Annotated in this window: 52 protein-coding genes; 25 read left to right on the top strand and 27 right to left on the bottom strand. The window is 71.1% G+C overall.

What is annotated here, in order from left to right:
- Positions 1–212: 212 nt before the first annotated feature.
- From AC2YHJ_RS24245 to AC2YHJ_RS24230, 4 genes are all read right to left on the bottom strand, one after another.
- Complete coding sequence (locus tag AC2YHJ_RS24245; protein WP_487398761.1) at positions 213–1,115, bottom strand: hydroxymethylglutaryl-CoA lyase; 903 nt, start codon at positions 1,113–1,115, stop codon at positions 213–215.
- An 86-nt stretch (positions 1,116–1,201) separates the two neighbouring features.
- A complete protein-coding gene (locus AC2YHJ_RS24240; protein ID WP_487398760.1) occupies positions 1,202–2,464 on the bottom strand; it encodes a Glu/Leu/Phe/Val family dehydrogenase in 1,263 nt (420 codons plus the stop codon).
- A 227-nt stretch (positions 2,465–2,691) separates the two neighbouring features.
- A complete protein-coding gene (locus AC2YHJ_RS24235; RefSeq protein ID WP_487398759.1) occupies positions 2,692–3,219 on the bottom strand; it encodes a biotin transporter BioY in 528 nt (175 codons plus the stop codon).
- A 23-nt stretch (positions 3,220–3,242) separates the two neighbouring features.
- Positions 3,243–4,445: a CaiB/BaiF CoA transferase family protein gene (locus AC2YHJ_RS24230; RefSeq protein ID WP_487398758.1), complete on the bottom strand. Its 1,203-nt coding sequence runs from the start codon at positions 4,443–4,445 to the stop codon at positions 3,243–3,245.
- A gap of 235 nt (positions 4,446–4,680) precedes the next feature.
- Between AC2YHJ_RS24230 and AC2YHJ_RS24225 the strand changes: the two genes are divergently transcribed.
- From AC2YHJ_RS24225 to AC2YHJ_RS24210, 4 genes are all read left to right on the top strand, one after another.
- Positions 4,681–5,091 carry a globin family protein gene (locus AC2YHJ_RS24225; protein ID WP_487398757.1) on the top strand — a complete coding sequence of 137 codons (411 nt, stop codon included), beginning with the start codon at positions 4,681–4,683 and terminating at the stop codon, positions 5,089–5,091.
- Positions 5,092–5,280: 189 nt separating this feature from the next.
- Positions 5,281–5,466 (top strand): hypothetical protein, encoded by a 186-nt coding sequence (locus tag AC2YHJ_RS24220; protein WP_487398756.1) that lies wholly within the window; start codon positions 5,281–5,283, stop codon positions 5,464–5,466.
- Positions 5,466–6,863 (top strand): amidase, encoded by a 1,398-nt coding sequence (locus AC2YHJ_RS24215; protein ID WP_487398755.1) that lies wholly within the window; start codon positions 5,466–5,468, stop codon positions 6,861–6,863. Before AC2YHJ_RS24220 ends, AC2YHJ_RS24215 begins: the two co-directional genes overlap by 1 nt.
- 17 nt (positions 6,864–6,880) lie before the next feature.
- The gene (locus AC2YHJ_RS24210) at positions 6,881–8,458 is read left to right on the top strand and encodes a hypothetical protein (RefSeq protein WP_487398754.1); all 1,578 of its coding nucleotides are present in this window, start codon (positions 6,881–6,883) and stop codon (positions 8,456–8,458) included.
- A gap of 251 nt (positions 8,459–8,709) precedes the next feature.
- Here the strand turns inward: AC2YHJ_RS24210 and AC2YHJ_RS24205 are convergent, their stop codons facing one another.
- The 7 genes from AC2YHJ_RS24205 to AC2YHJ_RS24175 form a co-directional block, all read right to left on the bottom strand.
- Complete coding sequence (locus tag AC2YHJ_RS24205) at positions 8,710–9,843, bottom strand: YbfB/YjiJ family MFS transporter (protein WP_487398753.1); 1,134 nt, start codon at positions 9,841–9,843, stop codon at positions 8,710–8,712.
- A gap of 54 nt (positions 9,844–9,897) precedes the next feature.
- Entirely contained in the window at positions 9,898–10,158 is a 261-nt protein-coding gene (locus tag AC2YHJ_RS24200) for a hypothetical protein (protein WP_487398752.1), read from the bottom strand.
- A 78-nt stretch (positions 10,159–10,236) separates the two neighbouring features.
- Positions 10,237–11,640: a sensor histidine kinase gene (locus tag AC2YHJ_RS24195; protein WP_487398751.1), complete on the bottom strand. Its 1,404-nt coding sequence runs from the start codon at positions 11,638–11,640 to the stop codon at positions 10,237–10,239.
- Between the two features lie 479 nt (positions 11,641–12,119).
- Positions 12,120–12,800, bottom strand: a complete 681-nt coding sequence (locus AC2YHJ_RS24190) for a winged helix-turn-helix domain-containing protein (protein ID WP_487398750.1) — start codon at positions 12,798–12,800, stop codon at positions 12,120–12,122.
- 155 nt (positions 12,801–12,955) lie between these two features.
- Positions 12,956–14,002, bottom strand: a complete 1,047-nt coding sequence (locus AC2YHJ_RS24185) for a S1C family serine protease (protein ID WP_487398749.1) — start codon at positions 14,000–14,002, stop codon at positions 12,956–12,958.
- Positions 14,003–14,034: 32 nt separating this feature from the next.
- On the bottom strand, positions 14,035–16,488 hold the full coding sequence (hrpB, locus tag AC2YHJ_RS24180; protein WP_487398748.1) for an ATP-dependent helicase HrpB: 2,454 nt from the start codon (positions 16,486–16,488) through the stop codon (positions 14,035–14,037).
- Between the two features lie 169 nt (positions 16,489–16,657).
- Entirely contained in the window at positions 16,658–17,392 is a 735-nt protein-coding gene (locus AC2YHJ_RS24175; RefSeq protein WP_487398747.1) for an aspartate/glutamate racemase family protein, read from the bottom strand.
- 291 nt (positions 17,393–17,683) lie between these two features.
- On the opposite strand from AC2YHJ_RS24175, the gene AC2YHJ_RS24170 reads away from it, so the two are divergent.
- Positions 17,684–18,637, top strand: a complete 954-nt coding sequence (locus AC2YHJ_RS24170; protein WP_487398746.1) for an ABC transporter permease — start codon at positions 17,684–17,686, stop codon at positions 18,635–18,637.
- A gap of 67 nt (positions 18,638–18,704) precedes the next feature.
- Positions 18,705–19,613 carry an ABC transporter permease gene (locus AC2YHJ_RS24165; protein WP_487398745.1) on the top strand — a complete coding sequence of 303 codons (909 nt, stop codon included), beginning with the start codon at positions 18,705–18,707 and terminating at the stop codon, positions 19,611–19,613.
- Positions 19,614–19,759: 146 nt separating this feature from the next.
- Here AC2YHJ_RS24165 and AC2YHJ_RS24160 read toward each other — a convergent pair whose 3' ends face one another.
- A complete protein-coding gene (locus AC2YHJ_RS24160) occupies positions 19,760–20,614 on the bottom strand; it encodes a hypothetical protein (RefSeq protein ID WP_487398744.1) in 855 nt (284 codons plus the stop codon).
- Positions 20,611–21,243: a glutathione S-transferase family protein gene (locus AC2YHJ_RS24155; RefSeq protein ID WP_487398743.1), complete on the bottom strand. Its 633-nt coding sequence runs from the start codon at positions 21,241–21,243 to the stop codon at positions 20,611–20,613. Before AC2YHJ_RS24155 ends, AC2YHJ_RS24160 begins: the two co-directional genes overlap by 4 nt.
- A gap of 152 nt (positions 21,244–21,395) precedes the next feature.
- On the opposite strand from AC2YHJ_RS24155, the gene AC2YHJ_RS24150 reads away from it, so the two are divergent.
- Positions 21,396–22,208 (top strand): aminoglycoside phosphotransferase family protein, encoded by an 813-nt coding sequence (locus AC2YHJ_RS24150; protein ID WP_487398742.1) that lies wholly within the window; start codon positions 21,396–21,398, stop codon positions 22,206–22,208.
- A gap of 80 nt (positions 22,209–22,288) precedes the next feature.
- Here AC2YHJ_RS24150 and AC2YHJ_RS24145 read toward each other — a convergent pair whose 3' ends face one another.
- Positions 22,289–23,023, bottom strand: coding sequence for a Crp/Fnr family transcriptional regulator (locus AC2YHJ_RS24145; protein WP_487398741.1), 735 nt, complete (start codon positions 23,021–23,023; stop codon positions 22,289–22,291).
- Between the two features lie 100 nt (positions 23,024–23,123).
- On the opposite strand from AC2YHJ_RS24145, the gene AC2YHJ_RS24140 reads away from it, so the two are divergent.
- Positions 23,124–24,128, top strand: coding sequence for a sensor histidine kinase (locus AC2YHJ_RS24140; protein WP_487398740.1), 1,005 nt, complete (start codon positions 23,124–23,126; stop codon positions 24,126–24,128).
- Between the two features lie 24 nt (positions 24,129–24,152).
- Here AC2YHJ_RS24140 and gshB read toward each other — a convergent pair whose 3' ends face one another.
- Complete coding sequence (gshB, locus tag AC2YHJ_RS24135) at positions 24,153–25,100, bottom strand: glutathione synthase (protein WP_487398739.1); 948 nt, start codon at positions 25,098–25,100, stop codon at positions 24,153–24,155.
- 240 nt (positions 25,101–25,340) lie between these two features.
- On the opposite strand from gshB, the gene AC2YHJ_RS24130 reads away from it, so the two are divergent.
- The gene (locus AC2YHJ_RS24130; protein ID WP_487398738.1) at positions 25,341–25,823 is read left to right on the top strand and encodes a hypothetical protein; all 483 of its coding nucleotides are present in this window, start codon (positions 25,341–25,343) and stop codon (positions 25,821–25,823) included.
- Positions 25,824–25,841: 18 nt separating this feature from the next.
- On the opposite strand, the gene AC2YHJ_RS24125 is transcribed toward AC2YHJ_RS24130, so the two are convergent.
- The gene (locus AC2YHJ_RS24125) at positions 25,842–27,302 is read right to left on the bottom strand and encodes a helix-turn-helix domain-containing protein (RefSeq protein WP_487398737.1); all 1,461 of its coding nucleotides are present in this window, start codon (positions 27,300–27,302) and stop codon (positions 25,842–25,844) included.
- 155 nt (positions 27,303–27,457) lie between these two features.
- On the opposite strand from AC2YHJ_RS24125, the gene aceA reads away from it, so the two are divergent.
- The 3 genes from aceA to AC2YHJ_RS24110 all read left to right on the top strand — a co-directional run bounded on the left by aceA (position 27,458) and on the right by AC2YHJ_RS24110 (position 29,399).
- Positions 27,458–28,801, top strand: coding sequence for an isocitrate lyase (gene aceA, locus AC2YHJ_RS24120; RefSeq protein ID WP_487398736.1), 1,344 nt, complete (start codon positions 27,458–27,460; stop codon positions 28,799–28,801).
- A gap of 22 nt (positions 28,802–28,823) precedes the next feature.
- Positions 28,824–29,000: a hypothetical protein gene (locus AC2YHJ_RS24115; RefSeq protein WP_487398735.1), complete on the top strand. Its 177-nt coding sequence runs from the start codon at positions 28,824–28,826 to the stop codon at positions 28,998–29,000.
- 162 nt (positions 29,001–29,162) lie between these two features.
- Positions 29,163–29,399: a hypothetical protein gene (locus AC2YHJ_RS24110; RefSeq protein WP_487398734.1), complete on the top strand. Its 237-nt coding sequence runs from the start codon at positions 29,163–29,165 to the stop codon at positions 29,397–29,399.
- Positions 29,400–29,405: 6 nt separating this feature from the next.
- On the opposite strand, the gene AC2YHJ_RS24105 is transcribed toward AC2YHJ_RS24110, so the two are convergent.
- The 3 genes from AC2YHJ_RS24105 to AC2YHJ_RS24095 are packed head-to-tail and all read right to left on the bottom strand — an operon-like array spanning position 29,406 to position 32,717.
- Positions 29,406–30,449, bottom strand: coding sequence for a hypothetical protein (locus tag AC2YHJ_RS24105; RefSeq protein ID WP_487398733.1), 1,044 nt, complete (start codon positions 30,447–30,449; stop codon positions 29,406–29,408).
- Complete coding sequence (locus tag AC2YHJ_RS24100; protein ID WP_487398732.1) at positions 30,424–31,797, bottom strand: MBOAT family O-acyltransferase; 1,374 nt, start codon at positions 31,795–31,797, stop codon at positions 30,424–30,426. The genes AC2YHJ_RS24105 and AC2YHJ_RS24100 overlap by 26 nt, the downstream gene beginning before the upstream one ends.
- A 32-nt stretch (positions 31,798–31,829) precedes the next feature.
- Positions 31,830–32,717: an MBL fold metallo-hydrolase gene (locus AC2YHJ_RS24095; protein WP_487398731.1), complete on the bottom strand. Its 888-nt coding sequence runs from the start codon at positions 32,715–32,717 to the stop codon at positions 31,830–31,832.
- A 120-nt stretch (positions 32,718–32,837) separates the two neighbouring features.
- On the opposite strand from AC2YHJ_RS24095, the gene AC2YHJ_RS24090 reads away from it, so the two are divergent.
- Positions 32,838–34,232 carry a vWA domain-containing protein gene (locus AC2YHJ_RS24090; protein ID WP_487398730.1) on the top strand — a complete coding sequence of 465 codons (1,395 nt, stop codon included), beginning with the start codon at positions 32,838–32,840 and terminating at the stop codon, positions 34,230–34,232.
- Between the two features lie 148 nt (positions 34,233–34,380).
- On the opposite strand, the gene AC2YHJ_RS24085 is transcribed toward AC2YHJ_RS24090, so the two are convergent.
- From AC2YHJ_RS24085 to AC2YHJ_RS24075, 3 genes are all read right to left on the bottom strand, one after another.
- The gene (locus AC2YHJ_RS24085) at positions 34,381–35,049 is read right to left on the bottom strand and encodes an SDR family NAD(P)-dependent oxidoreductase (RefSeq protein ID WP_487398729.1); all 669 of its coding nucleotides are present in this window, start codon (positions 35,047–35,049) and stop codon (positions 34,381–34,383) included.
- A gap of 53 nt (positions 35,050–35,102) precedes the next feature.
- Positions 35,103–35,420, bottom strand: a complete 318-nt coding sequence (locus AC2YHJ_RS24080; RefSeq protein WP_487398728.1) for a YnfA family protein — start codon at positions 35,418–35,420, stop codon at positions 35,103–35,105.
- 87 nt (positions 35,421–35,507) lie between these two features.
- Entirely contained in the window at positions 35,508–36,638 is a 1,131-nt protein-coding gene (locus AC2YHJ_RS24075) for a M20 family metallopeptidase (protein WP_487398727.1), read from the bottom strand.
- A gap of 118 nt (positions 36,639–36,756) precedes the next feature.
- On the opposite strand from AC2YHJ_RS24075, the gene AC2YHJ_RS24070 reads away from it, so the two are divergent.
- The 10 genes from AC2YHJ_RS24070 to AC2YHJ_RS24025 all read left to right on the top strand — a co-directional run bounded on the left by AC2YHJ_RS24070 (position 36,757) and on the right by AC2YHJ_RS24025 (position 47,047).
- The gene (locus tag AC2YHJ_RS24070) at positions 36,757–37,200 is read left to right on the top strand and encodes a MaoC family dehydratase (RefSeq protein ID WP_487398726.1); all 444 of its coding nucleotides are present in this window, start codon (positions 36,757–36,759) and stop codon (positions 37,198–37,200) included.
- Entirely contained in the window at positions 37,201–37,785 is a 585-nt protein-coding gene (locus AC2YHJ_RS24065; protein ID WP_487398725.1) for an LOG family protein, read from the top strand.
- 5 nt (positions 37,786–37,790) lie between these two features.
- On the top strand, positions 37,791–38,714 hold the full coding sequence (locus AC2YHJ_RS24060; protein WP_487398724.1) for a bifunctional riboflavin kinase/FAD synthetase: 924 nt from the start codon (positions 37,791–37,793) through the stop codon (positions 38,712–38,714).
- 87 nt (positions 38,715–38,801) lie between these two features.
- Positions 38,802–39,494 carry a hypothetical protein gene (locus AC2YHJ_RS24055; RefSeq protein ID WP_487398723.1) on the top strand — a complete coding sequence of 231 codons (693 nt, stop codon included), beginning with the start codon at positions 38,802–38,804 and terminating at the stop codon, positions 39,492–39,494.
- A gap of 218 nt (positions 39,495–39,712) precedes the next feature.
- Positions 39,713–42,523 (top strand): isoleucine--tRNA ligase, encoded by a 2,811-nt coding sequence (gene ileS / locus AC2YHJ_RS24050; RefSeq protein WP_487398722.1) that lies wholly within the window; start codon positions 39,713–39,715, stop codon positions 42,521–42,523.
- Between the two features lie 22 nt (positions 42,524–42,545).
- Entirely contained in the window at positions 42,546–43,025 is a 480-nt protein-coding gene (locus AC2YHJ_RS24045; protein ID WP_487398721.1) for a signal peptidase II, read from the top strand.
- Complete coding sequence (gene lspA, locus AC2YHJ_RS24040) at positions 43,022–43,528, top strand: signal peptidase II (protein ID WP_487398720.1); 507 nt, start codon at positions 43,022–43,024, stop codon at positions 43,526–43,528. The genes AC2YHJ_RS24045 and lspA overlap by 4 nt, the downstream gene beginning before the upstream one ends.
- Positions 43,529–43,668: 140 nt before the next feature.
- On the top strand, positions 43,669–44,241 hold the full coding sequence (locus AC2YHJ_RS24035) for a DUF3035 domain-containing protein (protein WP_487398719.1): 573 nt from the start codon (positions 43,669–43,671) through the stop codon (positions 44,239–44,241).
- Positions 44,242–44,406: 165 nt separating this feature from the next.
- Positions 44,407–45,789 carry a M16 family metallopeptidase gene (locus AC2YHJ_RS24030; RefSeq protein ID WP_487398718.1) on the top strand — a complete coding sequence of 461 codons (1,383 nt, stop codon included), beginning with the start codon at positions 44,407–44,409 and terminating at the stop codon, positions 45,787–45,789.
- Positions 45,790–45,793: 4 nt separating this feature from the next.
- Positions 45,794–47,047 (top strand): M16 family metallopeptidase, encoded by a 1,254-nt coding sequence (locus tag AC2YHJ_RS24025; protein WP_487398717.1) that lies wholly within the window; start codon positions 45,794–45,796, stop codon positions 47,045–47,047.
- Between the two features lie 30 nt (positions 47,048–47,077).
- Here AC2YHJ_RS24025 and AC2YHJ_RS24020 read toward each other — a convergent pair whose 3' ends face one another.
- A complete protein-coding gene (locus tag AC2YHJ_RS24020; RefSeq protein WP_487398716.1) occupies positions 47,078–47,917 on the bottom strand; it encodes a hypothetical protein in 840 nt (279 codons plus the stop codon).
- A gap of 166 nt (positions 47,918–48,083) precedes the next feature.
- Between AC2YHJ_RS24020 and pgi the strand changes: the two genes are divergently transcribed.
- Positions 48,084–49,715 (top strand): glucose-6-phosphate isomerase, encoded by a 1,632-nt coding sequence (gene pgi / locus AC2YHJ_RS24015; RefSeq protein ID WP_487398715.1) that lies wholly within the window; start codon positions 48,084–48,086, stop codon positions 49,713–49,715.
- A 108-nt stretch (positions 49,716–49,823) separates the two neighbouring features.
- Here pgi and AC2YHJ_RS24010 read toward each other — a convergent pair whose 3' ends face one another.
- From AC2YHJ_RS24010 to AC2YHJ_RS24000, 3 genes are read right to left on the bottom strand one after another with little or no spacing between them, the layout of a single operon-like run.
- Positions 49,824–50,528 carry a lysophospholipid acyltransferase family protein gene (locus AC2YHJ_RS24010; protein ID WP_487398714.1) on the bottom strand — a complete coding sequence of 235 codons (705 nt, stop codon included), beginning with the start codon at positions 50,526–50,528 and terminating at the stop codon, positions 49,824–49,826.
- Complete coding sequence (locus AC2YHJ_RS24005; protein ID WP_487398713.1) at positions 50,528–51,505, bottom strand: phosphatidate cytidylyltransferase; 978 nt, start codon at positions 51,503–51,505, stop codon at positions 50,528–50,530. Before AC2YHJ_RS24005 ends, AC2YHJ_RS24010 begins: the two co-directional genes overlap by 1 nt.
- The gene (locus tag AC2YHJ_RS24000) at positions 51,502–52,140 is read right to left on the bottom strand and encodes a CDP-alcohol phosphatidyltransferase family protein (RefSeq protein ID WP_487398712.1); all 639 of its coding nucleotides are present in this window, start codon (positions 52,138–52,140) and stop codon (positions 51,502–51,504) included. Before AC2YHJ_RS24000 ends, AC2YHJ_RS24005 begins: the two co-directional genes overlap by 4 nt.
- 95 nt (positions 52,141–52,235) lie before the next feature.
- Here AC2YHJ_RS24000 and mutL point away from each other — a divergent pair, with 95 nt between their 5' ends.
- Positions 52,236–54,023, top strand: a complete 1,788-nt coding sequence (mutL, locus tag AC2YHJ_RS23995) for a DNA mismatch repair endonuclease MutL (RefSeq protein WP_487398711.1) — start codon at positions 52,236–52,238, stop codon at positions 54,021–54,023.
- Here mutL and rsmD read toward each other — a convergent pair whose 3' ends face one another.
- Positions 54,024–54,593 (bottom strand): 16S rRNA (guanine(966)-N(2))-methyltransferase RsmD, encoded by a 570-nt coding sequence (gene rsmD, locus AC2YHJ_RS23990; RefSeq protein ID WP_487398710.1) that lies wholly within the window; start codon positions 54,591–54,593, stop codon positions 54,024–54,026.
- Between the last annotated feature and the right edge of the window lie 162 nt (positions 54,594–54,755).

Below are 54,755 nucleotides of genomic sequence, written 5' to 3'. Positions count from 1 at the left end.
CGGCGCGTTGCCGCCGCCATATTCGGTCACGATGGTGCCATCCGGCGCCGCCTCGGCCCCGGTCGCCGGCGCGGTGGCTGTCGGCGCGCTGCCGTCAGGCGCGCAGGCGGCGAGCAGAAGGACGAGCAGGGCCGGGGCGTATCGCATGCGCCACGATAGATGGGGTGCCGGTGCCGCGCACGAAAGAACGCGCAGCGCAGGGCGGCGGCGCGTCACGCCGCCTGCCGGGCGGCCGGCACCGCCCGCATGCGCCCGCCTGGCACCGCGCCCGGAATGGCGGCCGCCATGTCCGCCGCGACGAGCAGCCGGTTCCAGGTGACGCCGGTGGCAACGCCCATGCGGCGGAACATCCACACCACGTCCTCGGTCGCCACATTGCCCGTGGCGCCCGGCGCGAAGGGGCAGCCGCCGATGCCGCCGGCGGCACTGTCGAACACTCGGCACCCGGCCTCCCACGCGGCGGAGACATTGGCGACGCCCATGCCGTAGGTGTCATGGCCGTGGAAGGCGAAGCGGTGGCCCCATGTGCCGATGGCATGGCGGAAGATGCGGCCGACCTGGTCCGGGCTCGCATTGCCGGTGGTGTCGGCGAGCGCGATCTCCATCTCCGGATCGAGGGCGACGATGCGCTCGATCCAGGGCAGCACCTCGGCTTCCGGCACGACGCCGTCGAAGGGGCAGTGGAAGACACAGGACAGGTTGAAGCGGATCTTCACACCCTTGGGCGTGTCCTTCACCAGCTTCGCCAGTTCCTCGAAGGATTCCTCCCGCGTGCGGTTGAGGTTCGCCTTGTTGTGCCCGGCGGTAGCCGACATGAAGAAGCCGAGCCGGTCGGCGCCGTGTTCGATCGCCGCGTCGAAGCCGCGACGGTTCGGCACCAGCACGGTTGATTCAAGCCCGGGCATCGTCTTGCAGGCAGCGAGCACGATCTCCGTCTGCGCCATCTGCGGAATGGCCTTGGGCGAGACGAAGGAGCCGACTTCCATGCGCCGCAGCCCGGCGTCGTAGCAGGCCTGGATCAGGGCGATCTTGGCCTCGGTGGAGACGGGGGCGCCGGTGATCGACTGGATGCCGTCGCGCGGGGCGACCTCGCTGATGATGGCGGCGTCGGTCATGGGATCCTCCTGGTCTCGTCACCCCTTTTCCCACGGCTCCGCAGGCGGCGCGAGGGGCCAGCGCGGCGCGGCCCCTCGCGTTGCGATCAGCCCGCGAAGAATTGCTGCGTGCCGTGCGCCTCGATGGCCTGGGCCAGCCGCCCGAGGGCGTGGACATAGGCCGCGGTGCGCGCCGAGACGCCCTTCTCGCGCGACAGCGCCCAGATCTTCGTACCCTCGCGCTCCATGATGGTCTTCAGCCGCGCATGGATGTCCTCGAGCGTCCAGTAGTAGCCCTGCCGGTTCTGTACCCACTCGAAGTAGGAGACGGTGACGCCGCCGGCATTCGCCAGGATATCGGGCAGGACCACCACGCCCTTGGCGTCGAGGATGCGGTCGGCCTCCGGAGTCACCGGGCCGTTGGCGAGTTCCAGCACCACCTTGGCGCGCAGCGTGCCCACATTGCCGACATGGATCATGTCCTCGAGCGCGGCCGGCACCAGCAGGTCGCATTCAGTGGCGAGGAGTTCCTCCTCCGACACGCGGCACACGCCCGGGGCATCGAAGGTGCTGACCGATCCGCCCTGCGCCTTCAGCGCGACCAGCCGATCGACGTCGAGCCCCGCCTCGCAGGCGATGGCGCCGCGGGAATCCGAAATCGCGACGATGCGATGGCCGTCGGCGGCCAGCATCTTCGCGATGAACTGCCCGGCATTGCCGAAGCCCTGCACGGCGACGCGCATGCCGGCCGACAGGCCGAGTTCCGCCGCCAGATGCTTCACCAGGTAGTAGCCGCCCCGCGCCGTCGCATCGTCGCGGCCGACGGACCCGCCAAGGGCGATCGGCTTGCCGGTGATCACCGCCGGCACGGGCTCGCCACGGATGGAGGCGTATTCGTCCGCCATCCAGCCCATGATCATGGAGTTGGTGTAGACATCGGGCGCGGGAATGTCGCGATCCGGCCCGATCACCTTGGAGAAGGCCTGGACATAGGCGCGCGACAGCCGCTCCAGCTCCGCCTTCGACAGCGCGCGCGGATCGAGCTTCACCGCGCCCTTCCCTCCGCCATAGGGCAGGTCCATCACGGCGCACTTCATGGTCATCCAGAAGGCGAGGGTCTCGACCTCCTCGGCCGAGGCGTCGGGGTGGAAGCGGATGCCGCCCTTGGTCGGGCCGCGCGTGTCGTCATAGCGGCAGCGCCAGGCGAGGAAGGACTTCCGCGACCCGTCATCCATGCGGATCATCAGCCGGACCTTCGTCATCTCCCGCGCATACTTCAGGCGCTCGATGACGTCCGGGTCGATCTGGATATGGCGGGCGGCTTCATCGAGGCGCGACAGCGCCCCGCCAAGGAGTTGTCCGTCGAGCATGAGTCCCAGCATCCTTCGGTGAATTATTGGGCAGAAACCGGCCCTATTTCCGGTCAATCTGCCCAATTACTCACCAATGATCGCCGGGCACAATGGGCAACCATGATGAAGCATGCGTGGCCGGGAACGCCATCGGCGGTGTTCCGCGGCTGCAAGGGAGGGTCGCACGGGCTCCCCCTCCCCATTTCGAAGAAATTAGTCCCGAACCGGACTTTTCTGGCAATTCGTCAGCCGCGCCGAACCGCCCGCAGCGTGGCGAAGGCCAGGGCGGTCTTCACCAGCGTGCCCGGCACGAACAGCACGAAGCCCACCATCGCCGCGCGCTCCAGCCCGACGAAGCCCGCCAGCCAAATGACGCCCGGCACGAACAGCACCAGATGCGCCGCGGTCAGCATGGCGGCCTGGCGCAGCGCGCCCCGGCCGACCTGCCCCGCGATCCACGCCGCCGGCAGGAAGCCCAGCAGGTAGCCCGCGGTCGGCCCGGCCAGCACCGGCAGGCCGGCGGCCCCGCCGGCGAAGACCGGCAGCCCTGCCGCGCCCTCGGCGATGTACAGAGCGACGCTCGTCACGCCGAGCCGCGCGCCGCCCAGCGCGCCGAGCAGCAGCACCGCCAGCGTCTGCAGCGTCGCCGGCACCGGCCACATCGGCAGGCTGATCTGCGCCGAGGCGGCCAGCACGGCCGAGCCGAGCAGCGCCATGCCCCAGAAGCGCGCCGTCGCGGCGCCGCGCGCGGCGGTGGTCGTGGTCGTCGTCATGCGTTGCTTTCCTTCGTATTGCGTCACGCCGAGAGCGGCGTGGTTTCTCCCCGCTCGAGCGCGGCAAAGACCTTGTCGTTATGCGCACCGGCCGCGACGCCGGGCCAGCGCACCATCTGCTGCGGGCTGACGCCGTCGAAGCGGAAAGGCGCGGCGGGGTGCAGCACGGGGCCGAGCAGCGGGTCGGCGACTTCCATCACCCAGCCGCGGTCGCGGAAATGCGGATCGTTGGCGCAATCGGCCATGTCGAACAGGCGCGAACAGGGCACCTCGGCGGCTTCCAGGATCGCCTCGGCATCCGCCGCGGGTTGCGTGCGCGTCCAATCGGCGATGGCGGCATCCAGTTCCGCGACGTTCTCGCAGCGCCCGGCATTGTTGGCGAAGCGGGGATCTTCGGCCATGGCGGGCCGGCCGATCGCCGCCATCAGCCGCTTGAAGATCAGGTCGGAATTGCCCGCGACGCACAGCCATTTGCCGTCCGCGCAGGGGTAGGTGTTGGTCGGCGCCGCGGTCTTGATCGCCGCGCCTTGCGGCTGCCGCACCCAGCCGAACAGGCCGTATTCGGGCAGCATGCCCTCCATCAGCGAGAAGACGCTGCTGACGAGGTCCACATCCACCACGCGCCCCTTCGCCGCCGGGTCGCCCTTCACCTGCCAGCAGGCCGCGACCACCGCCATAGCGCAGTACATGCCGGCGAGGTCGTCGCTGATCGACACGCCGCAGCGCGGCGGCGGGTATTCGGTCTGGCCGGGATTGGCGGTCAGGTGGCGCAGCCCCCCCATTGCTTCGCCAATGGCGCCGAAGGCGGGCTTGTCGCGATACGGCCCGCCCTGGCCGTAGCCGGAGATGCGCCCGATGACCAGGCGCGGGTTCGCCGCATGCAGCACGTCGGGGCCGAGGCCGATGCGTTCGAGGTAGCCGGCGCGGAAATTCTCCACCAGCGCGTCGGCACGCTTCAACAGGGCGACCAGCCGCGCGCGGTCCTCGGGCTTCTTGAGGTCGAGCGTGACCGACAGCTTGTTGCGCCCATGCACGCTGAACCAGACGGCGTTGCCCTGGACGTTCGACCCCCAGCCGCGCACCGGGTCGCCGTCGGGCGGTTCCACCTTCACCACCTCGGCGCCCAGATCGGCGAGCAACCGGGTCGCGAAGGGCGCGGCGATGTAGTGGCCGAGTTCGACGATCTTCAGCCCGGCGAGCGGCAGGTTGGGTGCGGCATGCGTCATGGCGGACCCATACGCCACAACGCGACGCCGGAAAATCGCCCCCGGGCAAGCCTTGGGCAATCTGGCCGTCCGGTCATGGCCGGGCGGGGGCCGTCTTCCGCCCCGGCCTCGTGGGCGGCGCGGGTTACTTCCGCACCCTCGTCCCGATCGTTCCTGCTGCTGGAATGATCCTTGCTCGCTCCATGGCCGCGCCACACCCGCCGTGGCGCTTCCACGATCCGACCAAGGAGATGTCATGTCCCCTGAACAGACGCGCATCGTGCAAGCAACGTGGAAGCAGGTCGTGCCGATCGGCGATACCGCTGCCGACCTGTTCTACGACCGGTTGTTCGAGATCGACCCGACGACGAAACCGCTGTTCAAGGCCGAGACGCTGCCGGAACAGAAACGCAAGCTGCTGGTGATGCTGAGCACCGTGGTCGCCGGGCTGACGCGGCCTGAGGAGATCATCCCGGCCGCCGAGGCGCTGGCCCGCCGTCATGCGGATTACGGCGTGCAGGACAGCCAGTACGACAGCGTCGGCGCCGCCCTGCTCTGGACTCTGGAACGCGGACTTGGCCCGGCCTGGACGGACGAGGCGCAGCAGGCCTGGGTCGCTGCCTATACCCTGCTGTCGGGGGTGATGCGCGGCGCCGCCACGGCCTGATGCCGGCCAGCCGTTCGGCTAACTGGGCACCGGAGGCCTTGCTTCGCGCGCGGCCGCCACACCAACCCCACGCGGCATACCCGTCCGGCCGCCGGATCGCCGCACGCCTGCCATCCTTGTCCGGCAACTTCCGCGCATGCCGCTTTTGCGGCAGTTTGCCGGACCCGCAGGGACAAGGATGGCGATGGCATGACCGACGACGAAGCGCTCGCCCGTGCCGCGGGACTCGGCACGCCGTGGCGCGGCCGCGAGGCTGAGATCGCCGAGGCCATCGGCCATGCGCGCCGCCTGGCCGGCGCCTTCGCCCGCCCGGCCGATGAGACGGCCGAACCGATCCCCGCCTATGCCGTGCCGATGCCGAAGGCCGCCCGCTGATGGCCGTCGCGCCGCATGAGATGACGCTGGCCGAGGCCTCCGCCGCCATCGCCCGGCGACGGATCTCGCCGGTCGAATACCTCGATGCCCTGCGGGCGCGCTTCGACGCACTGGAACCGCGGCTCAACACCACCATCCTGCCGCTGTGGGACGCTGCGCGGGAGGATGCGAAGAAGGCCGGGCGGCGCATCGCGCGATCCGGCCCGCGTTCGCCGGTCGATGGGCTGCCGATCGGGCTGAAGGACATCATCGACCTCGCAGGCCATGTCACGACCTGCCATTCGCGCCATCTGCTGGGCAATGTGAAGCAGGCGGATGCGGCGGTGGTCGCGCGGCTGCGCGCCGCCGGGGCGGTGTTCCCGGTCAAGCTCGCGACGCATGAATTCGCCATCGGCGGGCCGGCCTTCGACCTGCCCTTCCCGCCGGCGCGCAACCCCTGGAACACGGCACATCATCCGGGTGGCTCCTCCTCCGGCTCGGGGTCGATCGTGGGGGCGAACATCCTGCCCGCGGCACTCGGCACGGACACCGGCGGATCGGTGCGCCATCCCGCGAGCCATTGCGGCATCGTCGGCATGAAGGCGACCTACGGCCTCGTGTCGCGCCGCGGCGTCTTCCCGCTGGCATTCACGCTCGACCATGTCGGGCCGATGACGCGGGACGTGGCATCGAACGCCTTGCTGCTCGGCGCCATCGCCGGCCATGACGCGGCCGATCCCGGCAGCGCAGCACGGCGCGCGGAGAACTACGCGCGCCACCTGAAGAAGGGCCTGAAGGGCCTGACGATCGGCTTCGTCCGCCATTTCCACGAGACCGACCAGCCCGCCGCGCCGGAAATCGCCGCCGCCCTCGAAACCGCGGCCCGGCTGCTGGCGAAGGAAGGGGCAAAGATGAAGACCGTGACCCTGCCCTCGCTGAACGAGTTCGCCGGCGTGAACCGCGCCATCCTGCTGTCCGAGGCCGCCGCCATCCACGGGCGCTGGCTGCGCGAGGCGCCGGAGGGCTACGCGAACCTCACCCGCAAGCGCCTCGCCCCCGGGCTGTTCGTCCGCGCGGAGGACTACGTCCAGGCGCAACGCCGCCGGCGCGAACTGATCGCCGCGGTGGAGGACGCATTGGCCGGCGTCGATCTTCTGCTGACCGCATCCAGCATGGACCCCGCCTGCCGCATCGATGACGAGGAGGCGGTGGAGATCACCTATCCGCGCCAGGCGCGCACCCCCTTCAACGTCACCGGCCATCCGGCGCTGACGGTCATGTGCGGGCTGTCCCAGGCCGAAGGGCTGCCGCTCGCCCTGCAACTGGTCGGGCGCTTCTTCGAAGAGGCGACAATCTACCGCGCCGCGGCCGCCTATGAACGCGCGGCACCATGGAAGGATCTCCGCCCCGCGCTGTGAGGCGCGCGGCGGCAATCATGAGCCCGGACAGCTCCATCGTCAGCCAGGTCGCCCCGCCGCCCGCGCGCGGGCTCGTGCTGCCCTCCCCACGGCTGCGACGGCTGCTGCGCGGGGCGGCGGTGCCGGTCATCCTGCTGGTCGCCGCGGCGCTGCTGCGCGCCTTCTCCTTCGTGCCGGCGGTGATCGACACCGATGAAGGCCTGTACATGGTGCAGGCCCGCGAATGGCTGCACGGGAACTGGCCACTGGTCGGCGTGTGGGACATGCACCCGGTGGGCGCGCCGGCGCTGTTCTCGGCCACCATGTGGCTACTGGGTGAATCGATCTGGGTGTTCCGGCTGCTTGGCCTGATCGGCACCTGGCTCACGGCCTGGGCGCTGTTCGCCATCGTGCGCTTCGCCACGGCACCGCCCGCGCTGGGGTTGGCGGCGGGGCTGCTCTACCTCGCGCACACCACGTTGCTCGGCGGGCTCGCGACCAATACCGAGATCCTGTTCGCGCCGCTGGTCGCCTGGTCCATGGCGTTCGGCCTGCGCGGCGCGCGGCGCGCGCTGGAACACGACGAAGCGCCACCCTTCTACAAGATCCTCGCCATGGGTCTGCTGATCGGCTCCGCGCTTGCGATCAAGCCGGTCGCGGTGTTCGAGGGCTGCCTCGCCTGGGCGCTGCTGGTGGGCCCGGCGCTGCTGCGCGGACTGATGCGCTGGCGGCGCGTCTTCGCCTATGCGGTCACCTACGCGGTGCTCTGCGCCACGCCGACGCTGATGCTTGGTGCCGCCTATTACGCGCGGGGCGAGTTCGACGCCTTCGTCACGGGCACCTTCCTCGCGCCCCTGCGTTACGCCGGCGGGCGGGTCGGGTTGGCGGATGCCAGCCGCTTTTCGCTGATCGTGGTGATGATCCTGCTCTGGGCCTTCGCGCTGGTGCCGCCCGCGCTGATCCGCGCGCCGGTGAAGCGCGGGCCGGTGGCGCTGCTGCGCTGGGTGGCGATCGCCTGGTTCATCGCCGCCACCGGGGCGGTGATCATGCCTGGGATGTACTACCAGCATTACTTCCTGATCTGGCTGCCGCCGCTCAGCCTGCTCGCGGCACTTGGCGCGCGGCGGCTGGCGCGGGCGGCGCGGCCGGGGCTGGTGGTGCCGGCCTTCGCGCTGCTGGTGGGCGGCGTGGCACTCGATGCCTGGCGGTCCTCGACGGTGCCGATGCTCTACAGCGCGATCGGCCTGGGCGGCCCGGACCCGGTGCGCGAGGTGGCCGCCGCGATCCGGCGCGAGATCGATCCGGGCGATCACGTCTGGATCGTGAACTACCACCCCGCGCTCTACGTGATGTCCGAGGCCGGGCTGGCGACGCGCTACGCCTTCCCAGGCCAGCTCGTCGGCCCGTACTGGCGGGTGACGGGCATCGACCCGAATGAGGAGGTCGAGCGCATCCTGGCAAGCAATCCGCAGGTGATCGTGGTCGATCGCGGCTGGTGGCCGCGGGTCCGCCCGCGCATCGCGACCATGATCGAGGAGGCGCTGGCGGAACGCTACGACCTCGCATCCGTGGTCTACGAGGATCGCGGCCCGGTCGAGGTCTGGCGGCTTCGCTGAAACCGGCGAAGCCGGGTTCAGCGGGTTTTTGCATGCCCTCAGACGGCGGGCGCTCTGGGCGCGGTCGCGCTTCGCGCTCGCGGATCGCGGCAACGCCGCGATCCGATGGGGCCGGGCCGGCCTTGGCCTGTCGCGCCGTGGTGCCTGCGCAAGCTGTTGTTCGGTTTCGAGCGGTGGCGCGCGCATCCACCGGCCTCGGCTGCGCTCCCGGCCTGATGCCGCGCATCAGGCCGCTTGGATGGTGAGGACGGCTATCGCGCCGGCCGGTCGGCCATCGCCACGATCAGCGACAGCACCGACAGCAGCAGCCCGGCGGCGAAGATCGCCGCATGGCTTTCCCCCGTGGCACCGAAAATCGCGGCCATGACGAAGCCGGTGGCCGCCTGCGCCACCGCGAAGGCCGCGGTGACGCGCACCCAGACCAGCCCGGCCTCAGCCCCGGCGCGCTCCCGCGCGGTGGCGAGCGCGACCGAGGTGACGCCGACCGCCGCCACGCCTGACAGCAGGCCCGAAACCACCAGCCACGCCACGCCGGGCAACAGCGCGCTGCCAAGTGCCGCCACCTGCATCGACAATGCCAGCACCATCGCCCGCCGCCCGCCGATGCGGTCCGCCAGCGCACCACCGGCCAGGCTGCCCGACAGCGCGCCGATGCCGAACACCACCCACATCAGCCCGCCCGCCCGCACGCCAAGCCCGTGCCCGCGCGCCGCCAGATCCGCCAGATAGACCATCGGCGGCACCAGCCCCGCCCCGGACAGGCCATAGGACAGCATCAGCAGCCGCACCGGCGGCAGGCTCCGACGGCCCTGCCGCGCCTCGGCCGGGGGCGGCGCCGGCCAGAAGCGCCGCGCCAGTGCCCACAGCAACAGCGTCGCGCCCGACAGGCCGAGCCAAGCGGCGGGAACCCCGTGCCCGACCAGCGCGGGCACCAGCAGCGCGCCGAGCGTGATGCCGGAACCAACCCCCAGCAGCACCACCCCGCCCGCCACGCCGCGCCGCTGTGCCGGCACCACTGCCTGCACCGCCGGGCCGGCCAGCGCCATCAGCACGCCGCCCGCCACCCCGGCCAGGCAGCGCCACAGCCCAAGCCAAACCAGCCCGCCCTGCCAGGCGCAGCAGGCCGCCGCCAGCGCGGCCAGCGCCATGCCCGCATCCAGCGCACGCGGCACGCCGAGCAGCCGCGCCACCGCCCGCGCCGTCAGCGCCCCGGCCAGGTATCCGGTCAGGTTCAGCGCCCCGAGCAGACCGGCCCCGGCGCCATCCACCCAGCCCGCCGCGACCATGGCCGGGAACAGCGGCACATAGGCGAAGCGCGCGAGGCCGATGCCCGAACAGGTCGCCGCCGCGCCGGCAAGCGCGGGGGCTAGGAGAAGGCGGGCCATGGTCGTGCGCCGATCATGCGCGACGCAGAGGCGCCGGCGTTGCCCGCCGCCTCGCTAAGGCTGCATCTGCGCGGCGCGGATCGCCCGGCGCAGCTTCGCCACGCCGGTGCGCGGATGCCCGGTCTCGCACAGGCGCAGGCCATCCTCAGCCAGCCTCCGCACCGCCTCGTCCCGCGCACCGGGCAGGTCGCCCAGCCGATCCGCCAATTCGGTGCAGTATTCCCGGCTGTCAGTGGTGACCCGTGGCGTCGGTTCGCCACCGGCAACGAGATCAGGCGTGACGAAAAGCAAGGCCAAAGGCAGGAACGCGCGCATCCGCGCCACCATGCGGGGGTCCGCCTAGCCAACCGGTGACGCCCGCATGAACCCCCGTTCATCGGCGCACCCGGCCGGTCACGCCCAGCCGAGCCGGATCGAGGCCCGCAGGCCGGGTGGCACCTCGCCCGGCGTCGCGTCCTGCAACACCAGGTCGCCGCCATGCAGATGGGCCACCGCCTGCACCAGCGACAGGCCGAGCCCCGACCCGGGCGTCCCGCGGGACGCATCGGCGCGGAAGAAGCGTTCCCCGGCGCGGGCGCGGTCCTCGGGCGGCAGGCCCGGCCCGTTGTCGGCGACCGTCACCTCGACCCCTTCCCGCGGGCCGGGGCGGGCGGACAGCCGCACGCTGCCGCCGGTCGGCGCGAATTTCAGCGCATTGTCGAGCAGGTTGCCCACCGCCTGGGCCAGCAGGTCGCGATCGCCCACCAGGTCCAGCCGCTCGGGCAGGTCGATCTCGATCACCTGGCCACGGCTTTCCGCGACCACGCCGTAGAACTCCGCGACATCGGCGAGCACCGGCGCAAGATCGAGCGGCGCGAAGGCAGCACGCCGCGCGCCGGCCTCGGCCTCGGCGATGCGCAGCAGCGCCTCGAACACGCGGGAGATGTTGTCGAGGTCGGTGATCCCTTGTTCCATCGCCGCGCGCAGCGCCTGGGCATCGCCGGTGCCGGCGAGCGCCTCCTCCATCTTGGCGCGGGCGCGTGCGATCGGCGTGCGCAGGTCGTGCGCGATGGAATCCGATACGCCGCGGATGCCTTCCATCAGCCGGTCGATGCGGTCGAGCATGGCGTTCATGCTCTCCCCCAGCCGGTCGAATTCGTCGTCGCGCCCCGATGACGGCACGCGGCGGGACAGGTCGCCGGCGGCGATGGCGCGCGCCGTCTGCGCCGCCGGGCGCAGCCGGTGTTCCAGCGCGCGGCGCAACACCGCCGCGCCGAACAGGGCGAACGACGCCGCGGCGGCGGCCGACCAGGCGATGCCCTCCGCCAGCAGGGCGCGCAGGCGCTGCTTCTCATCCACGTCGCGGCCGATCAGTACGCGATAGCCGTCGAGGCCGACGGTGTAGGTCCGGGCCTCGACCTGCACGCCCTCGCGCGCGACCAGCGCGACCGACCAATCCCCCTCGTCGCCCGCCTCCGCGGGCCAGCGGTCGAGATTGCCGGCCAGGCGCCGGCCGGCCGGATCGACCATCAGGTAGATGGCGTGGTTCTCGACATCGGCGGCGAGACGTTCGGCGATCGCCTCGGCCAGGCCGGTCGGCCCGGCCTCGCGCCAGCGTTCCGCCAGGCCGAAGGCATCGGTGCGCAGCGCGGCATCGGTCTGGCGGTCGAGCGAACCGGCGGTGGCGAACCACAGCACCAGCGCGAACAACAAGGCCGAGAAGCTGAACACCCCGGCGAACAGCAGCGCGAAACGAAAGGACGCGCCGCGCAGGAAGCGCAGCAGCGGATCCCAGGCGCTGGCGGCCGCGCTAGGCACGGGCCGAGCGCAGCAGCGGCGCGCGAACGCCAAGCGCGCGGATGTATGCGCCCGCGCTTGGGGCCAGAAAGAGACACAGTGCGGGGCACCATGGCGCCACAGCTAACGGTCGGTGCGGCCTCATCGGATCGCGGCCTTGCCGCGATCCGCGAGCGCGAAGCGCGACCGCGCCCGGACCGTCCGCCGCGCCCAACGCGACAGTGCAGGGCGCGAAAGCCAAGCGCGCGGATGCGCGCGCCGGCGCCTGAGGCCAAAAAGAGATGCAGCGCAGGGCGCCACGGCACGACAGCCCAAGCTCGGTCCGACCTCATCGGATCGCGGCCTTGCCGCGACCCGCGAGCGCGAAGCGCGACCGCGCCCAGACCGCCCGCCGCGCCCAATGCGACAGTACACGGCGCGCAAGCCAAGCGCGCGGATGCGCGCGCCGGCACCTGAGGCCCCACAAAGACTCCAAGGGCCCATGCAATGGTCCCTTGGAATCACGCCTCGGCGCGGATCATGTAGCCGGCGTTGCGCACGGTGTGGATCAGCGGCTTGTCGAAGCCCTTGTCCACCTTCTGCCGCAGCCGGCTGACATGCACGTCGATGACGTTGGTCTGTGGGTCGAAGTGGTAGTCCCACACCTTCTCGAGCAGCATGGTCCGCGTCACCACCTGCCCGGCGTGGCGCAGCAGGTGCTCCAGCAGGCGGAACTCGCGCGGCTGCACCTCGATGCGCTTGCCGCCGCGCGTGACGGTGCGCGACAGCAGGTCCATCTCGAGATCGGCGATCTTGAGCCGCGTCGCCGGCGCATCGACGGTGGGGCGACGCGCCAGCGCCTCGACACGGGCGAGCAGCTCGGCGAAGGCGAAGGGCTTGACCAGATAGTCGTCGCCACCGGCCTTCAGCCCCTTCACCCGTTCATCGACGGCCGACAGCGCCGAGAGGAACAGCACCGGCGTGCGGTTGCCCTGCCCGCGCAGAGTTTCCACCAGCCGCACGCCATCGACGCCGCCGGGCAGCATGCGGTCCAGCACCAGGATGTCGAACTGCTCCGACGCCGCGAGGAACAGGCCGTCGCGCCCGTTCCCGGCATGCTCGACCACATGGCCGGCTTCCTGGAGGCCCTTGCGCACGAAGCGCGCCACTTCGGCATCGTCTTCCACCAGCAGGATGCGCATCCGCTCTTGTCCTCAGTGTCTGTTTGGGAATGCGCCATTCGGCGCATTCTGAAGTCCGGCACCGGCCCGCACCCCCAACTGGCCACCCACGTCAGCATCCTGGAATGGGTCGCGGCGTGGGGGTGCGGGCCGGTGCCGGCATTCTCAAACCGTCCTCAGCCCTCGTTCGGCCGCCGGCCGATCTGCACGGCGACTTCCTGTTGGCGCCCGCCGCGCTGCAGCGTCAGGCGCACCGTCTCTCCCGGCGCCAGCACGGCGACGCCGCGCACCAGGGCACGCGATGTCGTCACCGGTTCGCCGTTCAGCGCGGTGACCAGGTCGCCCTGGCGCAGCCCGGCGCGGGCGGCGGGGCTGCCGCGTTCCACGCCCATGATCACCGCGCCTCGCTGGCGGCGGCCCTGTTCTTCCGCATCCGACACCGACACGCCGAGCCAGCCGCGATCGACGCGGCCCCCGCGGATCAGCGATTCGACCACCGGCCGGGCGAGGTCGGACGGCACCGCGAAGCCGATGCCCGCGCTGGCACCCGAAGGCGAATAGATCGCCGTGTTGATGCCGATCACCTCGCCCGCCATGTTGAACAGCGGCCCGCCGGAATTGCCCGGGTTGATCGGCGCATCGGTCTGGATGAAGTCGTCGAACGGGCCGGCGCCGATGTCGCGCCCGCGCGCCGAGATGATCCCGCTGGTCACGCTACCGCCAAGGCCAAAGGGGTTGCCCGCCGCCAGCACCCATTGCCCGACCCGCATGTTGGCCGACACGCCGAGCGAGACGGCGGCCAGCGCCCCACGCGGCGTGATCTTCAGCAGCGCGAGGTCGGTCAGGTCGTCCGACCCCATGACGCGGGCGGGGTATTCGGTGCCGTCCTGGGTGGTGACGATCACCCGCGTCGCATTGCCGACGACATGGCCGTTCGTGACGATGATGCCCGACGGTTCGATGATGAAGCCGGACCCCGCACCCTGCACGAGATGGCCGCCACGGCGGCGTTCCAGCGGGCTGCCGCGCTGCTCCCCGCCCTCGCGGCTGGTGACCTGGATGCTGACCACCGCCGGCAGCACGCTTTCGGCCAGGTCGGCGAAATCCGGCAGGCCGCGCTGCGCGGCAGCGGGCCGGGTGCAGGCGGCCAGGGCCACGGGCAGCAGCAGCGCCAGGCGGCGCGACAGGGGGTGCGACTCGGCAGGGGGGGCAGGCTTGCTCACGGGGTCCAATCTGCGCCGGCGCACCGGGGGGTTCAACCGCCGGTCGCGGGGTCCTCCGGCCAGGCATGCTTCGGGTAGCGGCCGCGCATGTCCTTCCGCACATCGGCCCAGCCGCCCTTCCAGAAGCCGCCGAGGTCGCCGGTGACGGCGATGGGCCGACCCGCCGGCGACAGCAGCGCGACCTGCAGCGGCACCCGCCCGCCGGCCAGCGGCGGCATCGCCGCGAGGCCGAACAGGTGCTGCGCCCGCGCTTCGAGCGTCGGCACGTCGCGCGCATAGTCCACCGCGGCCGAACGCCCGGCGGGCAGGGCGATGCGTGCCGGCAACGCGGCATCCAGCGTCCGGCGTTGGTCCCAGGGCAGGCGGTCGAGCAGCAGCGCCGTCACGTCGAGCGCGGCCAGTTCGGTCAGCCGCGTTCGGCCATGCAGATGGGGCGCCAGCCAATCCCGCGCGCTGGCGGCCAGCGCAGCGTCGGAAGCGTCGGGCCAGGCCTCGCCCTCCACGCGCCGCATCCAGCCGATCCGTGCCTGGGCCTGCCGCGCTGCATCGGTCCAATTCAGATCGCGCAGGCCGCGTTCGGCGGCCGCATCGGCAAGTGCTGCGGCCACCGCCTCGGGGTCGGCATGGGCGAGGGTCGCTTCCTCCAGCACCAGCGGGCCGAACATCAGGCGGCGGCGCGCCAGCACCGCACCTGCCCGGGGGTCGAAGGCGGCTCCTTCCTCCCGCCGCAGGCGTTCCGGGAAGCGGGTTTCGAGCACACTGCGCTCAATCGGCGCGGCCATGCGAATGCGCGCCTCGGTGCCTTGCAGCGCGAGGTCTGCCACCGCCAGCAGCGCCGATTTCGCGAGCGGATCGGTCGCCGGCAGCCGCGCGCCCTGGCCCGAGGCCAACCGGAATGCGCCATCCATCGCACCGCGCCGCGCCGCGATCCGGTCGGGAAAGCCGGCGGCGAGCAGCGCGCCGGCATCGCCATCCGCATGCACGCTGCCATGCACGCCAAGCCGTCGCCGGTGCAGCGCCGAAGCGCGCCGGATGCGGTGGATCGTCGCGCGATCCGCATCGGCGCGGTCGGCGCCATGCAGCAGATCCAGGCGCAGATGCACGTCGGAGGGCGCCTCCCGCCCCCGTATGGGGTCGCGTTCCTCCAGCAGCGCGGCGAGGTCGGCGGCCAGCGCGCGTTCCCCGTCATCCGCCGCAGCGACCAGCATGCGCGCGAGCCGCGGATGCGTGCCGAGCCGCGCCATGCGTCGCCCCGTCGCGGTGATGCGCCCGTCATCGTCCAGCGCGTCGAGGTCGTGCAGCAGCGCCCGCGCTGCCTTCACCGCCCCCGCCGCCGGCGGGTCGAGGAAGGCGAGATCGGTGATCGACGCTCCCCAGCCCGCGATGTCGAGCACCAGCGAGGAGAGTTCCGCCTCCAGCATCTCCGGCCGGTCGGCGAGCGGCAGGCCGCGATGCAGCGCCTCCGACCACAGCCGGATCGCCACACCCGGCGCGGTGCGCCCCGCGCGCCCGGCGCGCTGTTCGGCCGCCGCGCGGCTGATGCGCAGCGTCACCAGACGCGACAGCCCCGATGCGGCATCGAGGCGCGGCGCGCGGCGGAACCCGCCATCGACCACGATCCGCACGCCCGGCACGGTCAGCGAGGTCTCGGCGATGGAGGTCGCCAGCACCACCTTCCGTCGCCCGTCGGTCGTTGGGTTCAGCGCGATGTCCTGTTCCGCCGGCGGCAATTCGCCATGCAGCGGCACCACCAGCGCATCGAGGCCCGACAGCCGTTCCTGGGTGCGCCGGATCTCGCCCCAGCCGGGCAGGAAGGCCAGCACGTCGCCCGGATGTTCGCGCAGCGCGTCGCGGATCGTGCCGGCCATCGCCTCCGGCAGGTCGCGCGCATCGGCGAGGTCGCGGGCGCGATGCTTCAGCGTGACGGGAAAGGCGCGGCCGAGGCTTTCAATGACCGTGGCGTTGCCGAGCAACCCCGCGAAAGCACCACCGTCGAGTGTCGCTGACATCGCCAGCAGCCGCAGTTCCGGCCGCAATGCGCGCTGCAGGTCGAGGCAAAGCGCCAGCGCGAGGTCGGTGTCGATGTTGCGCTCATGCGCCTCATCGAACAACACGGCGGCGACACCTTCGAGGCCGGGATCGGATTGCAGGCGGCGAACCAGCAGGCCCTCCGTCACCACCTCGACCCGCGTGCGGTCGGAAAAGGCGCGATCCAGCCGCGTGGCGAGCCCGATGGTCCCGCCCGGGGCGGGCTCACCCAGCATATCCGACATGCGGCGCGCGGCGGCGCGGGCGGCGACGCGGCGGGGTTCCAGCACCAGGATGCGGGAACCCTCTGCCCAGGGCTCGTCCTTCAGGATCAGCGGGACCAGCGTGGTCTTGCCGGCGCCGGGCGGGGCGATCAGCACCGCGTTGGGGCCGGCGCGCAGCGCCTCGCACAGCGCCGGCAGGGCCTCGGCGACGGGGAGGTCGGACTGAATGCTCATCAGGGGGAATTGGAGGGGCTCTGCCCCTCCAAATCACCCCACCAAAGGGCAGTGCCCTTTGGAATGCCGACTTTTGGTGCCCGTCGCCACGTGACGGTTTCCAAAGGCCTCGGGCCTTTGGTGGGGTGGTTTGGAGGGGCAAGGCCCCTCCGACGCCGCGCGACACCCATCATGCGAACCAGCGCCGCAGCGCGTCCGACCCGCCGACCAGCGGCGCCTGCGCCACACGCGGAGGCACCGCTGCGCCACCCATCGCTGCCACCAGCGAGCAATCCAGGCTGTCCAGCACCGGCACATCGACGAGCGGCGCGACGCGCGGGGCAAGGCCCGCCAGCCCCGCGCCACCGAGCACCACCGCCCCCGCACCATCCCGCGCCGCGGCCCGCGCGGCCTCGGCCAAAAGGGCGATGGCGCCGTCCGGGTCGCGGGCGATCATGTCCCCCGTGGGTGCAACGCCCCGCACCGCCACCCGATCCGGCCCATGGCCGCGGATCAGGCAGAATTCCTCGAGCATCGGCACCCACAGCGCGCCGCCGGTCAGCAGCGCGATACGCGGGGCGAGCGCCAGGCCGGCGGCGATCGAGGCCTCCGCCATGCCGATCACCGGGATGGGCAGCAGTTCGCGCGCGGCCTCGATCCCTGGTTCGCCGAAGCAGGCGATCACGGCGGCGCCGTAGCCGCGCGGATTGTCGGTACCGACATGCTCGGCCAGTGCCGCCAGCACGGCATGGCCGGCGACCGCGACCGCGGCGCGGGTCGAGATGTAGCGCGCCCCGAAAGGCGCGGTGGCCGGCACGACCTCGGCGGCGGGCAGGCCGAGGCGGGGGATCGCCTCCGCCGCGCGGGCCGCGAGCAGGTCGGTGATGGCCGGGTCGGTATTGCCGTTCAGCAGCAGCAGTCGCATCGCATGGGATCAGCATGGGGGCGTGGCGGGTGCAAGGGCCGGCACCCGAGCCGCTCGGCGCACGCACGCGACGCGGGCAGGCTGCCGCCGTTCTGGGCACGGCCAGCCCGCCGGCCGCCGCCCCCGCCGGGGCGGGGCATGGCATGGCCCTTGCAGCGTCCGGTCGATCCGGGCCGCGCGGCACGGCGGGCTGGCATCGCGAGGATGCGGGCCATCGACCCCACCCGCCGCGACGGCCGGGATCCATCCGCACCGAGGCGCAGCCTCGCCCGGTGTCCGTCAGGAGAGCGCATGTTTTTCTACCTGATCCGCCGCATCCTCTATGCGATCCCCATCGCGCTGGCGGTCGGTTTCGTCTGCTTCATGCTGGTGCAGATCGCCCCCGGCGACCCGATCAACGCCATCGTCCCGGCCGATGCCCCGGGCGACGTGGTCGAGCAGGTGCGGCGTGACTATGGGCTCGACAAGCCGCTGCCCGTGCAGTTCGGCCTGTGGCTGCTGAAGGTCGTGCAAGGCGATCTCGGCCGGTCGCTGGCGACCGGGCGCAGCGTCTGGTCAGACCTGTCGGGCGCGGTGGTGAACACGCTGCGCCTTGCGGTCGTCGCCTCGATGCTCGGCTTCATCCTGGGCTGCGTGCTGGGCGGGCTGGCCGGCACCTTCCGCGGGTCCTTCATCGACCGCGCCGCGGTGGGCATTGCGGTCGCCGGCGTGTCGGTGCCGCATTACTGGCTCGGCATGGTGATGGTGGTGATCTTCTCGGTGCAGTTGAACTGGCTGCCGGCGATGGGCGCGGGGCCGGGCGGATCCGCCGACTGGTCCTGGGACTGGGAACACATGCAGCATTTGGTGCTGCCGGCGGTCACGCTTGCCGTCATCCCGATGGGCATCGTGACGCGCACCGTGCGCGGCATCGTCGCCGAGATCATGAGCCAGGAATTCGTCACCGCGCTGCGCGGCAAGGGCCTGACGCGGCAGCGCATCTTCCTGCATGTCGTGAAGAACGCGGCGCCGAACGCGCTGGCGGTGATGGGATTGCAGCTCGGCTACCTGATGGGCGGGTCGATCCTGGTGGAGACGGTGTTCTCCTGGCCCGGCACCGGGATGCTGCTGAACAACGCGATCTTCCAGCGCGACCTGCCGGTGCTGCAGGGGACCATCCTGGTGCTGGCGATGTTCTTCGTCGCGCTGAACCTGATGGTGGACCTGGTGCAGACGGCACTCGATCCGCGGATCAAGCGGGCATGATCCGCGGAGCATCGTCGGGCACGCGCAAGCGCGTGACGGATCAAGCGGGCATGACGGAGACAAGCCGATGAGCGCGACCACGCCGACGGCCGCCGAGGCCGAACTCGCCGTCCAGGCAAAGCAGGGCGCCACGCGCAGCCAGGGCTACTGGGCCGGGGTGTGGAAGCGGCTGCGCCGGGATCCGCTGACCATCGCCTGCGCGCTGGTGCTGCTGGTCATGCTGCTGGCGATCGTCTTCGCACCGCTGCTGGCGCCGCATGATCCCTACCAGGGCAGCATGATCCGGCGCCTGCGGGCGGTCGGCACGCCGAACTATCCGCTCGGCACCGATGAACTCGGACGCGACATGCTGACGCGGTTGCTGTTCGGCGGCCGGCTGTCCTGGTTCATGGGCATCACGCCGGTCGTGCTCGCCTTCGTCATCGGCACCACGCTTGGCGTTCTGGCGGGCTTCGCCGGCGGCCGCGTGAACATGGCGATCATGCGCACCACCGACATCTTCTACGCCTTCCCCTCGGTTCTGCTGGCGGTGGCGATCTCGGGGGCGCTCGGCGCGGGGATCATCAATGCGATCCTGGCACTGACGCTGGTTTTCGTGCCGCCGATCATCCGCGTGGCGGAAAGTGTCACGACGGGGGTGCGCAACCTCGACTTCGTGGATGCGGCGCGGGCGTCGGGCGCCTCGGCCTTCACCATCGTGCGCGTGCATGTGCTGGGCAACGTGCTGGGGCCGATCTTCGTCTACGCGACTTCGCTGATCAGCGTCTGCATGATCCTGTCCTCCGGCCTGTCCTTCCTCGGCCTCGGCACCAAGCCGCCGGAGCCCGAATGGGGGCTGATGCTGAACACGCTGCGTACGGCGATCTATGTGCAGCCCTGGGTCGCGGTGCTGCCCGGCATGTGCATCTTCGTGACGTCGATCTGCTTCAACCTGCTGTCGGACGGACTGCGACAGGCGATGGATGTGAAGGGCTGATCGCCCTTCACATCCATCGCTGACTCTTGTCGGGCACGCCTTGCGGCGTGACGGATGTGAAGGGCTGATGCCTTTCGCACCCCATCGCTGGCTTTTGTCGGGCACGCCTTGCGGCGTGACGGATGTGAAGGGCGGGGCCCCGCCCCTCACCAAAACGGCACGAACCGTTTCAGGGTCGCCCGCGTCAGCCGCCGCCCCAGGTACCGCCACGGCGCATCCAGGTGAAAGACCGGCTCGGTCGCGTCCCACCCCGCGCAGCTCCAATCCGTTTGCCGCGCAAGGAACGCGACGAACTCCTCCCGGTCGCGCCAGGCCATGATGGCCGGCCCCATCGGTTCCGCATGCTCGATCTCGCAGAGGATCACGTCCTGGCCCGATCGGACCAGGCTGTGCCCGCGATAATCGCGTTCGCGCCTGTGAACGACGCCTTCGCCATCCGTGCACCAGGACAATTCCCGCCACACCTTCCGCGCCAGCTTCTCGCCGAATGGCGTGCGGTCCATATCCGCCGCGGCCTGGTCGCGAAGGGCCTGGATATCCTCCGCCGATGGTCCGCCGGCGCCGCGCGCATGCGTGTTCGGCAGGATGAAGACGCGGAGGATCCGGTAGTTCAGCCGCTGGTTCGACCGCCGCCAGGGATCCTCGGTATAGAACACCGGTTCCTTCCGGTCCCAGCCCGAGCAGCTCCAGTCGCTTTGGCGGGCGAAGAATTCCGCGAACTCGTCCCGGTCGTGCCAGGTCTCGATTGGTGGACCCGGAAGATGCCCGTCCTGGATTTCGCAGAGCATGACGCCATCCGCCATGCGGATGAGACCATGCCCGCAGTAGTCGCGATGGAACTCGTGGATGAGGCCCTCGCCCGTCTTGCAGCGACGCAGTTCCACCCAAAGCTGCAGCGCGAGGCTCCTGCCGAAGGGCCGGCGGTCAAGCCGGCGCGCCAGCGCTTCCCGCTGCGGAGCGTTCCTTTCGTAGTACTCGCGCGTGTAGTCGTCGTGGTTCATGTCATCGGCACGGCGACCCAGCGGGCGAAGCCCGGCCGCGCGCCGATCGCGGCATACCAGGCGCCGAGCGCAGGAAGATGCGGCATGCCGTCCACACGCACCTCGGGTCCGAACCAGCGCCGCGCGTAACAGCCGAGCACGATGTCGGCGACGGTCATCGCCGCGCCGTCGATGAAGGGGCCACCATGCCCCGCGATATGCGCATCCAGCATGGCCCAGCATTCTCCGGCCGCTTTGGCCGCCGCTGTGATCGCGCTCACGTCGCGCTTGTCCGGCGGCGTGCGCACCATGCCCCAGAACAGGTTCCGCTCGGCCGGGCTCAGCGTCGAAAGCTGCCAGTCCATCCAACGATCGGCGCTCGCGCGCGCGGCGGGATCGGCCGGATACAGCGCGTTGCCGTTCTTCATGGCGAGGTAGCGGAGGATGGAATTCGACTCCCACAGGACGAAGGACCCGTCCTCGATGGTCGGCACGCGGCCATTGGGATTCATGGCGCGATAGGGCGGGTCGTTCACCACCCCGTGTTCGAGCCCGGCATTCTCGCGGTCATAGGGGATGCCGATCTCGTCGAGCATCCACAGCACCTTCTTCACATTGACCGAGTTCACCCGGCCCCAGACCTTCAGCATCCACGCCCTCCCTGACGGCAGCGGCGCAGGCTAGAGTGTTTTTCGGTCGCGCGGCACCGGCCCCCGGCGCGATCGAACAAGGCGCGAGGCGGAAATCCCGGTCAGGGACCGCGGCGATCCGAAGCGGCGCAGCCCCGTGCTATGGCAGCCGGATGTTTGAATCCCATCTGGCCCGCTGGGGCCTCATCCCCGACGGCGATCCCATCACCACGGCCGCCGCGCGGTTGCTGCCCGTCCTCAGGGGCAACGAACCCGCCATGCTCAAGCTCTCCCACGAGGAGGATGAGCGTCTCGGCGGCGTGCTGATGACGTGGTGGGATGGCGACGGCGCGGCGCGCGTCCTGGCCCAGGACGATGCGGCCATCCTGCTGGAACGTGCCACGGGTCCGGCTTCCCTGGCGGAGATGGCCCGCTCGGGGCGCGACGACGAAGCCTGCCGCATCTTGTGCGCCGCCGCTGCGCGGCTGCATGCCCCGCGGCCGAAGCCGCGCCCGGAACCGGTTCCGCTGGCGTCCTGGTTCCGCGACCTGGAACCGGCGGCGGCCGGGCATGGCGGCATCCTCGTCCGCAGTGCCGAAGCCGCGCGCGCCTTGCTGGCCGAGCCCCGCGAGGTCGGGGTGCTGCATGGCGACCTGCACCACGACAACGTGCTCGACTTCGGCCCGCGAGGCTGGCTTGCCATCGACCCGAAGCGGCTGGTCGGCGAACGTGGCTTCGACTTCGCCAACATCTTCACCAATCCGGATCTGGCGGATCCGACCCGGCCGGTGGCAACCGAGCCCGGCCGCTTCGCCAGGCGCCTGGAGGTGGTCGTTGAGGCGAGCGGGCTGGAGCGGCGACGCCTGCTGCAGTGGATTCTCGCCTGGACCGGATTGTCGGCGGCCTGGTTCCTCGGTGACGACGATCCCCTGGCGGCCATCGACCTGGCGATAGCGGCGTTGGCTGCTGCCGAACTGGATCGGTGATCACCGCCAGGCATTGCTTTCTGGCGACCTGCTCGCTGCTCGAAGCCGCCAACGCAGGTGGCGCTCGCCAGCCCGGCGAACTACAGCAACGGCCTCCGCGGCGCCGGTTCTTCCCAGTAGCGACCCACCCTCCGCATCGCGCGCAGATCCCCGATTGCCAGGCGCTGGCCATCCAGGCGGATGAAGCCGCCGCGGCGCAGCCGCTGCAGGATCCGGTTGGTATGCACGACGGAAAGGCCCAGCGCATCGGCAACATGAAGCTGCGTCAACGGAAAGCGGATGCTGCCATTCTCGACCAGGCCCGCAGAGGCAGCGCGCTTGAACAGATGCACCAGGAGCGCTGCGACGCGTTCCATCGCCGTGCGGCGGCCAACCGTCAGCACCGCATCGTCCACAAGCCGTTCCTCATGCGCGGCAAGCCATGTGATGTCGAGCGCGATGTCCGGATTGTCGCGGAAGAATCCCGGGATGGCGTCGGTGCCGAAGGCACAGAGGTTCACCTCGGTCAGCGCCTCGACCCCATGGGGCAGGTTGGTGAGCAGTTCACCCTGCAGGCCGAGCAGGTCGCCGGGCAGCAGGAAGTTCAAGATCTGCCGGCGCCCGTCCTCCAGCGTCTTGAAGCGGAAGGCCCAGCCGGACAGCAGCACATAGACCCGCGTGGTGGCCTGGCCCTCGGACAGGATCGTGGCGCCGGCAGTACATAGCCGCTGGCCGACCTTGGCGGCGGTGATGGAAGCGAGCACGGCCCCCGCGACCGGCTTGAAAGCGGGCAACGCGCGTAGCGGACAGGCCGAGCAGGGCAGCGCCGGTTCCATCATCATCCTCCTTATCGCAGGACTCATCCTCCTTATCGCAGGATAATGACGCCACGGCGCATTGGAGGCAGGATGAGGCGTCGCGAGGAGGCCGCTTGGCTTGGCTGCATCGGGTACCCTGAGCCGCAAGCCGTGGTTCGGATGGACGGTCGGAGCGGTGTCCTTCGCGGTCGCCTTCCTGGCACGCCATTATTTTTCCGATACGATGGCGGGGCTGCCGTTCGTCACCTTCTTCCTCGCGGTGCTGCTGACATCCTTCGTTGGCGGTTGGATGCCGGCCACGGCGGTCGCGGCAGCCTCGCTGATCGTCGCCATCTATTACTTCCTGCCGCCCTTCGGGCAGTGGAAATTCGCATGGCCGAGGGACGCCGTCGCGCTCGGCATCTTCGCGCTGGTCGCAGGCAGCCAGATCGCGCTGGTGCACCGGCTGACCAAGGCGCTGGCGCGGCTCGAATGGAAGCGGTCGCAAATGGAGGCGATGCGCGCCTCTGAACGGCTGATGTTCAGCGAATTGCAGCATCGCGTGGCCAATGGCATCCAGCTTGTCGCCAGCCTGCTGTCGCTGGAATCGAAGCGCGTCATGACCGCCGAGGATGCCGTCGCCGTGCTGGACGATGCGGTGACGCGGCTGTCGATCGTCTCGACCATCCACCGCCGCCTGCACGATCCGGCGCTCGGGGAGGCCGGCTTCAAGGAGGCGCTCGAGAAATTGGTGCGCGACATTCTCTCCGCCGCCGGGCGAACGGAGATCGAGGTCGCCGTGCGGGCACCGCGCCTGGCCATCATGCCGGGCGATGCCACTTCGCTGTCGATGATCGTCGCCGAGGCGCTGACGAATGCGATCAAGCACGCCTTCGCCGACCGCGAGACGGGGCGCATCGAGATCCGCTTCGAAGCCGATGCGGCCGGTGAACGACGCCTGACGCTGCGCGACGACGGCCCCGGCTTCGCTACACCACCGGACCCCGATGGCGACAGCCTCGGCACCCTGGTCATGAGCAGCATGGCGCAGCGCCTTGGCGGCCGGATCGAACTCGGCAATGCACCGGAAGGCGGGGCGATGGTGACGGTGGTGATGGCGGCGCCGGAAGCCGCGGCGGCCTGAGCCACCACGGCGCCCGGCAGCCTGTCAGCGCTTCGCTTCGATCGCGTCCCAGATCGCCTTTTCCAGATGCACGCCGTCGAAGCGCGCGATCTCCTGCAGCCCGGTCGGTGAGGTGACGTTGATCTCGGTGAGGTAGCCGCCGATCACGTCAATCCCGACGAAGATCATGCCGCGCTTCCTCAGCTCCGGCCCGATCGCGGCGCAGATTTCCTTCTCGCGGTCGGTCAGCACGGTCTGCTCCGGCCGGCCGCCGACATGCATGTTCGACCGCGCCTCGCCGGCCGCGGGCACGCGGTTGATGGCACCCATCGCGATGCCGTCCACCAGGATGATGCGCTTGTCGCCCTGCCGCACGGCGGGGACGTATTTCTGGATCATCAGCGGCTCGCGCGAGCGTTCGGTGAACATCTCGACGAGGCTGTTCATGTTCGGATCGTCGGGGCGCAGGTGGAAGACGCCCGCGCCACCATTGCCGAACAGCGGCTTGATGATGATGTCGCCATGCTCCTCCCGGAACGCCGCGATGCGGCGGCGGTCGGCGGTAACCAGCGTGACCGGCATCAGGTCCGGGAAGTGGGTGACGAACAGCTTCTCCGGAGCGTTGCGCACCTCGGCCGGGTCGTTCACCACCAGCGTCTTCGGGTGGATGTGCTCAAGGACATGGGTCGCCGTGATGTAGCCCATGTCGAAGGGCGGATCCTGGCGCATCAGCACCACGTCGGCCTGGCTGCCGAGGTCGAGTTCGATCTCCGCGCCCAGGGTGAAGTGATTGCCCTTCACCCGTCGCACCTCGATCGGCCGCGCCCAGGCGGTGACGCGCCCGCCGCGCAGCGCGAGGTCGCGCACATGGTAGTGCCACAGCGCATGGCCGCGCGCCTGCGCTTCCAGCATCAGGGCAAAGGTGGAATCGCCGTCGATGTTGATGGTCTCGATCGGGTCCATCTGGACCGCGACGCGAAGGCTGCGGGTCATGGGCACGCTTCCTGATCCTGGTCCGGGGCGGACCGCTTGGTCCTGTCGTGCCACCCCGGCGCGGAATGCGCCAGGGGCGCTGGTTGCGCAATCAGTGGTTGTTTTAGGTTAACGATGTACGATTGTGGGTTAAGCCCTGCCGCTTCTGTGGCATAGATTGACGCATGGTTAAGGCTCGCGCTGCGCGGGCCGCAGACGCGGCAGGACGCTGCAGCCACCCCCAGCGGTTCGAGTTGCGCCATGCCCATCCTGTCCGCGCCCGACCTCCTGTTCGTGCCGGAAGACCCGCCCTTCGTCGTGCCGCAGGAGGTGCTGGTCCCCGGCCGCACGCCGGAGCCGGCCCAGCCGTCCGCCGCGGCACCTGAACCCGGGAGTGTCCTGGCCGAGGCGGCGACGCCGGACGTCGCGCCGATGGAAGCGCCGCTCGTCGAACCCGCCTTCGCGCTGGCCGCCGAGGACGCCTTCCCGACGCGCGCCGAACTCGACGCCATCCTCGCCGCCAACGCCGGTCCGCCAGCGGGGCCGGATGCGGCGGAACGGGAAGCGGCGGCGGCGCTGCTCGGCCTCGACCCCGGCGTCGCCGCGGATCCCGCGCTTTACGACGCGACCTTGCCCCGCCTGCCCGAACCGAATGCGAATGAGGCGCTCGCGGCCTGGCTCGCCGAGGCCGGCGTGCCTCCGCCCGATGGGCCGGAACCGGCAGGCGACTGGATGTTCGGCTGACCCTGGCCACGCGGCCCGTCAGCGTGGCCGCACCTTGCGCACCCGGGCGGCGGCCGGAGGATCGGCAGCGGTAGCCGCCGCCGGCCGTGACGCCGTCTCGAAGCGATAGGGCGCGGTACCTTCCTCCGCCGGGTCCAGCACCAGCCGGTGTTCCAGCGGCGGGAAGGCGCGGCTGCGGCAATCGGCGCGGTCGCAGAGCCGGCAGGACAGGCCGATGCCGACCGCCGCCGCATCCAGGTCAAGCCCATCGGCGTAGACCAGCTCCGGCGCGCGGGTGATGTCGCAGCCCATGGCGATGACATGCACCGGCGGCGGCTCGCCCCAATGCGCGGCCGGACCCTGCACGGTCTGCGCGAGGGTCAGGAAGGTCGCGCCATCGGGCAGGCGCGCGACCTGCACGCGGATGCGCCCGGGTGTGGTGAAGGCCTCATGCACCACCCAGCGCGGGCAGGACCCGCCGAAGCGCGCGAAGGGGAAGCCGGCGGCGGAAAAGCGCTTGCCGACATTGCCGGCGGGATCGACGCGCAGGAAGAAGAAGGGCACGCCGCGCGCGCCGTCCCGCTGCATGGTGGACAGGCGCTGCGCCGCCTGTTCGAAGGACACGCCGAAGCGCGCGGCCAGCGCCTCGATGTCATGGCGGAATTCGCGCGCTGCGGCGAGGTAGGACGCATAGGGCATCAGCAGCGCGGCGGCGGCGTAGTTCAGCAACCCGATGCGGATCATCTGAGCCGCTTCTGGCGTGGTCGGCTCGGTGCCGGCCATCGCGGCATCCACCGCGTCCCGTGCTTCCAGCAGCATTAGCGTGAAGGCCATCTGGAAGCCGCGGGATTCGCGCGGCAAGGATTCCGACAGGTACAGCACGCGCGCCGCCGCATCGTGCCGCCGCATCGCGCCATCCAGCGGACCGACATGCACCGTCAGGCCATGGGCGCGGCGCAGCCGCTCGGCGATCGCGTGGTTCATCTCGGACGGGCGCGTGCCGATCTCGCGTCCGATCGCCTCGGCGGCGGCTTCCAGCGCGGGGAAATGGTTGGCGCGGTCGTGGAAGAAGTCGCGCGCTTCCTCGTTCGGCAGCAGGATGCGCCGGCCCGTCGGCAGGGCGAGGCCCGACGAATCCTCCCGCGCCACACGCCAGGCGCGATAGAGTGCGAGCACCGCCCGCGCCGCGTTCGGCGCGGATGCCGCGAGCGTCGCGACCTCGCCTTCCGGCACTTCCTCAAGGCCGAGCATCGGATCGGACAGCACCTCGCGCAGGCCCGATTCCAGTTGCCGTTCGGCACTGCCGGACAGCGCGGCGAGTTCAACGCCGAGCACTTCCGTCAGCTTGATCAGCAGGGATGCGGTGACCGCGCGCTGGTCGTGCTCGATCAGGTTCAGGTAGCTCGCGGAAATGCCGAGGCGGGTGGCCAGCGCCTGCTGCGTCAGCCCGCGCTCGCTGCGCAGGCGGCGGACGGTGCGGCCGATCAGGGGGCGGGCCATCGCTTTACACCCTTCACAAAATCAGCGCCGCGTCTGTGAAAATCCCTACGTTCTTGCTGCGCCGCACCCAAGATCGCTGGTGATTCTCGGCAGTGCAATGTGAATTATTCACGGGCGCCGGATGCCCCGGCCAAGAGCACTCCCTGAGGATCACGATGCGCCCGACCAGCACACCCTGCTTCGCTCCCGACGGTACCGGCGGCGCCCTGCCGCCGCAGGACCCCAACCGCTTCGCCGGCATCCGCCGCGACTACACCGATGCCGATGTCGCCCGCATCGCCGGGTCCTTCCGTGTCCGCCATACGCTGGCCGAGAACGGCGCCCGGCGCCTGTGGGACCTGCTGAAGTCCGAGCCGTTCGTGAACACGCTCGGCGCGTTGACCGGCATGCAGGCGCTGCAGCAGGTGAAGGCCGGGCTGAAGGCGATCTACCTGTCGGGCTGGCAGGTGGCCGCGGATGCGAACAGCGCCGGGCAGATGTACCCGGACCAGTCGCTCTATCCCGTGGACTCCGTGCCGAAGGTGATCAGCCGCATCAACGGCTCGCTGCGCCGCGCGGACCAGATCGCGACGTTGGAACGGCTCGACGGCAAGGCGGATGACCGCACGCACTACATGGCGCCGATCATCGCGGATGCCGAAGCCGGTTTCGGCGGCGCGCTGAACGCCTACGAACTGATGCGCGCCATGATCGAGGCCGGTGCGGCCGGCGTGCACTTCGAGGACCAACTGGCGTCGGAGAAGAAGTGCGGCCATCTCGGCGGCAAGGTGCTGGTGCCGATCAGCCAGCATATCCGCACGCTGAACGCCGCGCGGCTCGCCGCCGATGTGGAAGGCGTGCCGACGGTTCTGCTGTGCCGCACCGATGCGGAAAGCGCCCAGTTGCTGACCGCCGATGTGGACGAGCGCGACCGCCCCTTCATCTCGGGCGACCGCACGCCGGAAGGCTTCTTCCGGATCAAGCCGGGTGTGGGCAAGCAGTACGCCATCGCGCGCAGCCTGGCCTATGCGCCCTATGCCGACCTGCTGTGGTGGGAGACGTCGGACCCCGACCTCAATGACGCCCGCGAATTCGCCGAGGCAATCCACCGCGAATTCCCGGGCAAGATGCTCGCCTACAACTGCAGCCCGTCCTTCAATTGGCAGCGGAAGATGGGCGTGGAGGCCGCGGCCCGCTTCCAGCGCGAGATCGGCGCCATGGGCTACAAGTTCCAGTTCGTCACGCTCGCCGGCTTCCACAGCCTGAACCTGTCCATGTTCAAGCTGGCTCGCGGCTATGCCGAGCGCGGCATGGGCGCCTACTCCGAGCTGCAGCAGGCCGAGTTCGCCGCCGAAGCCGAAGGCTTCACCGCGGTGCGGCACCAGCGCGAGGTCGGCGTCGGCTATTTCGACGCGGTGGCGATGGCAGCCTCGGGCGGCCAGTCCTCCACCACGGCGATGGCGCACTCCACCGAGACCGCCCAGTTCCACGACGACAAGACGCCGCAGCCGGCGCACTGAACGAAAACGAGAGGACACGATCATGAACAACGACAGCCACGACGACGGCCTGGTGCATTCCCACCGCTGGGCGACCGAACCGTCCCGCCCAACGCAGCCCCGCCCCCAGGTGACCCCGGCGCCGGCCGAGGATCGCGACGAGGGCCTGGTCCACACCCATGGCTGGGCCAGCGCGGAGCGCGGCCGGCCCTCCCACTGACGACGGCGGGCGGTACCGCTCGCCCCAACCACCGCCCGCACCGTCCATGGCCGATGCCGTCGCCCGCAGGGGCGGCGGCATCGTGCCGTTCACCGGCATTGTGGATGCGGGGGGCGTCGCGGGTGCAGGATGGCCGCGCTCCGCACCATGGGAAGAACCGGCATGGCCGACGATCCCGACGCCATCGACGCACCCGGCGACGCCCGGGGCCACACGGCAAGCCAGCACCTCCGCGCCCTGATGGAGCACCCCAGGGCATCCAATCCCGAATACACCCTCGCGCCGCGCCGGATATCGGGGAGCGGCTGGCGCCCCGACATCGGCGACATCATCCTTCATGTGGTCGGCGACGGGATCCTCGTCGCGGTGCTGGTGATGCACCTGCTCGGCTACTACTGACCGCGCCTATGGCGTGAGGTCGGCGTAGTCCTCGCTGCCGCCCGGCGCACCGCGCGCCGCACGCGACAGGGCCGCTTCCATGCGCTCCGCGATCGCGTCGCGATAATGCATCGGGTCCCAGTAGTTGGTGGGCTCGCGGGTGATCGGGCTGGCGCGCCAGTAATCCAGCACCACCGTGCCGGGCCGTGCGCGTGCCATGGCGACGACCTCGCGCTTGCAGGCTTCGGTCACCGCCGCGCTGCCGCTGCCGGGCGCACCCTGTGCGCCAAGGAACAGCGGCATGAAGACCAGCACCAGCCGCGTCTGTTCCGGCGTGGCCGTGACCATGCGCTGGAGCAATGCCAAGGGCGGCATCGGCAGGTCGGAGGGCGGCGTCGCGACGTGGCGGGATGTCTCAGGCGGCAATGGCGGCAGGTTCGCGGCGGCGCGCGCCGCGTCGTATCGCTCCTCCGGCGGCAGGAAGCGCGTGTAGCCGTCGCGGCCGTAGCGCGGGCGCATCATGCCGGTCAGCACGGCGAATTGCCGCCCCGCCTCCTGCACCGCGTAGAAGGACAGCATCTCGCGATAGGCCGGCCAGGGGCTCGCTTCGTAGAAGGCCTCGGGGAAGGCGCGCGGGGTGTAGCGCTGCAACGGACCCGCATCGCACCAGACATGGTCGAGGCCGATGACCACCGCGCGCGGGCGCGGATGCGCACGCAGGAAGACATCGAACAGGCGCGACTGCTCATAAGCCGTGGCGGCATTCATCGCGAGGTTGGCGAAGCGTGCGCCGAAGGCCTCGTTCAGCGATGCGGGCCGCAGCATGCGGCTGGTGGATGTGCCGAAGATCGCCGCATCGAAGCGGTCCGACCGCGCCAGCCCGGCGAAGGCATAGCGCGCATTGGTCGAGATCGGCGGGCGTTCCGCCGGCACATGGAAGGGCAGCACGCCCCAGGGATCGACCAGCGCGACGAAGGCATAGAGCGCCGCGCAGCCGATCGCCGCCGTGGCGACGGCGCGTTGGAAGAAGCGGCGCCAGGCCGGGTCAGAACTGGAAGTAGATGAACTCACTGGGCGTCCTGGTGCCGGATTGCAGGATGAGAAGCAGCAGCACGATGCCGACCGGCACCGCCAGCCAATGGATCGGGCGCAGCCGCAGCAGCGCGACCTGCTGGCTGGTCGGCCCGATCAGCGCGATGGCAGCACCCGCGACGAAGGCCACCGCGTGATCGACCTTCACCTGGCCAATCCCCTCCAGCCCCGCCATGCCGCGCAGCAGTGTCCAGGCCGTGGCGAAGTCCGGCGCGCGGAACAGCACCCAGCCGGCCATGACGAACAACAACGTCAGCGCCCAGCCGAGCAGGGCCGGCATGCGCAGCCCCGCCCGCGCCCAGGCGCCGTTGATCGCCAGCGCGATGCCATGCAGCCCACCCCAGACCACGAAGGTCCAGTTCGCCCCGTGCCACAGCCCCGCGAGCAACATGGTCACGATGGCGTTGCGTGCCTGCGCGAGCCCGCCGCCGCGATTGCCCCCCATCGGGATGTAGAGATAGTCGCGCAGGAAGCGCGACAGCGTCATGTGCCAGCGCCGCCAGAAATCGCGGATCGACGTGGCACGATAGGGCGCATCGAAATTGAACGGCATGCGCAGACCGAACATCAGCGCGAGCCCGATCGCCATGTCGGAATAACCCGAGAAGTCGAAATAGATCTGCAGCGTGAAGGCGCCGGCCGCCGTCCAGGCTTCCGCCGCCGAGGCCGGTGCCGTCATCGCCGCGGTGAACAGCCGGTCCGCAACTTCCGAGACGAAATCGGCGATGCCGAGCTTCTTCGCCGCCCCGATCGCGAACAGCACCAGGCCGCGCGACAGGTTCTCCCACATCTCCGGCCGCCGGGGATCGGTGGCGAACTGCCGGATGATCTCGTTGTGCCGGACGATCGGCCCGGCGATGAGCTGCGGGAAGAAGGTGACGAACATGAAGAAGTCGAGCAGCGGATAGGCATGCGCCTGCCCGCGCCGCAGATCGACGAGGTAGGAGATCTTCTGGAAGACGAAGAACGAAATCCCCAGCGGCAGGATGATGTCCCAGGGGGTGAAGGTGATGCCCAGCAGGGCGGCGAAGGTGCCGGCGAAGAAGTTGGTGAACTTGCAGACGCCGAGCACGGCGAGGTTCGCCACCACCCCGATCACCGGCCAGTCGCGCTCGCGGTCGGCCTCATGCAACCAGCCGATCACCCAGTTGAGCAGCGTGAGCCCCACGAGCAACGGCACGAAGCGCACATCCCAGGCGGCATAGAAGGTGAGCGAGGCCACCACCGCGACGATCTGCCGCAGCGTGCGGCTGCCGGCGGTCGCGTAATACAGCGCGAGCGTCACCGGCAGGAACAGCAGGATGAAGGTCTGGCTCTGGAACAGCACGGGCCCGCCCTAGCACAGGCCCGGGGGGTGTCCTAGGCCAGGGCGTCGGCCTTGCGCGGGGTGACCGGCACCAGCAGGTAGCGCACGCCGTTGCTCTCGGCCGGGGGGAAGCGCCCGGCGCGGATGTTCACCTGGATGGACGGCAGCAGCAGCAGCGGCGCCGCCAGCCCCGCATCCCGCTTGGTGCGGAAGGCGACGAACTCATCCTCGGTCACGCCATCCTTCACATGCGGGTTGTGGGCGCGCTGTTCCGCCACGGTCGATTCCCAGGCGAAGGCGTCGCGCCCCGGCGCCTTGTAGTCGTGGCACATCCACAGCCTGGTGTGCGGCGGCATGGCCAGGATCTTCTTCATCGACCGGTACAGCACGCGTGCATCGCCGCCCGGGAAATCCGCCCGAGCCGTGCCGTAGTCGTGCATGAACAGCGTGTCGCCCACGAAGACATCGTCGCCGATACGGTACGATATGCAGGCCGGCGTATGGCCCGGCGTGTGGATCACCTCCACCTCCAGCCCGCCGAGCGCGAAGTGCTCGCCATCCTTGAACAGGTGGTCGAAGTCGCCGCCGCCCGGTTTCACGTCATCAGCGTGGAACATCGGGCGGAAGATCGCCTGCACCTCGCGGATATGCTCGCCGATGCCGATCGGCGCGCCGGTCTTCGCCTTGAAATAGGGGGCCGCGGTCAGGTGGTCGGCATGGGCGTGCGTCTCCAGCACCCAGTCGATCGCCAGCCCTTCCTCCTGCGCCGCGGCCAGGATGCGGTCGGCGAAGGCGACATCGGCAGTGCCGGACCGGTTGTCCCAGTCGAGCACCGGGTCGATCACCGCCGCCCGCTTGGTCGCCGGGTCCCATACCAGATAGGATACGGTGTTGGTCGGTTCGTCGAAGAAGGCGCGTATGGACGCGGAGGCTGTCGGCATGGTCATTCTCCCCGCCGGCATATTCGCAGAAGGACTTCATCCGGTCGAAGCGAAAGCGCGCAGGCTGCTTGCCATGACCCGCCGCACCCTGGTTGCATGGCTGCCGGACGGGAAGGACCGATGATGCGCCGCGGCACCGCCATACTAGTGTTCCTGTTCTGCCTCGCCAGCCTTCCGCTCGCCGCGCAGCCCGCCATGCTGGTACTGGACGGCTCGGCCTCGATGTGGGGCCGCAGCGGCGACCGCAGCCGCATCGACATCGCGCGCGACGCCGTGGCCGCGCTGATGGCGCGCTGGCCCGCCGGGCGGCCGGTCGGGCTCGCCGCCTATGGCCATCGCAGCACGCAGGATTGCGCGGATGCCGAGGTGCTGCGTGCGCCCGCCACGGACGCCGCCGGCATCGCCACCCTCGCGCGAACGATCACGCCGCGCGGCCGCACCCCGCTCGCCGAGGCCGTGCGCCTCGCCGCCGATGCGGTCGGCAATGGCGGCGGCAGCGTCATCCTGGTCACCGACGGCATCGAGACCTGCCACCCCGACCCCTGCGCCGTGGCCCAGGCCTTCGCGCGGTCCGGCGCGCGGGTGGCGATCCACACCATCGGCTTCGCGGTGAGCGACCCGGCGGCGCTCGCCCAGCTGCGCTGCATGGCCGAGGCCACCGGCGGCCGGGCGCAGACGGCGGCCGATGCCGAGGAACTCGCCGCGGCACTCGACCGCGCCGCAGCGGCACCGCTCCCTGGGCCCCGCGCCACGGCACCGCGCGGCGAACCGGTGCCGGTGCCTCGGCTGATCGTCACGCTTCGGATGTGCCAGGGCTGCGACCCCATGATCGGCGATGCGCGCATCCTGCTGCGCCGCGGCGATGACGTGGTGGCCACCAATGGCGACCCCTTCGGCCGCTTCTTCGACCTGCCGGCCGGCGAATATGCCGTGATCGTCGAAACACCGCTGTTCGAACGCGGCCCGGTCACCGCCACCGTGCCGCCGTCCGGGCCCGGACGGGTGGAGGTGCTGCTCGATGCCGGCTGGCTGGTCGGCGCGGTGGTGTCGCAACCCTCCGGCGCCGCGGTCACCCGGCCGGCCGGGCTGGAGGTGCAGCCGCTCGGCGGGCTGGAAGGCGACCAGCGGCGCGGCATGGAGGCCGAAGGCGACATCCGCGCCTTCCTGGTCCCGACCGGCACCCACCGGCTGCGGGCGACGATCGGCAACACCGAAGGCAGCGCCGAGGCTGCCGTCACCGCAGGGGATGTGGTGGTGCTGCCCGTACCGGTGCGCTTCGGCACGCTGGCGCTGCGGCGCGAGGGCTTCGGCGTGCCCGATCCGCGCGTGTCGATCACCGCGCTCGATGGCGACCACGACGCAGTCGATGACTGGCCGGACCAGGAGCGGGTGGAATTCGCGCTCGCCCCTGGCCGCTACCGCGTCGCGGCCATCAACGGCGAGCGATACGGCGAGGCGGATATCGAGATCCGCGCCGAGACGGTCGAGGAGGTCACGCTGCGGCCGGCGCGCTGATGCGTCAGAGGTCATTCGAGAATGCGCCATGCGGCGCATTCTGAAGTCCGGCACCGACCCGCACCCCCACCTGGCCACCCATTCCAGGATACTGACGTGGGTGGCCAGGTGGGGGTGCGGGTCGGTACCGGACTTCTCAAACGGTCTTTCAGAACCGTTCCACCCAGGGCCGGACCTCGATCTCCCAGGACCAGGCGGACCGCGGCTGGCGGATCAGGTGCAGGTAGGTCTCGGCGATCGCATCGGGGTGGAGCAGCGTGTCCTGCCCGCCTTCCGGCCGCCGCGCGCTGCGGATGCCGCCGTCGATGACGATGTGTGCGACATGCACGCCCTGCGGGTGCAGCTCGCGCGCCATGGATTGCGCCAGGCCGCGCAGCGCGAACTTGCCCATCGCGAAGGGCGCGGATTGCGGATAGCCCTTCACGCCGGCCGAGGCGCCGGTCAGCAGGATGGTGCCGGATCCGCGCGGGACCATGCGCCGCGCTGCCTGCTGCGCCGCGAGGAAGGCGCCGAAGGCGCAGACCTGCAGCGATTTCTGCACATCGGCCGGCACCAGCTCGGTGAACGGCCCGCGCGTGCGGAAGGATGGGTTGTAGACGACCACCTCGGCATCGCCGTGCTGGTCGAACAGCGCGGCGGTGTCGGGTTCGGAGGCCGCGTCGCAGGCGTTCGCGACCGCGCCCGTCTCGGCCACCAGCGCGTCCAGCTTGGCGATATTCCGCGCGGCGAGGGCGATAGCGTAGCCCTCCCGCGCCAGCAGCCGCGCCAGGGAGGCGGAAAGCCCGTCCCCCGCGCCGATGATCAGGGCCTTCGGCATCGCATTCTTCCCCCTCGCTGTCGGGGTGAATGTGGGGGCGCGGCGCCCGCGCGTCAGGCCCCGCGTGGCGCGCCGAGGATGATGGCCGCGCCGGCGAGGCACAGCATCGCGCCGATCGCGTCCCAGCGATCCGGCCGCAGCCCTTCCACGCCCCACATCCAGGCGAGCGAGGCAGCGATATAGACCCCGCCATAGGCCGCGAAGGCGCGCCCCGCCGCCGGGGTATCGATGCGCGTCAGCAGCGAGGCGAAGGCGACCAGCAAGCCGATCCCCGGCACCAGCCACAGCGCGCTACGCCCCAGCCGCACCACCGCCCAAACGGCGAAGCACCCCCCGATCTCGGCCAGCGCTGCCGCCAGGTAGATCAACACGCCTGGTGGTCCCCGGCGCCAAGTCCCGGCATTCCAAAGGCCACTGGCCTTTGGTGGGGTGGTTTGGAGGGGCAAGGCCCCTCCATCTCAGTCGATGCTTTCCAGCAACGCACACAGCGTGGCGCAGCGCGGCGCGAGGTCCTGCCACAGGATGTGCTCGAACGGTGCATGGGCGCCTGCCCCGGTGCAGCCCAGTCCGTCCAGCGTCGGCACCCCGATCGCCGCCGTGAAGTTGCCGTCCGATCCGCCGCCGCGATGCTGCTTCGGCAGGTCGTAGCCATGCGTCGCGGCAAGCCCGCGCGCCATGTCGTACAGCGCGGTGATTTCCGGCGTCTCGACCATCGGCGGGCGGTTCATGCCGCCTTCGACCTCGATGCGGATGCCGCCGGCCTCGCCGGCCATGGCGTGGATCAGGCGCTCGATGCGCTCGCCCTCGGGGACGGAGGTGACGCGGCAGTCGATCTCGCAGCCGGCTTCGGGCGGGACGACGTTGGGGCGGGTGCCGCCCCAGATCGGCGCGACATTCGTGGTGGTGCCGCCGGCGAGGTCGGTCAGCGCATGGACCTCGAGGATCTTGCGCGCCAGCGCAACGACCGCGCTGCGCCCGTCCTGCCAGTTGCCGCCGGCATGGGCGGAGACGCCATGGACCTTCATCACGAAGCGGCCCACGCCCTTGCGGGCGGTGACGCAGGCTCCGTTCGGCCCGCCCGCGGGTTCGGGGATCAGCACGGCGCGCGCACCCGTCGCCGCGCGCTCGATCGGCGCGCGGGAGGTCGGGCTGCCGACTTCCTCATCGGGCGTCAGCAGCAGGATGATCGGGCGCTTCGTCTTCACCTTCTGGCGCAGGATCTCGCGCACGGAATGGAAGGCGAAGAAGGACCCGGCCTTCATGTCGTAGATGCCCGGGCCATGCGCCTTCGCCCCATCCACTTTCCAGGGCATGGATTTCGCGAGCGTGCCGAGGTCCCACACGGTGTCGAGATGCCCGGCCACCACGACCGGCGCGCCCTCGCCCGGGGTGCGGGCCACCAGCGTGTCGCCATAGCCGTTCGTGCCGGGAATCCGTTCCAGCGCCGCGCCCACCGCGGCGAGCTCCGCCTCCGCCTTGCCGATCAGGCCGTTCACCGCCGCCGCGTCGGTGGTCGGCGTCTCATGCAGCACCCAGGTCTTGAGTTCCTCGAGCAGGCGTTCGGACGAACCGATCTCGGTCTGCGGCATGGGTGTCGCTCCTTGGTGCAGGGGAGCCCGGCTTCTGGCAGCGGGGTTTTCCCTTGTCCATCCCGGGCCGGAAGGCTACCGACCCCCCCGCAGCGCACAACGGGGACCCCCGCCGCCCATGCCCGAACTCTATGCCTTCGAGGACCTGTCGGTCGGCCTGACCGCGAAATTCTCCAAGACCATTACGGAAGCGGACATCGTCCTGTTCGCCGCGGTCACTGGCGACACCAATCCGATGCACCTCGATGCCGAATACGCCGCGACCTCGATCTTCAAGGAACGCATCGCGCATGGGATGCTGGCGGCGGGGCTGATCACCAAGGTGCTCGGCACGCAATTGCCCGGGCCGGGGACGATCTACATGTCGCAGACGCTGAAGTTCCGCGCGCCGGTGCGGATCGGGGAAACCGTGACGGCGACCGTCGAGGTCATGGCCCTGCACCCGGACAAGCACCGCGCCACGCTTCGCACCGTCTGCACGGTGAAGGGCGAACCGGTACTGGAGGGGGAGGCCTATGTCTCCGTGCCGTCCCGCGCCCAGACGGCGAAGGCGGCGGAATAGATGATCCACCGCGTCTGTGTGTTCTGCGCTTCGGCCACCGGCGCCCGGCCGGAATACGCGCAGGCGGCCGAGGCGCTCGGCCGCGCCATCGCCGCGCGTGGGCTCGGCCTGGTCTATGGCGGCGGCGCCGTCGGGTTGATGGGCGTCGTGTCGCGGGCTGCGCTCGCCGCCGGCGCGCCGGTCACGGGCATCATCCCGCATGGGCTGGTGGCGCGGGAGGCCGGCAATGGCGACGTCGCCGACCTGCGCATCGTCGCCTCCATGCATGAACGCAAGGCGATGATGGCCGAAATGTCCGATGGCTTCCTGGTGCTGCCCGGCGGCTACGGCACGCTCGAGGAAGCGGTCGAGGCGCTGACTTGGCTGCAGCTCGGCATCCATCGCAAGCCAGTCGTCTTCATCGACACGCGCGGCTACTGGCAGAAGCAGATGGCGATGCTGGACCACATGGTCGCGGAAGGGCTGCTGAAGGCCGACATGCGCCCCATGGCGATGATCGCCCCCGATCCCGACGCCGCGCTCGACGCCCTGGCGGCCTTCACCCCGCCCGAGGTGCCGCGCTGGCTGCTGCCGGGCCAGACCTGACGGCCATGGCGACGATCATCGAGGCCTGGCAACACGTCCCGCGTGTGGCGCGCGGGGCGACCATAGCGCTCGGCAACATGGACGGCGTGCATCTCGGCCATGCGGCGGTGCTGCGCGCGGCGCATGCGGCGCGGCCCGACCTGCCGCGCGCCGCGCTGACCTTCGAACCCCACCCGCGCGAGCATTTCCGCCCCCAGGACCCACCCTTCCGGCTGACGCTGCTGCCGGCCAAGGCCAGCGCCCTGGCCGCCGCCGGGGCGGCCTTCGTCTTCGCCCTGCCCTTCGACGACGCCTTCGCCGCCATGTCGGCCGAAGCCTTCGTGGAGGACGTGCTGCACAAGGGCCTCGGCGCCAGGCACCTGGCCTGCGGGCCGGATTTCGCCTTCGGCCACCGGCGCGGCGGCGACGTCGCCTTCCTGGCGCGGGAGGCCGAGCGCCGCGGCATGGGCCTGACCGTCGTGCCGCCGCTGCTGCATGACGGGGAGGCCGTCTCCTCCACCCGCATCCGCCGCCTGCTGCAGGATGGCTACCCGGAACGCGCCGCCGAGAAGCTCGGCCGGCCGTGGGAGGTCCGCGGCACGGTGGTGCATGGCGACAAGCTCGGCCGCGTGCTGGGCTGGCCGACCGCCAATATGTGGCTGGGGCGGCACCTGGAACCGGCCCACGGCGTCTATGCCGTAACCATCGCCCTGCCCGGCGGGTCCGAGGCCAAGGGGGTGGCCAATGTCGGCCGCCGTCCCACGCTCGGCGGCGACCCCGAGACGCGGCTCGAGACCTTCATCTTCGATTACTCCGGCGACCTCTATGGCCAGGAAATCGGCGTTCGGCTGGTGCGCTTCCTGCGCCCGGACGCGAAATTCGCGGGTCTTGAGGAGCTGAAGGTCGCGATCGCCGAGGACGTGCGCCAGGCCCGCGCCGCGTTGGGCTGACCCACCGGAAGACCGTGCGAAACGGCACAGATTGGCGGCGCGTACAGGCGTAGATTGCCCCGAACCTCACCAGTTCGGGAGGCTCCTATGCGCAGCATCTCGAGGCCGGTCGCCGCAGGGCTGGCCGTCGCCCTCGCCGCCCTGGCCCCGGCCGCGGCGGACGAACCCTTCGCCGGGCTCGACCTGCTTTGGATGCGGCCGGCGGCCGAAGCCGGCACCCAGCGTCCCTGCGCCAGGCTGCTGGTGCTGAACCTGCCGCGGGACTGGATGGTCGCCGACGCCGCCATTGCCGTTTTCACTTCGGAACGTACCGAGGCCGCCATGCGCCCGATGGTCCGGGCGCTGCTCCCTGAACTCGCCGCCGTGCTGGAAGTGCCGGCCCACCCGGCAGAGGCATGCCGCACGCCGCCCCCCGAGCCGGTGGCGGAGGTGCTGGGCGCGGTCCGCGCCCTGCGCGTGGATGCCAGCGCGGGCCTGGTCGTCGCGATCGGCGTGGGTGCGGCTGGGCCCGCCGTGCTGGCCGCGGCGCGGGAGGAGGTGGCGGCACGCTACCTCGGCCAGGACGGCCCACGGCTGGCCGCGGCCATCGCCCTCGGGGGCGACGGGCCGGCGGCCTATGCCATCGGCACCCCGCCGGAAGACCAGGCGTGGGAGGTGCGCGCCCCGCTGCTCTGCGCGGCGCTGGCGGCCGCCACCAGGGAGGTGCAGGCCGAGGCCTGCGTCTCCGGGCTCGGGGCCGGCCAGCCGGTCGCCTTGTCCGAGCGCCGGACGCGGCGCTGAGCCGCGCGGTGCCCCCACGGCCGGGCGGCGGCAATCGGCGCTGCGCCCGCTTGACGCACCCCGGCCCGCCTCCGCATATGCAGGTCATGGCCTGGAACGCGCCTGCGCGAATTACCGTCCCGGCCCTCCGCTGAGGGCCGGGTTCCAGCGCGCGCTTTCCCCACCGACACGCCGCCCGCCCCAACCGATTGGCGCCGGGCGTACCGAGACAGGCATCCATGACCGACAGCCCCGCCGAGGCCCGCGACTATCGCGGCACCGTCTTCCTGCCGAAGACCCCTTTCCCCATGCGGGGCGACCTGCCGAAGCGCGAACCCGCCATGCTGGAACGCTGGGCGCAGCTGAAGATCTGGGAACGGCTGCGCGCACAGTCGAAAGACCGTGAGTGCTTCGTGCTGCATGACGGCCCGCCCTATGCCAACGGCAACCTCCATATCGGGCACGCGCTCAACAAGATCCTGAAGGATGTCGTCAATCGCGCGGCCCAGATGTCCGGGCATGACGCGAACTACGTCCCGGGCTGGGACTGCCACGGCCTGCCGATCGAATGGAAGGTCGAGGAGGAGTACCGCTCCAAGGGGAAGGACAAGGACGCGGTGCCGGTGCTAGACTTCCGGGCCGAGTGCCGTGCCTATGCCCAGCACTGGCTCGGTGTGCAGTCCGAGGAATTCCAGCGCCTGGGCGTCGCCGGCGACTGGCCCGACCGCTACGCGACGATGGATTTCGCTTCCGAGGCGAAGATCGCCGGGGAGATCGGCAAGTTTCTGCTGAACGGCTCGCTCTATCGCGGCCTGCGCCCGGTGATGTGGTCCCCGGTCGAGAAGACCGCGCTGGCCGAGGCCGAGATCGAGTACCACGACCATGTCAGCCCGACGCTGCACGCGAAGTTCCGTGTGCTGAAGGCGGGCGCGCCGGATCTCGTCGGCGCCGATGTGGTGATCTGGACCACCACGCCCTGGACCATGCCGGGCAACCGCGCCGTCGCCTATGGCGCGGAGATCGACTACGCGCTGGTGCATGTCGAGAGCGTGACCGAATCCTCCCTGCTGAAGGTGGGCGACCGGCTGCTCGTCGCGCTCCCGCTGCTGCCGGGCTTCGAGAAGGAAGCGGGCATCGGCGCGCATACCGTCAAGCGCGTGCTGAAAGGCGTGGAGCTGGACGGCGCGATCGCCGCACATCCGCTGCGCGGCCAGGGCTACGACTTCGACGTGCGCGTGCTGCCCGGCGACTTCGTCACGACGGAAGCCGGCACCGGCTTCGTGCACATCGCACCCGGCCATGGCGAGGACGACTTCAACCTCGGCCGGCAATACGGGCTGCCGATCCCCGAGACGGTCAACGACGACGGCACCTTCACCCAGCACGCGCCGGGCTTCGAGGGGCTGCACGTCTTCAAGGCGCATACCGCGATCTATGACGCGATGCGCGCGGCCGGCACGCTGGCTGCGACGGGGAAGCTGACGCACTCCTACCCGCACTCCTGGCGGTCCAAGAAGCCGGTGATCTTCCGCGCGACGCCGCAGTGGTTCATCGCCATGGACGACGGCAACGAGATCCGCGCGAAGTCGCTGGCCGCGATCGACGCGACCTATTTCGTCCCCGATGCCGGGCGCAACCGCATTGGATCGATGGTCGCCGCACGTCCGGACTGGTGCATCAGCCGCCAGCGCGCCTGGGGCGTGCCGATCCCGATCTTCGTGTCGAAGCAGTCGGGCGAGCCGCTGCGCGACCCCGCCATCATCGAGCGCGTGGTCGAGGCCTTCCGCGCCGAGGGTGCCGATGCCTGGTACAAGCCCGGTGCCGCCGCGCGCTTCCTTGGCCCCGACCGCGATCCGAAGCTCTACGAGCAGGTGATGGACATCGTCGATGTGTGGTTCGAGAGCGGGAGCACCCACGCCTTCGTGCTGCCGCCGCGCCACCTGCCCTTCCCGGCCGACCTCTATCTCGAAGGCTCGGACCAGCATCGCGGCTGGTTCCATTCCTCGCTGCTGGAATCCGTCGGCACGAACGGCGTCGCACCCTTCAAGGCGGTGCTGACGCATGGCTTCGTGCTCGACGAGCAGGGCCGGAAGATGTCGAAATCGCTCGGCAACGTCACCGCCCCGCAGGACGTGATGAAGCAGTACGGCGCGGACATCCTGCGCCTGTGGGTGATGAATTCCGACACCTCGCTCGACCTGCGCATCGGGCCGGAGATCCTCAAGCAGCAGGCGGAGCTCTATCGCCGCATCCGCAACACGCTGCGCTGGCTGCTCGGCAGCCTCGACGGCTTCGATGCGGATGCCGAGACGGTCACCTATGACGAGATGCCCGAGCTCGAGAAATGGGTGCTGCACCGGCTGACGGAGCTGGATGCACGCATCCGCGGCGCGGCGGACCCGAGTTCGGCGGACCGCTTCGCCTGGACCGGCGTCTATCCCGAGATCCACAATTTCTGCGCCACCGACCTCAGCGCCTTCTACTTCGACATCCGCAAGGACGCGCTGTACTGCGACCGGCCGGACAGCCTGCGCCGGCGCGCGGCGCGCACGGTGCTCGACATCCTGCATGGCTGCCTGTGCAAGTGGCTCGCCCCGGTGCTGGCCTTCACCGCCGAGGAAGCCTGGCTGGCGCGTTTCCCGGATGAGGAGGGGAGCGTGCACCTGCTCGACTTCCCCTTCGTGCCGGAGGGGTGGAAGGACGATGAGCTGGCGGCGAAATGGGCGCGGGTGCGCGAATTGCGCGGCGTGGTGACGGCGGAACTCGAAAAGGCGCGCGCCGCCGGCACCATCGGGTCAAGCCTGCAGGCCGCGCCGTCGCTGGCCGTGCCGGTCGCCGACATCAACCTGCTGCCGGCCGAGGGCTGGGCGGAGATCTGCATCACCTCCGGCTTCGCGCTGGCACGGGCCGAGGCACCCGAGGCCGCCTTCGCACCCGCCCCCGGTGCCAAATGCGCCCGCTGCTGGCGCGTCCTGCCCGAGGTCGGCGCCTCCACGAAGCATCCGACGCTCTGCCTGCGGTGCGAGGACGCGGTGGAAGCCCTCGCATGATGGGGACCGCCTGACCTTGCGCGTGGGCCTCATCACCGCGTTGCTGGTCCTGCTGCTGGACCAGGCGGCCAAGGTCTGGGCGCTGAATGCCGGCATGGCGCCGGGCACGCATGTGCCGTTGCTGGGCGATGCGGAATTCGGCCTCGGCGTCGCCCTTATCCTCAACCCCGGCATCTTCTTCGGCATGCTGCTGCCGGCCGGCGGCTGGCCGCAGTTCATGGTGCTGTCGCTCGTCGTGCTGGTCGCGGTCGTGATGCTGCTGCGCATGGTCGGCTCGCGCCGGGTGGCGCTGAACATCGGCCGTGGCGCCGTGGTCGGTGGTGCGGTGAGCAACCTCGCCGACCGCATGCTGCACACGGCCGTGGTGGACTATCTGGTGGTCCGCCGCGGCGATGTCGGCTTCGCCTTCAACATCGCCGACATCGCCGTGGTGGCGGGCGGCCTGCTGATGATGGCCTGGGCCATCGTCTACACCCTTTCGACACGGAGGGCGGCGGCATGAGCCTGCGCCTTGGCCTGCCCATCGCCGCCACCATCCTGGTCGCCGACCAGGTGAGCAAATGGTGGATGCTCGAGGTCGCCCGCCTGCCGGAGGTCGGCCAGATCCCGCTGCTCGCCGCCGGGCCCTTCGGGCTCGACCTGACGATGGTGTGGAACCGGGGGGTCACCTTCGGCCTGCTCTCAGGCAACGGGTCGTGGCATCATCTGGCGCTGGCGCTGCTGGCCGCGGCCATCGCGGCCTTCCTGCTGCGCTGGATGACGCGGGCGGAAAACCGGCTGACCGCCATCGCGCTCGGCGCCGTGGTGGGCGGGGCGATCGGCAACGTGATCGACCGCATCCGTTTCGGTGCCGTGGTGGATTTCGTGGATGCCCACGCCTGGGGTTGGCACTGGTATGTCTTCAACATCGCCGATGCGGCCATTGTCTGCGGCGTCGTCGCCCTGGTCGCGGATGCCTTGTTCCGGCCCAAGCCCGCGGCCGAGGCGGCTCCCCCGAAGGGGTGACCGCTCCAGCCTTGCCGGAGCGAGCACCTTCACCCGCCCAGGTGACGCAACCCGGGCCTGATCGGCCCGCCTCATTTGAGCGGGCATCTTCACCCGTCCGGGCGATTTCGCCCGGGCCTGATCTGCTCTAAGGAAGGGTCATGAGGAAGCGCCTCCCCCCCACCCTCGCCACCCTCGCGCTCGCCGCGCTGCTGCCGGCCTGCGGCGACAGCACCGCGCGCACGCTCGGGCTGGTGCGCGACGCACCGGACGAATTCCAGGTCACCACCCGCGCGCCGCTGTCCATGCCGCCGGACATGACCACCCTGCCCAGCCCGACGCCGGGTTCGCCCCGGCCGCAGGAACGCAGCACCCGCCAGCAGGCGGAAGCCCTGCTGTCGCCGAGCCTGACGCTGCAGGACCCGCGCCGCGCCCCGGCCGCCCGCCCGAGCGTGGGCGAGGCCGCGCTGCTGCAGCGCGCCGGCAACGACGCGCCGGGCGATATCCGCCGCCGGGTGGACGAGGAAAGCCTGCGCCTCGACCAGCCCGATCGCAGCTTCAGCGACCGGCTGATCTTCTGGCGCGACCCGCCGCCGCCCGGCACGCCGGTCGATCCGGCCCGGGAATCGCAGCGCCTGCGGGAGAATGCGGCGCTTGGGCGCGATGTGGAATCGGGCGAGACCCCGGTGGTACAGCCGCCCCGCCGCACCTTCTGGAACTGGCTCGGCTTCTGAGCGGCATGGCCTGAGAATGCGCCCCCAGGCGCATTCCAGAGTCCGGCACCAGCCCGCACCCCTGCCCGGCCGGATGGGGGCGTGGGCCGGGCTCGTGAAACACCCGTGGCATACACTTCCGTAAGGCCGCTTCCACTGCCGCGGTCGCGCGCCCATCTTGCGGAGATGCCCGAGATCACCCGCCGCCACACGCTCTGCGCCGCCGCCGCGACGCTCGCCGCGACCCCCGTGGCACGCGCCGCCGCCCAGCCGGTCGCATCCCCCGCCCCGGCCGCCGAGCCGCCGCTGTTCGGTGCCAAGCAATGGACGCTGCCGAACGGCCTGACCGTCGCGCTGGTGGAAAGCCGCCGCGCCCCGGTCGTCGCGCAGTACCTCTACTACGCCGCCGGCGGGGCGGAGGACCCGGCCGGCCGGTCGGGCGTCGCGCATTTCCTTGAACACATGATGTTCAAGGGCAGCCCGAACGTGCCCTCGGGCCTGCTGTCGCGCCGCGTCGCGCGGGAAGGCGGCAATGACAACGCCTTCACCTCCCGCGACGTCACCGCCTATTACCAGCAGGTCGAGGCGTCCCGCCTGCCGATGATCATGGCGATGGAGGCGGACCGCTTCGCCGCCGCGCTGATCCCGGCCGAGGAGCTCGAAAGCGAGCGCCGCGTGGTGCTGGAGGAACGCAACCAGCGCACCGACAGCAACCCCCGCGCCCGCTTCCAGGAAGCCTTCCGCGCCGCGCTGTGGGGGCCGCAGACCTGGCCCGGGCGACCCATCATCGGCTGGGCGGACGAGATCCGCGCCATCACCCGCGATGACCTCACCGCCTTCCACAGCGGCTTCTACGCGCCGTCCAACGCCACGCTGGTGATCGCCGGCGCGGTGACGGAAGCCGAGGCCCGCGCCCTGACCGAGGAACATTACGGCCCCATCCCCTCGCGCGCCGCGCGCAAGCGCGACCGCGCCCCCGCACCGACGGCGGCGCATGAGGCCCGGCTGGTGACGCGCGAACCCCAGGCACGCGAAGCGCTGATGCTGCGCGCCTGGATGGCGCCGTCCCTGACCACCGCGAACGCCGCCCAATCCCTGCCGCTGGAAGTGCTCGCCCATCTGCTCGGCAGCGGCCAGGGGTCGCGGATGCATGCGGCGCTGGTGGAAACCGGCCTCGCGGTGCAGGCCGGCGCTTCCTATGACAGCGAGGCAGCGGGCGTGACCGAGTTCATGACCTATGCCGTGCCGCGCCGCGGCGTCTCGCCGGAACGGCTGGAGGAAGCCGCCAACGCCGTGATCGCGACGCTGCTGCAGGATGGCCCGACCGAAGCCGAGGTGGCGCGGGCGATCCGTCAGATGTCCTCCGGCGCGCTGCTGGCGCTCGACAGCTTCGGCGCTGCGCCGCGCATGCTGGGCGGCGTGCTCGCCATCGGCCTGTCGGCGGATGTGGTGGAATACTGGCCGGCCCGGCTGCGCGCCGTGACGCAGGCGCAGGTGGCCGTGGCGGCGCGTGCGGTGCTCGGCGGCGCGCCGAACACCACCGCCTGGCTCCTGCCGGAAGGGGCGTGATCCGATGACCACGGGCTTCACCCTGCCGATCCAGGTGGTCGAATCCGGCCGCCTGTCCGCCTGGCTGGTCGAGGATCATTCGGTCCCGGTCGTCTCGCTGTCCTGGTCCTGGACCGGGGGTGCGGCGGCCGATGCGCCGGGCCGCGAGGGCACCGCCGCCATGGCCGCGGCGATGCTGACCGAAGGCGCCGGCGAACTCCGCGCGCTGGCCTTCGCCGATGCGCTTCGCGATGCGGCGATCGGGCTGAATTTCTCCGCCGGGCGGGATGCCTTCGAGGGCGGCTTCCGCTGCCTTGCCGATGCGCTGCCCGAGGCGGTGCGCCTGGCGCGCCTCGCCATGACGGCGCCGCGGCTCGATGCGGATGCGGTGGAACGCGTCCGCGCCCGGGCAATCGCCGGTGCGCGCACCCAGTTGGAAACGCCGCGCGGCCAGGCCGGGCGGGCCTTCTGGGCTTCGGCCTTCCCCAACCATCCGGCGGGGCGGCCCGCGACCGGCACGGCCGAAAGCCTCGCGGCCATCCCGGCCGAGGCGCTGCGCGCCACGCTCGACGCCCAGCTGCGGCGCGGCGGGTTGCTGATCGCCGCCGCCGGGGCGATCCGCCCGGCCCAGTTGGCGGCGCTGATGGAAGACCTGTTCGCCGCCCTGCCGGCCGGGGCGCCCGAGGCGCCGCCGCCCCTGCCCCCCTTCACCACCTTCGGCCGCCAGGTGGTCACGGTGCCCGGGCCGCAGTCGCAGATCGTCTTCGGCCAGCCCGGCATCGCGCCGCAGGACAGGGATTGGGAAGTGGCGCAGGTGGTGCTGCGCGTGCTCGGCGGTGGCGGCTTCTCCTCCCGCCTCATGGAAGCGGTGCGGGTGCAGCGGGGGCTGACCTATGGCATCGGCGTCGGGCTCGACACGCTGTTCGGCGGCGGCGTCGTGACCGGCGCCTTCGCCACCGAGAATGCCCGGGTCGCCGAGGCGCTGGAGGTCACGCGCGGGGTCTGGTCCGACCTCGCCGGGCAAGGCCCGACCGAGGCCGAGGTCGAGGAGGCCGTCGCCTACCTGACCGGGTCGCTGCCGCTGCAATTCACCGACAGCCGGCGCATCGCATCCACCCTGCTGGCGATGCGCCGCAATGACCGGCCGATCGGCTGGCTGGATGGACGCAACGACCGGCTGCGGGCGATCACGCGCGCAGATGCGACGCGCCTCGCTGGGTCGCTGCTGAAGCCGGACGCCCTCGCGGTGACAGTGGCCGGGCAGCCCAGCGGCATGTGAGACGAGGGGCATTCCGCCCCTCGGCGTCGCTCAACGCGGCGCGCAATCCACGCCGTAGCCCGCCACGGCCGGGAGATCGCCATCCCCGGCCGTGGTGACGCGCAGCGTCCCCGCCGCGCTGCGATAGGCGAAGGCGCAGAAGCCGAACCCCGTGCCGGAGCAATCCTCCACCTCCGGCACGCCGCGACGCACCAGTTCATCGACGCGGATGTCCGGACCATCGCGGCGTTCCGGCGGCGCTGGCGCCCAGCCGTTCCGCTGCAGCATCGCGCGCGCCTGGTCGATCGGCCGCCCGTAGATGTTCGGCACCGCGGCCTTGCCGCCGCAGACCCGCTCCTCCGTGGCCAGCGGGCGGATCACCGGGCCGCCATCGGGGCCGAGCTGCAGGTCCGCCACCGGCTGGCTGAGGAAATCGCCATCCCAGATGCGCAGCGCATCGGCACCGAAGGCACGCAGGCTACCGATCGCCGCGCCGCCGCCCGGCGCATAGGCGATGGCCACGAGATCGGCGCCGCGAAAGATGCCGATATTGCCGTCGAGCAGCCGGCAGCTGCCACTGGTGCCGGATTCCGCGCCGCGCACGAAGGAGACCGCCTGATAGGGGCCGAGCGCGGCCTCGCGCGTCACCGCCCAACCGGCGGCGACAACCTGCCGGCCGGCCGGTGTCTGCGCGGTTGTGAAGAGATGGCGACAGAAATCGGGCCGCTCCCCCATCGGCGAGCGCGGCAGGCGCTGCGCGGCCACGAGGCGCAGCGCCGGCCCCTCCGCACGCGTGACGGCGCCGGAGCGCATCGTCGTCGTCGCGTCCTGCGCGCGCGCCGGCAGCGCCGGCAGGAGGAGGAGGGCGAGCAGGGCCAGGCGTTTCGTCATCGCATCACCGAAGCGTGGGGAGGGCGGAGGTTGCCATGCTCCGTCGCATGGGCGACACCGGACAGGAAGCGCTTCACGTGCCATGCCCGCGCCACATCGGGCTGCTCCGCTGGGCCCTGCGCGCGGCGTGAGGCCCATGTACAGGATGACCGCGCAAGGGAACCCGATGACGCCTGACGCCGCCTGGTCTGCCCTCGATGCCCTCGCCCGCCATCCCGGCGCGGCAGAGATCCGCGCGCACTTCGCTGCCGATCCGAATCGCGCGGCGCGCATGACGCGCCGCGCGGGGGATGTGTTGCTCGACCTGTCGCGCACCGCGATCGGGCCGGAGGCGCAGGCCGCGCTGCTTGCCTTGGCCCGCGCCGCCGATGTCGAAGGCTTCCGCGACGCCATGGCCAGCGGCGCGTTGGTGAACGTCACCGAGGGCCGCGCCGCGCTGCACATGGCGCTGCGCGTGCCGGACGGCGCATCGCTGCCGGGTGCCGGCGAACAGGCGCAGGCCGCGCTGCGCCTGGCGCGCGAGACACGCGCGCGCATGCGCGCCTTCACCGAGGCGGTGCATGGCGGCGCCCTGCGCGGCGCCACCGGGCAGCGCTTCACCGATGTGGTGAATATCGGCATCGGCGGTTCCGACCTTGGTCCCTTCATGGCCGCGCGCGCGCTGTGGACGCCGGACAGCCTGATGCGGCCGCACTACCTCGCCAATGTCGACGCCCATGCGTGGGATGCGCTGCACCCGCGGCTCGACCCCGCGACCACGCTCGTGCTCGTCGCGTCGAAGACCTTCACGACGCAGGAGACGATGACCAATGCCGCGCTGGTGCGCGACTGGCTCGCCGCCACGATGGGGGCGGAGGGCGCGGCGAGCCACCTCGTCGCGCTGTCCACCAACCTGAAGGGTGCGGCCGGCTTCGGCATCCCGCCCGAGCGCGTCTTCGGCTTCTCCGACACGGTGGGCGGGCGGTTCAGCCTGTGGAGCGCGATCGGGTTGTCGCTCGCGCTCGCCCTGGGCTGGGCGGAATTCGAACGGCTGCTCGCCGGCGCACGCGCGATGGACGAGCATTTCCTCGCAGCCCCGCTTGAGGACAACCTGCCGGTGCTGCTGGCGCTGGCCGAGGCGTGGCACGTCAATGCGCTCGGTTATCCCGCCCGCGCCGTGCTGCCCTATGACCAGCGCCTCGCGCGCTTCCCCGCGCATCTGCAGCAGCTTGAGATGGAAAGCCTCGGCAAGGGGCTGCATGCGGACGGGTCGCGCCTGTCGCGCGGCACCGGGCCGGTTGTGTTCGGCGAACCCGGCACCAATGCGCAGCATTCCTTCATGCAACTGATCCACCAGTCACCGACGCCGGTGCCGGTGGATTTCATCCTGGTCGCCAATCCCGACCACGCGAATCCCGACAGCCACCGCAAGCTGCTCGCGAACGGCCTCGCGCAGGCCGAGGCGCTGCTGGTCGGCAAGGATGAGGCGGCGGTGCGTGCGGAGATGCAGGCGGCCGGCGTCGCGGCGGCGAAGATCGACCAGGTCGCGCCGCACCGCGTTTTCGCCGGCGACCGGCCATCCGTGGTGATCCTGCTGCCGCGCCTCGACGCCTACACGCTGGGCCAGCTGGTCGCGCTGTATGAGCACAAGGTCGCCTGCCTCGGCGCGCTGTGGGGCATCAACCCCTTCGACCAATGGGGCGTGGAACTCGGCAAGCAGCTCGCCGCGCATATCCTGCCGGCGCTGGAAGGCCGCGAGTCGGAGCAGGACCCGACGACGGCGCCGCTGATCGCGGAGATCAGGCGGTTGCAGGGTTGAGCGTGATGACCGGAGGCGCGAAGGCGCCGAAGGTCTGAATCACGCGATCGGACGATGCGGAAGGTGATGACCGGAGGCGCGAAAGCGCCGCAGGCCTGAAGCGCGCGGTCAGGCCAGCGCGCGCACCGCCGCCTCGCAGCGCCGCGCCGTTTCCTCCCACCCCGCGCGCGTCGTGGGCAGGTCGTCCGCACGGACCGGCGCGCCGATGACCAGGCGCAGCCGGCCGGGGCGCGGATATTTCCGCGTCGGCGGCCAGGCCGCGAAGGCACCGTCGAGGAAGCAGGGGACGACCGGAACATCGGTGCCCGCCACCAGCGCGCCGATGCCGGGCTGGAAGCCGGCCATGACGCCGTCCCGGCAGCGTGTGCCCTCGGGGAACAGGATGTAGACGAGCCGATCCTCCAGCAGCCTTTCGCGCAGCGTGGCGATCTCGCTCGCGCGCGTGCGCTTGCGCCAGATCGGCAGCGCGTTGACGGCATAGGCCGCGAAGGCGGAACCGAGCGTCGATGTGAAGAAGGTGTCGCCCGCCGCCAGCGAATGCGCGCGCCGCGCCGCATCCCCGCGCAGCACGGCGGACAGCGTCAGCGCATCGAGATGGCTGCTGTGGTTGGCGATGATGATGAAGGGCGGTGGTGGCAGGTTCTCGTGCCCCACCACCTCAAGGCGATGGAAGGCGCGCATGTAGCCGCGCAGCACGGTGCGCCAGGCGCGGCCAAGCACCAGGCTGCCGAGGCCGCGTTCGCGCGACAGGCTTTTCAGGCGGTCCGCGCCTTCAAGCCCATGGTCGCGCGCCGGGCGCAGCTTGAAGTCCATCAGCCCCCCGTGATCAGCCGTGCCGGCTGGCCCATGCCGAAGCCGACGAAGAACTGGATGAAGTGGAAGGCGGCGGGTGCCACCAGCAGCAGGGAGTTGAAGCGGTCCAGCACGCCGCCATGGCCGGGCAGGATGGTGCCCATGTCCTTGATGCCGATGTCGCGCTTGATGGAAGACAGCATCAGGTCGCCCGCCTGCGCGCCGATGCCCACGATCAGGCCGAAGATCAACAGCCAATGCACCTGCGCCATCGGCGTGCCGCGGAAGATGAAGAAGGCGAGTGTCGCGACCAGCAGCGTGGTGACCGTCAGCGCGCCCACCGCGCCCGAGATCGACTTGTTCGGGCTGGTCGCGGGACAGAGCTTCGGCCCGCCGATCAGCTTGCCGAAGGTGAAGGCGGCGACGTCCGACAGCGCCACGGTGGTCAGCAGCATCAGCAGGATCGGCCGGTAGCCCGGTTCATTCGCCATGAAGGACAGATGCGCGAGCCCCGCGCCGAACAGCATGTACGCGAAGATGCCGAGCGCGGTGCGCTGGATGTATCCGGCCGGCCGGTCCTGCGGGATGGTGCCGATGACGATCACACCGACCGTGAGCGGCCAGAGAGCCACGAAGAACCCATACCAATGGTCCAGCGCGGCGAAGTTGGCGGCGAGGATGCCGAGCACGACGATGGCCGCGACCAGCGGTTCGCGGAACAGCCCCGTGGCGCGGTCGAATTCGCGCAGGCAGGCGATGCCGAGCAGCGTCACCGCCCCGATCACCCATTCGCGCCCGAGCAGCACCGGGCCCATCATCAGCGGCAGCAGCAGGCACCAGGACCCGGTGCGCAGCCAAAGCTCGCGGCGCAGTTCCGGCGTGCCGCGACCCGTCAGCGTCATGGCGCCGATCACCGCGCCTGCGATCGCCAGCACCGCGACGGTGGCGGCGACGATGCCGATGGTGACGGGATGCGCGAAGACGGCCTCGCGGATCATGGCTTCGCCCTCAGCGCCGCGGCGGCGCGCGACAGACGCAGCCAGGCGGTCAGCACCGAGCCCAGCGCGATGACCACCAGCACGACCCACACCGCCATCGCCCCGCCCCAGGCCCCCGGGATCACCGCGCACCAGACGGCAAGGCCCGTCGCCAGCGCCATTCGGTGCTGCTTGGCCATCGGCCCGCCGAAATCGGATGGCGCGCCCGCCGCCCGCGCCGTGGTGCGGATATAGGCGGTCAGCATCGCGGCCAGCGCGGCCGCGATGCCGAGCGACAAGCAACCGGCCGCCACGCCGAGTCCGACCAGCACGGCCGCGTCCGACACACGGTCCGGCACCTCGTTGAACAATTCGCCCACCGGAGAGGCGACGCCGCGCCCGATCGCCACCATGCCATCCAGCAAATTCGCCATCAGCCGCGCCTGCACCAGCAGCGCGCCGAGCAGCCACAGAACCCAGGCCGCGCCGGGCAGCCAGGCGGTCGCAGCGAAGGCCAGCCCCGCCGCCAGCCCCACCACCATGCCGGCCACCGAGATGCCGTTCGGCGACGCCCCACGCGCCACCAGCGCCGCCGCCATGCGTTGCGTCACCCCGAGATTGCGCGCCGCGATCGGCCGCCGGTCCGATGCTTCCACCCCTGTCCCCATTCACTCACAGATTCGCGCGCAGCATGGCGTGTCAGCGCACGCACCGGAAGGAAAGCCTTCGGGGGGCGTGTTATGGTCGTCACATGTCCGCCGCCGCGGCCGAGTCGCCCCCCCGGCCCCTGATCCGCCGCCTGTCCGAGACCACCGCCAACCGCATCGCCGCCGGCGAGGTGGTGGAACGCCCCGCCGCCGCGGTGAAGGAGATCGTGGAGAACGCGCTCGATGCCGGGGCGACGCGCATCGCCGTCGTGCTGGAAGGCGGCGGCATGGACCGCATCCTGGTCGAGGATGACGGCATCGGCATGGATGCCGCCGACCTCGCCCTCGCGATCGAACGCCACGCCACCTCGAAACTGCCCGAGGAAGCGACGCTGTTCCGCATCGCCACGCTGGGCTTCCGGGGGGAGGCGCTGCCCTCGATCGGCGCTGTGGCGCGGCTGTCCATCACCTCCCGTCCCGCCGGCGGTTCCGCGCATCGCATCGCCGTCGAAGGCGGGCATGTCGGCCCGGTCTCGCCCGCCTCCGGCGCACCGGGCACGCGGGTCGAGGTGCGCGACCTGTTCTTCGCCACCCCGGCACGGCGCAAGTTCCTGCGCCACCCCCGCACCGAGGCCGATCACGCCATCGAGGCGGTGCGCCGCCTGGCGCTGGCTTGGCCCGGCGTCGCCTTCCGCGTGGACAGCGATGGGCGGGAGGCGCTGAACCTCGCCGCCACCGATTGGGAGGGGCGCATCCGCCAGGTGCTCGGCCCGGACTTCGCGGCCGCGGCGGTGCCGGTGGAAGCGGTCGGCGTCACGCTGGATCTGCGCGGCCTCGCGGCGCTGCCGTCCTACACGCGGCCGACGACGATGGCGCAGCATCTGGTGGTCAATCGCCGCCCGGTGCGCGACCCGATGCTGCGCGTGGCACTGCGCGTCGCCTATCGCGACCTGATCGCGCAGGGGCGGCACCCGGCCGCCGCGCTGTTCCTCGACGTGCCGCCCGAGAGCGTCGATGTGAACGTGCATCCCATGAAGACGGAGCTGCGCTTCCGCGAAGGCGAGGCGGTGCGTGGGGCGGTGATCTCCGCGCTGCGCCGGGCGCTGGCGGTGGGCGCCGGCACGGCGGTGGCGATGCCCGCCTTCACCCCCGCGCCGCTTCCGCCGGAACCCGCCCAACCCGGCGGCTTCGCGGAAAGCCACGCGATGCTGACGCCGCCGCCCCCGCTACCACCGATGCAGCGGCTGCTGGGCCTGACACCCGCCGCGCCGCCGCGCCCGGCAATGGTGACGGAACGCGCGCCGGAACAGCACCCGCTGGGGCGCGCCGTGGCGCAGATCCTCGACACCTACGTCATCGCCGAAGCGCCTGATGGCGCGCTGGTGCTGGTGGACCAGCACGCCGCCCATGAACGCCTGACGCATGAGGCATTCAACGCGCAGCTCGTCGAAGGCGGCGTGCGCGCGCAGCCGCTGCTGCTGCCTGCCGTGGTGGACCTGCCGCCCGCCGATGCGGAGCGGCTGGTGGCGCATGCGGCGGCCCTGGCGCGGTTGGGGATGGAGATCGAGGGCTTCGGCCCCGGCGCGGTGCTGGTCCGCGCGCTGCCAGCGCTGCTCGGCAATCCGGAACCCGCGCCGCTGCTGAGAGACTTGGCCGAGGAACTGGCCGAACTCGGCGAGGCGGCGTCGCTGCAGCGTCGGCTGGATGCGGCGGTGGCGCGGCTTGCCTGTCATGGCAGCGTGCGCGCCGGGCGGCGGCTCAACGCGGCGGAGATGGATGCGCTGCTGCGGTCCATGGAGGCGACGCCCCGCGCAGCGACCTGCAGCCATGGCCGGCCGACCGTGCTGCGGCTGGATGGCGCCGCGCTGGAGCGGATGTTCGGGCGGCGCTGATCAGCAGGAGGCACCGCCCGGCGCACGCAGAATATGGAGCGTCGCCGCGCCGTGGCTGCGCTGGGCGAGGGCCTCGAAGCCCGGCAGGTTCAGGACCTCCTCCGCACCGGTCTCGGCGACCAGCAGCGCGCCGGGCGCGACCCAGCCGGCGGCATCCAGCGCCGCGACGGTCCTCGGCACCAAATCCTTCCCATAGGGCGGATCGAGGAAGACCAGCCCGCAGGGCACCCGCGCGCGGGGTGGGCGCAGCGCGTCGGTAGGGAGGATCGCCGTGCGTGCTTCCTCCTTGCAGGCGGCGATGTTGGCGCGCAGCGCGGACAGCGCCGCGCGGTCGTTCTCGAGGAAGGTCGCGTGGTCGGCGCCGCGCGACAGGGCCTCCAGCCCCAACGCGCCGGTGCCGGCGAAGGCGTCGAGCACGAGCTGGTCCTGAACCACCGTCCGCCCGCCCCAGGGGGCATGCCACAGCATGTCGAACAGCGCCTGGCGCACGCGGTCGGCGGTCGGGCGCGTCGCCGCCCCATCGGGGGCGCGCAGCACCCGGCCGCGATGGCGCCCGGCGATGATGCGCATTTTACCTGGCCCTCAAACGGCGGGCGCGGCCCGTCCGGGCCGCTTGCCTTCGCGCCCTGGGCTGGTGCGCCGGGGGCGGCGGTTGGTCTGGGCGCGGTCGCGCTTTGCGCTCCTGGCTCGCGGCGCGGCCGCGAGCCGATTGGCGGTCGCCCTGGTATGGCG

It is taken from the genome of Roseomonas sp. SRI_022, assembly GCF_057586215.1.
This window is presented reverse-complemented; position numbering and strand designations above follow the sequence as displayed.

What these genes read in the sequence shown, in the direction of transcription:
- AC2YHJ_RS24090 (WP_487398730.1), top strand. Translation starts at nt 32,838, where the DNA reads ATGATGCGCCGCGGCACCGCCATACTAGTGTTCCTGTTCTGCCTCGCC.
- ileS (WP_487398722.1), top strand. Translation starts at nt 39,713, where the DNA reads ATGACCGACAGCCCCGCCGAGGCCCGCGACTATCGCGGCACCGTCTTC.
- AC2YHJ_RS24075 (WP_487398727.1), bottom strand. Translation starts at nt 36,638, where the DNA reads ATGCCGCAGACCGAGATCGGTTCGTCCGAACGCCTGCTCGAGGAACTC.
- AC2YHJ_RS24190 (WP_487398750.1), bottom strand. Translation starts at nt 12,800, where the DNA reads ATGCGCATCCTGCTGGTGGAAGACGATGCCGAAGTGGCGCGCTTCGTG.
- AC2YHJ_RS24145 (WP_487398741.1), bottom strand. Translation starts at nt 23,023, where the DNA reads ATGGAACCGGCGCTGCCCTGCTCGGCCTGTCCGCTACGCGCGTTGCCC.
- lspA (WP_487398720.1), top strand. Translation starts at nt 43,022, where the DNA reads ATGAGCCTGCGCCTTGGCCTGCCCATCGCCGCCACCATCCTGGTCGCC.
- AC2YHJ_RS24110 (WP_487398734.1), top strand. Translation starts at nt 29,163, where the DNA reads ATGGCCGACGATCCCGACGCCATCGACGCACCCGGCGACGCCCGGGGC.
- aceA (WP_487398736.1), top strand. Translation starts at nt 27,458, where the DNA reads ATGCGCCCGACCAGCACACCCTGCTTCGCTCCCGACGGTACCGGCGGC.
- AC2YHJ_RS24240 (WP_487398760.1), bottom strand. Translation starts at nt 2,464, where the DNA reads ATGCTCGACGGACAACTCCTTGGCGGGGCGCTGTCGCGCCTCGATGAA.
- AC2YHJ_RS24155 (WP_487398743.1), bottom strand. Translation starts at nt 21,243, where the DNA reads ATGCTGAAGGTCTGGGGCCGGGTGAACTCGGTCAATGTGAAGAAGGTG.
- AC2YHJ_RS24060 (WP_487398724.1), top strand. Translation starts at nt 37,791, where the DNA reads ATGGCGACGATCATCGAGGCCTGGCAACACGTCCCGCGTGTGGCGCGC.
- AC2YHJ_RS24130 (WP_487398738.1), top strand. Translation starts at nt 25,341, where the DNA reads ATGCCCATCCTGTCCGCGCCCGACCTCCTGTTCGTGCCGGAAGACCCG.
- AC2YHJ_RS24200 (WP_487398752.1), bottom strand. Translation starts at nt 10,158, where the DNA reads ATGCGCGCGTTCCTGCCTTTGGCCTTGCTTTTCGTCACGCCTGATCTC.
- AC2YHJ_RS24020 (WP_487398716.1), bottom strand. Translation starts at nt 47,917, where the DNA reads ATGACGAAACGCCTGGCCCTGCTCGCCCTCCTCCTCCTGCCGGCGCTG.
- AC2YHJ_RS24025 (WP_487398717.1), top strand. Translation starts at nt 45,794, where the DNA reads ATGACCACGGGCTTCACCCTGCCGATCCAGGTGGTCGAATCCGGCCGC.
- AC2YHJ_RS24085 (WP_487398729.1), bottom strand. Translation starts at nt 35,049, where the DNA reads ATGCCGAAGGCCCTGATCATCGGCGCGGGGGACGGGCTTTCCGCCTCC.
- AC2YHJ_RS24215 (WP_487398755.1), top strand. Translation starts at nt 5,466, where the DNA reads ATGGCCGTCGCGCCGCATGAGATGACGCTGGCCGAGGCCTCCGCCGCC.
- hrpB (WP_487398748.1), bottom strand. Translation starts at nt 16,488, where the DNA reads ATGAGCATTCAGTCCGACCTCCCCGTCGCCGAGGCCCTGCCGGCGCTG.
- AC2YHJ_RS24035 (WP_487398719.1), top strand. Translation starts at nt 43,669, where the DNA reads ATGAGGAAGCGCCTCCCCCCCACCCTCGCCACCCTCGCGCTCGCCGCG.
- AC2YHJ_RS24125 (WP_487398737.1), bottom strand. Translation starts at nt 27,302, where the DNA reads ATGGCCCGCCCCCTGATCGGCCGCACCGTCCGCCGCCTGCGCAGCGAG.
- AC2YHJ_RS24210 (WP_487398754.1), top strand. Translation starts at nt 6,881, where the DNA reads ATGAGCCCGGACAGCTCCATCGTCAGCCAGGTCGCCCCGCCGCCCGCG.
- AC2YHJ_RS24150 (WP_487398742.1), top strand. Translation starts at nt 21,396, where the DNA reads ATGTTTGAATCCCATCTGGCCCGCTGGGGCCTCATCCCCGACGGCGAT.
- AC2YHJ_RS24165 (WP_487398745.1), top strand. Translation starts at nt 18,705, where the DNA reads ATGAGCGCGACCACGCCGACGGCCGCCGAGGCCGAACTCGCCGTCCAG.
- AC2YHJ_RS24160 (WP_487398744.1), bottom strand. Translation starts at nt 20,614, where the DNA reads ATGAACCACGACGACTACACGCGCGAGTACTACGAAAGGAACGCTCCG.
- mutL (WP_487398711.1), top strand. Translation starts at nt 52,236, where the DNA reads ATGTCCGCCGCCGCGGCCGAGTCGCCCCCCCGGCCCCTGATCCGCCGC.
- AC2YHJ_RS24225 (WP_487398757.1), top strand. Translation starts at nt 4,681, where the DNA reads ATGTCCCCTGAACAGACGCGCATCGTGCAAGCAACGTGGAAGCAGGTC.
- AC2YHJ_RS24010 (WP_487398714.1), bottom strand. Translation starts at nt 50,528, where the DNA reads ATGGACTTCAAGCTGCGCCCGGCGCGCGACCATGGGCTTGAAGGCGCG.
- pgi (WP_487398715.1), top strand. Translation starts at nt 48,084, where the DNA reads ATGACGCCTGACGCCGCCTGGTCTGCCCTCGATGCCCTCGCCCGCCAT.
- AC2YHJ_RS24115 (WP_487398735.1), top strand. Translation starts at nt 28,824, where the DNA reads ATGAACAACGACAGCCACGACGACGGCCTGGTGCATTCCCACCGCTGG.
- AC2YHJ_RS24230 (WP_487398758.1), bottom strand. Translation starts at nt 4,445, where the DNA reads ATGACGCATGCCGCACCCAACCTGCCGCTCGCCGGGCTGAAGATCGTC.
- AC2YHJ_RS24065 (WP_487398725.1), top strand. Translation starts at nt 37,201, where the DNA reads ATGATCCACCGCGTCTGTGTGTTCTGCGCTTCGGCCACCGGCGCCCGG.
- AC2YHJ_RS24170 (WP_487398746.1), top strand. Translation starts at nt 17,684, where the DNA reads ATGTTTTTCTACCTGATCCGCCGCATCCTCTATGCGATCCCCATCGCG.
- AC2YHJ_RS24235 (WP_487398759.1), bottom strand. Translation starts at nt 3,219, where the DNA reads ATGACGACGACCACGACCACCGCCGCGCGCGGCGCCGCGACGGCGCGC.
- AC2YHJ_RS24070 (WP_487398726.1), top strand. Translation starts at nt 36,757, where the DNA reads ATGCCCGAACTCTATGCCTTCGAGGACCTGTCGGTCGGCCTGACCGCG.
- AC2YHJ_RS24095 (WP_487398731.1), bottom strand. Translation starts at nt 32,717, where the DNA reads ATGCCGACAGCCTCCGCGTCCATACGCGCCTTCTTCGACGAACCGACC.
- gshB (WP_487398739.1), bottom strand. Translation starts at nt 25,100, where the DNA reads ATGACCCGCAGCCTTCGCGTCGCGGTCCAGATGGACCCGATCGAGACC.
- AC2YHJ_RS24030 (WP_487398718.1), top strand. Translation starts at nt 44,407, where the DNA reads ATGCCCGAGATCACCCGCCGCCACACGCTCTGCGCCGCCGCCGCGACG.
- AC2YHJ_RS24245 (WP_487398761.1), bottom strand. Translation starts at nt 1,115, where the DNA reads ATGACCGACGCCGCCATCATCAGCGAGGTCGCCCCGCGCGACGGCATC.
- AC2YHJ_RS24220 (WP_487398756.1), top strand. Translation starts at nt 5,281, where the DNA reads ATGACCGACGACGAAGCGCTCGCCCGTGCCGCGGGACTCGGCACGCCG.
- AC2YHJ_RS24055 (WP_487398723.1), top strand. Translation starts at nt 38,802, where the DNA reads ATGCGCAGCATCTCGAGGCCGGTCGCCGCAGGGCTGGCCGTCGCCCTC.
- AC2YHJ_RS24205 (WP_487398753.1), bottom strand. Translation starts at nt 9,843, where the DNA reads ATGGCCCGCCTTCTCCTAGCCCCCGCGCTTGCCGGCGCGGCGGCGACC.
- AC2YHJ_RS24005 (WP_487398713.1), bottom strand. Translation starts at nt 51,505, where the DNA reads ATGATCCGCGAGGCCGTCTTCGCGCATCCCGTCACCATCGGCATCGTC.
- rsmD (WP_487398710.1), bottom strand. Translation starts at nt 54,593, where the DNA reads ATGCGCATCATCGCCGGGCGCCATCGCGGCCGGGTGCTGCGCGCCCCC.
- AC2YHJ_RS24175 (WP_487398747.1), bottom strand. Translation starts at nt 17,392, where the DNA reads ATGCGACTGCTGCTGCTGAACGGCAATACCGACCCGGCCATCACCGAC.